53 protein-coding genes are annotated in these 56,679 nt (G+C 68.2%); 14 read left to right on the top strand and 39 right to left on the bottom strand.

The features are described 5' to 3' along the window. Positions 1-92: 92 nt before the first annotated feature. Together ACFVVK_RS19110 and ACFVVK_RS19105 are read right to left on the bottom strand one after the other, a co-directional pair. The gene (locus tag ACFVVK_RS19110; protein WP_390270611.1) at positions 93-650 is read right to left on the bottom strand and encodes an adenine phosphoribosyltransferase; all 558 of its coding nucleotides are present in this window, start codon (positions 648-650) and stop codon (positions 93-95) included. 63 nt (positions 651-713) lie between these two features. Further along, a complete protein-coding gene (locus tag ACFVVK_RS19105) occupies positions 714-1,421 on the bottom strand; it encodes a DNA-3-methyladenine glycosylase (protein ID WP_390270608.1) in 708 nt (235 codons plus the stop codon). Positions 1,422-1,511: 90 nt separating this feature from the next. On the opposite strand from ACFVVK_RS19105, the gene ACFVVK_RS19100 reads away from it, so the two are divergent. Together ACFVVK_RS19100 and ACFVVK_RS19095 are read left to right on the top strand one after the other, a co-directional pair. Next, positions 1,512-3,023 (top strand): AlkA N-terminal domain-containing protein, encoded by a 1,512-nt coding sequence (locus ACFVVK_RS19100; protein ID WP_390270604.1) that lies wholly within the window; start codon positions 1,512-1,514, stop codon positions 3,021-3,023. Further along, complete coding sequence (locus ACFVVK_RS19095; RefSeq protein ID WP_390270601.1) at positions 3,020-3,538, top strand: methylated-DNA--[protein]-cysteine S-methyltransferase; 519 nt, start codon at positions 3,020-3,022, stop codon at positions 3,536-3,538. Before ACFVVK_RS19100 ends, ACFVVK_RS19095 begins: the two co-directional genes overlap by 4 nt. 24 nt (positions 3,539-3,562) lie before the next feature. Here the strand turns inward: ACFVVK_RS19095 and ACFVVK_RS19090 are convergent, their stop codons facing one another. The 9 genes from ACFVVK_RS19090 to argC all read right to left on the bottom strand — a co-directional run bounded on the left by ACFVVK_RS19090 (position 3,563) and on the right by argC (position 13,308). Next, on the bottom strand, positions 3,563-4,300 hold the full coding sequence (locus tag ACFVVK_RS19090; protein ID WP_390270598.1) for a maleylpyruvate isomerase family mycothiol-dependent enzyme: 738 nt from the start codon (positions 4,298-4,300) through the stop codon (positions 3,563-3,565). A gap of 173 nt (positions 4,301-4,473) precedes the next feature. Then, entirely contained in the window at positions 4,474-5,901 is a 1,428-nt protein-coding gene (gene argH, locus ACFVVK_RS19085) for an argininosuccinate lyase (RefSeq protein WP_390270595.1), read from the bottom strand. Between the two features lie 4 nt (positions 5,902-5,905). After that, positions 5,906-7,111, bottom strand: a complete 1,206-nt coding sequence (locus ACFVVK_RS19080) for an argininosuccinate synthase (RefSeq protein ID WP_390270592.1) — start codon at positions 7,109-7,111, stop codon at positions 5,906-5,908. A gap of 97 nt (positions 7,112-7,208) precedes the next feature. Further along, the gene (locus tag ACFVVK_RS19075) at positions 7,209-7,739 is read right to left on the bottom strand and encodes an arginine repressor (RefSeq protein ID WP_090956491.1); all 531 of its coding nucleotides are present in this window, start codon (positions 7,737-7,739) and stop codon (positions 7,209-7,211) included. Further along, positions 7,739-8,770, bottom strand: coding sequence for an ornithine carbamoyltransferase (argF, locus tag ACFVVK_RS19070; RefSeq protein WP_390270589.1), 1,032 nt, complete (start codon positions 8,768-8,770; stop codon positions 7,739-7,741). The genes ACFVVK_RS19075 and argF overlap by 1 nt, the downstream gene beginning before the upstream one ends. Continuing rightward, positions 8,767-10,089: an acetylornithine transaminase gene (locus ACFVVK_RS19065; RefSeq protein ID WP_390270586.1), complete on the bottom strand. Its 1,323-nt coding sequence runs from the start codon at positions 10,087-10,089 to the stop codon at positions 8,767-8,769. The genes argF and ACFVVK_RS19065 overlap by 4 nt, the downstream gene beginning before the upstream one ends. Continuing rightward, on the bottom strand, positions 10,086-11,057 hold the full coding sequence (gene argB, locus ACFVVK_RS19060; RefSeq protein ID WP_390270583.1) for an acetylglutamate kinase: 972 nt from the start codon (positions 11,055-11,057) through the stop codon (positions 10,086-10,088). The genes ACFVVK_RS19065 and argB overlap by 4 nt, the downstream gene beginning before the upstream one ends. Positions 11,058-11,101: 44 nt before the next feature. Then, positions 11,102-12,268, bottom strand: coding sequence for a bifunctional glutamate N-acetyltransferase/amino-acid acetyltransferase ArgJ (gene argJ / locus ACFVVK_RS19055; RefSeq protein WP_390270580.1), 1,167 nt, complete (start codon positions 12,266-12,268; stop codon positions 11,102-11,104). Further along, a complete protein-coding gene (gene argC, locus ACFVVK_RS19050; protein WP_390270578.1) occupies positions 12,265-13,308 on the bottom strand; it encodes an N-acetyl-gamma-glutamyl-phosphate reductase in 1,044 nt (347 codons plus the stop codon). Before argC ends, argJ begins: the two co-directional genes overlap by 4 nt. Positions 13,309-13,503: 195 nt before the next feature. Here argC and ACFVVK_RS19045 point away from each other — a divergent pair, with 195 nt between their 5' ends. The 3 genes from ACFVVK_RS19045 (at position 13,504) to ACFVVK_RS19035 (ending at position 19,941) form a co-directional block, all read left to right on the top strand. Beyond that, positions 13,504-14,469 carry a quinone oxidoreductase family protein gene (locus ACFVVK_RS19045; protein ID WP_390270626.1) on the top strand — a complete coding sequence of 322 codons (966 nt, stop codon included), beginning with the start codon at positions 13,504-13,506 and terminating at the stop codon, positions 14,467-14,469. A 96-nt stretch (positions 14,470-14,565) separates the two neighbouring features. Continuing rightward, complete coding sequence (locus ACFVVK_RS19040; RefSeq protein ID WP_390270623.1) at positions 14,566-18,498, top strand: Pls/PosA family non-ribosomal peptide synthetase; 3,933 nt, start codon at positions 14,566-14,568, stop codon at positions 18,496-18,498. Between the two features lie 42 nt (positions 18,499-18,540). Then, positions 18,541-19,941: a M1 family metallopeptidase gene (locus tag ACFVVK_RS19035; protein ID WP_390270576.1), complete on the top strand. Its 1,401-nt coding sequence runs from the start codon at positions 18,541-18,543 to the stop codon at positions 19,939-19,941. 31 nt (positions 19,942-19,972) lie between these two features. Here the strand turns inward: ACFVVK_RS19035 and ACFVVK_RS19030 are convergent, their stop codons facing one another. Genes ACFVVK_RS19030 through pheS form a run of 3 tightly spaced genes read right to left on the bottom strand, consistent with a single transcriptional unit; the run spans position 19,973 to position 24,355 of the window. After that, positions 19,973-20,728, bottom strand: coding sequence for a 4'-phosphopantetheinyl transferase family protein (locus ACFVVK_RS19030; protein WP_390270573.1), 756 nt, complete (start codon positions 20,726-20,728; stop codon positions 19,973-19,975). A gap of 19 nt (positions 20,729-20,747) precedes the next feature. Next, entirely contained in the window at positions 20,748-23,291 is a 2,544-nt protein-coding gene (gene pheT / locus ACFVVK_RS19025) for a phenylalanine--tRNA ligase subunit beta (RefSeq protein ID WP_390270570.1), read from the bottom strand. 2 nt (positions 23,292-23,293) lie between these two features. Beyond that, positions 23,294-24,355 carry a phenylalanine--tRNA ligase subunit alpha gene (gene pheS, locus ACFVVK_RS19020; protein ID WP_390270567.1) on the bottom strand — a complete coding sequence of 354 codons (1,062 nt, stop codon included), beginning with the start codon at positions 24,353-24,355 and terminating at the stop codon, positions 23,294-23,296. Positions 24,356-24,579: 224 nt separating this feature from the next. On the opposite strand from pheS, the gene ACFVVK_RS19015 reads away from it, so the two are divergent. The 3 genes from ACFVVK_RS19015 to ACFVVK_RS19005 all read left to right on the top strand — a co-directional run bounded on the left by ACFVVK_RS19015 (position 24,580) and on the right by ACFVVK_RS19005 (position 27,056). Beyond that, entirely contained in the window at positions 24,580-25,053 is a 474-nt protein-coding gene (locus ACFVVK_RS19015) for a hypothetical protein (protein ID WP_390270564.1), read from the top strand. Then, positions 25,050-25,688: an SIMPL domain-containing protein gene (locus ACFVVK_RS19010; RefSeq protein WP_390270561.1), complete on the top strand. Its 639-nt coding sequence runs from the start codon at positions 25,050-25,052 to the stop codon at positions 25,686-25,688. The genes ACFVVK_RS19015 and ACFVVK_RS19010 overlap by 4 nt, the downstream gene beginning before the upstream one ends. Before the next feature lie 168 nt (positions 25,689-25,856). Continuing rightward, positions 25,857-27,056, top strand: a complete 1,200-nt coding sequence (locus ACFVVK_RS19005) for an Rv2578c family radical SAM protein (RefSeq protein ID WP_390270559.1) — start codon at positions 25,857-25,859, stop codon at positions 27,054-27,056. A gap of 76 nt (positions 27,057-27,132) precedes the next feature. Here ACFVVK_RS19005 and ACFVVK_RS19000 read toward each other — a convergent pair whose 3' ends face one another. From ACFVVK_RS19000 to ACFVVK_RS18985, 4 genes are all read right to left on the bottom strand, one after another. Further along, positions 27,133-28,506: an NAD(P)(+) transhydrogenase (Re/Si-specific) subunit beta gene (locus tag ACFVVK_RS19000; protein ID WP_390270556.1), complete on the bottom strand. Its 1,374-nt coding sequence runs from the start codon at positions 28,504-28,506 to the stop codon at positions 27,133-27,135. Further along, a complete protein-coding gene (locus tag ACFVVK_RS18995; protein WP_390270553.1) occupies positions 28,503-28,889 on the bottom strand; it encodes an NAD(P) transhydrogenase subunit alpha in 387 nt (128 codons plus the stop codon). Before ACFVVK_RS18995 ends, ACFVVK_RS19000 begins: the two co-directional genes overlap by 4 nt. Continuing rightward, positions 28,886-30,028 (bottom strand): Re/Si-specific NAD(P)(+) transhydrogenase subunit alpha, encoded by a 1,143-nt coding sequence (locus tag ACFVVK_RS18990; protein WP_390270550.1) that lies wholly within the window; start codon positions 30,026-30,028, stop codon positions 28,886-28,888. The genes ACFVVK_RS18995 and ACFVVK_RS18990 overlap by 4 nt, the downstream gene beginning before the upstream one ends. Before the next feature lie 90 nt (positions 30,029-30,118). Beyond that, the gene (locus ACFVVK_RS18985; RefSeq protein ID WP_390270547.1) at positions 30,119-30,583 is read right to left on the bottom strand and encodes a (deoxy)nucleoside triphosphate pyrophosphohydrolase; all 465 of its coding nucleotides are present in this window, start codon (positions 30,581-30,583) and stop codon (positions 30,119-30,121) included. A 187-nt stretch (positions 30,584-30,770) separates the two neighbouring features. Between ACFVVK_RS18985 and ACFVVK_RS18980 the strand changes: the two genes are divergently transcribed. Continuing rightward, positions 30,771-31,982 carry an MFS transporter gene (locus ACFVVK_RS18980; protein ID WP_390270544.1) on the top strand — a complete coding sequence of 404 codons (1,212 nt, stop codon included), beginning with the start codon at positions 30,771-30,773 and terminating at the stop codon, positions 31,980-31,982. Between the two features lie 166 nt (positions 31,983-32,148). Here ACFVVK_RS18980 and ACFVVK_RS18975 read toward each other — a convergent pair whose 3' ends face one another. Continuing rightward, positions 32,149-33,069 carry a cation diffusion facilitator family transporter gene (locus ACFVVK_RS18975; protein WP_390270541.1) on the bottom strand — a complete coding sequence of 307 codons (921 nt, stop codon included), beginning with the start codon at positions 33,067-33,069 and terminating at the stop codon, positions 32,149-32,151. Positions 33,070-33,297: 228 nt separating this feature from the next. On the opposite strand from ACFVVK_RS18975, the gene ACFVVK_RS18970 reads away from it, so the two are divergent. Further along, complete coding sequence (locus ACFVVK_RS18970; RefSeq protein WP_390270538.1) at positions 33,298-33,567, top strand: GlsB/YeaQ/YmgE family stress response membrane protein; 270 nt, start codon at positions 33,298-33,300, stop codon at positions 33,565-33,567. Positions 33,568-33,717: 150 nt separating this feature from the next. Here ACFVVK_RS18970 and ACFVVK_RS18965 read toward each other — a convergent pair whose 3' ends face one another. From ACFVVK_RS18965 to infC, 4 genes are all read right to left on the bottom strand, one after another. Continuing rightward, positions 33,718-34,614, bottom strand: coding sequence for a TrmH family RNA methyltransferase (locus ACFVVK_RS18965; RefSeq protein WP_390270534.1), 897 nt, complete (start codon positions 34,612-34,614; stop codon positions 33,718-33,720). A 64-nt stretch (positions 34,615-34,678) separates the two neighbouring features. After that, positions 34,679-35,134, bottom strand: a complete 456-nt coding sequence (gene rplT / locus ACFVVK_RS18960; RefSeq protein WP_390270531.1) for a 50S ribosomal protein L20 — start codon at positions 35,132-35,134, stop codon at positions 34,679-34,681. A 122-nt stretch (positions 35,135-35,256) separates the two neighbouring features. Beyond that, positions 35,257-35,451 carry a 50S ribosomal protein L35 gene (rpmI, locus tag ACFVVK_RS18955; protein ID WP_009358635.1) on the bottom strand — a complete coding sequence of 65 codons (195 nt, stop codon included), beginning with the start codon at positions 35,449-35,451 and terminating at the stop codon, positions 35,257-35,259. A gap of 115 nt (positions 35,452-35,566) precedes the next feature. Continuing rightward, positions 35,567-36,757, bottom strand: a complete 1,191-nt coding sequence (gene infC, locus ACFVVK_RS18950; RefSeq protein ID WP_390270529.1) for a translation initiation factor IF-3 — start codon at positions 36,755-36,757, stop codon at positions 35,567-35,569. Between the two features lie 335 nt (positions 36,758-37,092). Here infC and ACFVVK_RS18945 point away from each other — a divergent pair, with 335 nt between their 5' ends. Continuing rightward, complete coding sequence (locus ACFVVK_RS18945) at positions 37,093-37,479, top strand: DUF1844 domain-containing protein (protein WP_390270526.1); 387 nt, start codon at positions 37,093-37,095, stop codon at positions 37,477-37,479. 89 nt (positions 37,480-37,568) lie between these two features. On the opposite strand, the gene ACFVVK_RS18940 is transcribed toward ACFVVK_RS18945, so the two are convergent. The 8 genes from ACFVVK_RS18940 to ACFVVK_RS18905 all read right to left on the bottom strand — a co-directional run bounded on the left by ACFVVK_RS18940 (position 37,569) and on the right by ACFVVK_RS18905 (position 43,962). Next, the gene (locus ACFVVK_RS18940) at positions 37,569-38,882 is read right to left on the bottom strand and encodes an MFS transporter (RefSeq protein WP_390270523.1); all 1,314 of its coding nucleotides are present in this window, start codon (positions 38,880-38,882) and stop codon (positions 37,569-37,571) included. Between the two features lie 62 nt (positions 38,883-38,944). Next, positions 38,945-39,913, bottom strand: coding sequence for an SseB family protein (locus tag ACFVVK_RS18935; protein ID WP_390270521.1), 969 nt, complete (start codon positions 39,911-39,913; stop codon positions 38,945-38,947). Between the two features lie 13 nt (positions 39,914-39,926). Beyond that, complete coding sequence (priA, locus tag ACFVVK_RS18930; protein ID WP_390270518.1) at positions 39,927-40,673, bottom strand: bifunctional 1-(5-phosphoribosyl)-5-((5-phosphoribosylamino)methylideneamino)imidazole-4-carboxamide isomerase/phosphoribosylanthranilate isomerase PriA; 747 nt, start codon at positions 40,671-40,673, stop codon at positions 39,927-39,929. A gap of 49 nt (positions 40,674-40,722) precedes the next feature. Then, complete coding sequence (locus ACFVVK_RS18925; protein ID WP_390270515.1) at positions 40,723-40,881, bottom strand: hypothetical protein; 159 nt, start codon at positions 40,879-40,881, stop codon at positions 40,723-40,725. Next, on the bottom strand, positions 40,882-41,658 hold the full coding sequence (hisH, locus tag ACFVVK_RS18920; RefSeq protein WP_390270512.1) for an imidazole glycerol phosphate synthase subunit HisH: 777 nt from the start codon (positions 41,656-41,658) through the stop codon (positions 40,882-40,884). Continuing rightward, positions 41,655-42,281, bottom strand: a complete 627-nt coding sequence (gene hisB / locus ACFVVK_RS18915; protein WP_390270509.1) for an imidazoleglycerol-phosphate dehydratase HisB — start codon at positions 42,279-42,281, stop codon at positions 41,655-41,657. Before hisB ends, hisH begins: the two co-directional genes overlap by 4 nt. A gap of 93 nt (positions 42,282-42,374) precedes the next feature. Beyond that, positions 42,375-43,493 carry a histidinol-phosphate transaminase gene (locus ACFVVK_RS18910; protein WP_390270506.1) on the bottom strand — a complete coding sequence of 373 codons (1,119 nt, stop codon included), beginning with the start codon at positions 43,491-43,493 and terminating at the stop codon, positions 42,375-42,377. Positions 43,494-43,560: 67 nt separating this feature from the next. Further along, positions 43,561-43,962, bottom strand: a complete 402-nt coding sequence (locus tag ACFVVK_RS18905; RefSeq protein ID WP_390270504.1) for a LysM peptidoglycan-binding domain-containing protein — start codon at positions 43,960-43,962, stop codon at positions 43,561-43,563. Positions 43,963-44,314: 352 nt separating this feature from the next. Between ACFVVK_RS18905 and lexA the strand changes: the two genes are divergently transcribed. After that, positions 44,315-45,064: a transcriptional repressor LexA gene (gene lexA / locus ACFVVK_RS18900; protein ID WP_390270501.1), complete on the top strand. Its 750-nt coding sequence runs from the start codon at positions 44,315-44,317 to the stop codon at positions 45,062-45,064. A 2-nt stretch (positions 45,065-45,066) separates the two neighbouring features. Here lexA and ACFVVK_RS18895 read toward each other — a convergent pair whose 3' ends face one another. Next, positions 45,067-47,208 carry an ATP-dependent DNA helicase gene (locus tag ACFVVK_RS18895; RefSeq protein ID WP_390270498.1) on the bottom strand — a complete coding sequence of 714 codons (2,142 nt, stop codon included), beginning with the start codon at positions 47,206-47,208 and terminating at the stop codon, positions 45,067-45,069. Beyond that, a complete protein-coding gene (gene hflX / locus ACFVVK_RS18890; RefSeq protein WP_390270495.1) occupies positions 47,201-48,823 on the bottom strand; it encodes a GTPase HflX in 1,623 nt (540 codons plus the stop codon). Before hflX ends, ACFVVK_RS18895 begins: the two co-directional genes overlap by 8 nt. Positions 48,824-49,421: 598 nt before the next feature. Here hflX and ACFVVK_RS18885 point away from each other — a divergent pair. After that, the gene (locus ACFVVK_RS18885) at positions 49,422-50,036 is read left to right on the top strand and encodes a class I SAM-dependent methyltransferase (RefSeq protein ID WP_390270492.1); all 615 of its coding nucleotides are present in this window, start codon (positions 49,422-49,424) and stop codon (positions 50,034-50,036) included. Here ACFVVK_RS18885 and dapF read toward each other — a convergent pair. From dapF to ACFVVK_RS18855, 6 genes are all read right to left on the bottom strand, one after another. Then, on the bottom strand, positions 50,017-50,970 hold the full coding sequence (dapF, locus tag ACFVVK_RS18880; RefSeq protein WP_390270489.1) for a diaminopimelate epimerase: 954 nt from the start codon (positions 50,968-50,970) through the stop codon (positions 50,017-50,019). The genes ACFVVK_RS18885 and dapF overlap by 20 nt on opposite strands. 51 nt (positions 50,971-51,021) lie before the next feature. Beyond that, entirely contained in the window at positions 51,022-51,987 is a 966-nt protein-coding gene (gene miaA / locus ACFVVK_RS18875; RefSeq protein WP_390270486.1) for a tRNA (adenosine(37)-N6)-dimethylallyltransferase MiaA, read from the bottom strand. Between the two features lie 4 nt (positions 51,988-51,991). Beyond that, complete coding sequence (gene miaB, locus ACFVVK_RS18870) at positions 51,992-53,602, bottom strand: tRNA (N6-isopentenyl adenosine(37)-C2)-methylthiotransferase MiaB (protein ID WP_390270483.1); 1,611 nt, start codon at positions 53,600-53,602, stop codon at positions 51,992-51,994. 54 nt (positions 53,603-53,656) lie between these two features. Further along, positions 53,657-54,184 carry a regulatory protein RecX gene (locus ACFVVK_RS18865; protein WP_390270620.1) on the bottom strand — a complete coding sequence of 176 codons (528 nt, stop codon included), beginning with the start codon at positions 54,182-54,184 and terminating at the stop codon, positions 53,657-53,659. Positions 54,185-54,389: 205 nt separating this feature from the next. Next, positions 54,390-55,442, bottom strand: coding sequence for a recombinase RecA (recA, locus tag ACFVVK_RS18860; RefSeq protein ID WP_390270480.1), 1,053 nt, complete (start codon positions 55,440-55,442; stop codon positions 54,390-54,392). A gap of 221 nt (positions 55,443-55,663) precedes the next feature. Further along, positions 55,664-55,900, bottom strand: coding sequence for a DUF3046 domain-containing protein (locus tag ACFVVK_RS18855; protein WP_390270477.1), 237 nt, complete (start codon positions 55,898-55,900; stop codon positions 55,664-55,666). A gap of 41 nt (positions 55,901-55,941) precedes the next feature. On the opposite strand from ACFVVK_RS18855, the gene ACFVVK_RS18850 reads away from it, so the two are divergent. Further along, the gene (locus tag ACFVVK_RS18850; RefSeq protein WP_390270473.1) at positions 55,942-56,457 is read left to right on the top strand and encodes a MarR family winged helix-turn-helix transcriptional regulator; all 516 of its coding nucleotides are present in this window, start codon (positions 55,942-55,944) and stop codon (positions 56,455-56,457) included. The last annotated feature ends 222 nt before the right edge of the window (positions 56,458-56,679 follow it).

Raw genomic sequence — 56,679 nt, 5'->3', positions numbered from 1 at the left:
TGTCCGTCGAACATTGCGAAGGCAGTCTTCGTCAGGGAATTCTACCGACACGGCCTAAATGATCCAGCGGGCAGTTCCAGTTCCAGTTCCGCCTACAGGCGCAGCAGCGACCGGACGTTGTGGCCGGTCAGGGCGGCGCGACCGCCCAGTTCGTCGAGTTCCAGAACGACGCCGACACCTGCCACCTGGATGCCGCACCGTTCGAACAGCCGTGCTGCGGCGCCGAGCGTGCCGCCGGTCGCGAGCACGTCGTCGAGGATCAGCACGCGACTGCCCGGAGCGAGATCGGTCTTGTGCAGCTCGAGGGTGGCGGTGCCGTATTCCAGGGCGTAGTCCTCGGAGACGACATCGCGGGGCAGCTTGCCGGCCTTCCGGACCGTGATGACGCCGGTTCCGGTGGCGTAGGCGGCAGCCGCGGCCAGCAGGAAGCCGCGGGCTTCCACCCCGGCGACGGCGTCGAACTGGCCCTCGAACGGTTCGAGCAGGGCGTTGACCACGGCCTTCAGTGCCGCCCCGTCGGCGAAGACCGGCGTCAGGTCCTTGAAACTGATTCCGGGTTTGGGATAGTCCGGAACGGTGGCGCACAGGCTGCTGATCAGCTCATCCACCGGTTTGGCTGTCTGGATCTGGTTCGGCTCGCTTGGATTCACGCATCCACCCTACTCGCCGGCGGCCTTTCGGTCCGCTTCAGGCCCGGCGGATGGCCGCCCCGGCTACGCCTTTCGCGCCTTTGCTGCCTTGTAGCGGGACACCGTCGGGTCACCGCTGAGCCAGAACCGCCACGGGTAGTCGTGGCTGCCGCCGGCGCCGGCGACACCGACGCGCGGGCCTGAGCTGACGTCCGCGGCGGCCGCGGCGCCTCCGGCGGCGGGCAGCTCCAGCCGGAACGGCGCCGCGAGGGCATCCCGCCCGCTGTCCGCCGTCGTCAGCCCCAGCGCGGTGGCCAACCGGGCCGGTCCGCTCGCGAGGTCGTTGTCCGATTTCGACGTCGGGCGTCTCTTCCTGGCCAGTTCGTGCCCGGCGACAATTTCGCCGGCCCGGAGCAGCAGCCCGGACGCGACGCCGTCGGGCCCGCAGACGATATTGGCGCAGTGGTGCATGCCGTACGTGAAGTAGACGTAGAGGTGGCCGGCCGGGCCGAACATCGGCGCGTTGCGCGGCGTCTGGCCACGGAAAGTGTGGGAGCCCGGGTCGGGATACAGCGAATCATGCGGACCAAGGTACGCCTCGATCTCGGTGATCCGCACCGAGACCGACCCGTCACGCCCCTGATGCGTCAGCACGGCTCCGAGCAGCAGCGGCGCGACGTGCCGGGCATCCCCCGAGAGCAGCTCCCGGATCGGCACCGACGTGCCCGGCTGCGCCCCTGCGCCGGTGCCCGGCTGCGCCCCTGTACGGGCAGGAAGCGGGGTGGAAGTCATCCTCAGACTTTAACAAACACCCGCGGGACACCCTACGGCCATGTCCGAATTCCGCTAGCAGGTCCTCCGGGAAGCTGGCAGGATGGGGTCATGGACTTTTGGCAGCGCTACCGGGCGATCGATGCCCGCGACACCCGTTTCGACGGGCAGTTCTACACCGCTGTCCGGACCACCGGGATTTACTGCCGGCCCTCGTGCCCGGCCCGGACGCCGAAGGCGGACAACGTCACGTTCTATGAGACCTCGGCCGCCGCGCACGACGCCGGGTACCGGGCCTGCAAGCGGTGCCTTCCGGAGGCCGTGCCCGGCACGCCGGCCTGGAACGTGCGCTCGGACGTCGCCGGCCGCGCCATGCGGCTCATCAACGACGGCGTCATCAACCGGGACGGCGTCGAGGGCCTCGCCGCCCGGCTGGGCTACTCCTCGCGCCAGCTCAACCGGATCCTCAGCCACGAACTCGGGGCCGGTCCGCTGTCCCTGGCACGAGCCAGCCGCGCCCAGACTGCCCGCACCCTGTTGGTCTCAACGGCCATGAAGGCGTCGGACATCGCGTTCGCCGCCGGCTTCAGCAGCGTGCGCCAGTTCAACGACACCATCGGCGAAGTGTTCGCCATGACGCCCTCCGCGCTCCGGGCCACCGCGCGGCATCACCACGCGCCCGCGGCGGCCACGGCGCTCACCCTCAATCTTCCGTACCGGGAACCGTTCGATCCCGGCGTGTTCGATTTCCTCGCCGTCCGCGCCATCGCGGGGATCGAGGAAGGGACGTCGAGTTCTTATGCCCGGACCCTGCGGCTGAGCCACGGCGATGCCCGCTTCCGGGTGGATTATGACGCCGGCGCGGCCGGACGCCCGCTGGTGCTGACCATCGGCGCCGTCGACCTGAGGGACCTCGCCTCGCTGCTGAGCCGGGTCCGGCGCCTGCTGGACCTCGACGCCGATCCCGTCGCCATAGATGCGGCCCTGGGCGGCGATCCCCGCCTGGCCGCGGCGGTTGCCAGTACGCCGGGCATGCGGATGCCCGGCGCCGTTGATCCGCAGGAGCTCCTCATCCGGGCCATGATCGGCCAGCAAATCACGGTGGCCGCCGCGCGCACCGCGCTGGTTCAGCTCTCCGCGGCCGGGAGCGAAAGCCTGGTGCCGGCGGACGGCCTCCACCGGCTGTTCCCCACGGCCGCCCAGATCGCGGAGACCGGCTTCGAACTGCTCCACGGCCCGCAGCGGCGGATTGATTCCGTCCGCGGCGCCGCGGCGGCGATGGCCTCGGGGGACCTGGACTTTGGCTACGGCGATGACGTCCGCGGGCTGGAGGCGAAGCTCCTGCCGCTTGCCGGCGTCGGGCCGTGGACGGTGGGATACGTCGCGATGCGGGTCATCGGCGCCCCGGACGTGTTCCTCGCCAACGATGCCGCGATCCGCAACGGCATCCGGTCGCTCGCTCCGACCACGGGGAACGCCGTGCTGACCCCCGATTTCCGTGAGGTCAGTCCGTGGCGCTCCTACGCGACGATGCATCTCTGGCGCGCGGCCGCGGCGGCGCAGGCCGCGGCGCGCAGACCATCTTCTCTCCCGACGCAGACGCAAAAGAAAGCGAAGCCATGAAAGCACAGTTGTTGACCATGTCCACCCCGGACGGGCCATTCACCATCATTGCCCGGGACGGGGCCGTCCTGTCCTCCGGCTGGACCGCCCACCCCGGCGAGCTGACCGGCCAGATCCACCCTGACCTGCTGCCGGCAGAATTCGAGACCGTCGGAGGACTCGGCGCCATCTCTGAGGCTGTGGAGGCGTTCTACTCCGGGAATCCGGAGCCGGCCATGGGGGTGCCTGTGCTGCAGAAGTCAGGCGTTTTCCGCAGCCACGCATGGGACGTGCTACGCACCGTCGCCCCCGGGCGCCCGGTGACCTACACCGAGTATGCGCAGCTGTCCGGCAATGCCAAGGCCGTCCGCGCGGCGGCCAGTGCCTGCGCCTTCAACGCGGCGGCCCTGTTTGTGCCATGCCATCGAGTGATCCGCACCGACGGGACGCTGGGCGGCTTCCGCTGGGGCCTGGCCGTCAAGGGCAGCCTGCTGGAGCGGGAACGCGAAGCGGCCCTCGCGGCGGCGCGGCCCTAAACCGCCCACCGAGGCTGTCCGTCCTCACTTGTTGGCGGGCACTCCGGCAGGCCAGGGCAGCAGTTCGGGAAGGTCGACGCCGTCGGCCGCGGCGGTGGCGCGCAGGCTGCCAAGCGTCGGCGTGCGGCCGGCCAGCCACGCGGCAATGTCTGTGACCATGCCGCTGATCACCGTCGATTTGCCGCCGCTACCGATTGCTGCCGCAGGCAGGCCGAGCGGCTGGAGCACAAAGCGCTGGCCTTCAGGTACCCGGGCGGCCAGGAAGTCGAAGAGGTGCTCGCAGAACGGCCGGCTCCAGGCTTCCGGCCCGCGGCCGGTGCCGAGATCGGTGGCGTGGATGACAAGTTCGCGCCACAGCGCCAGGCCGCCGTCGAACACCACTCCCCCGCGGTAGCTGATGGGCTCGTGCCAGCCTGCCGCATCGAGGGAGCCGAAGGCACGCAGTGCCCTGTCCAACGCCGCGGCGAGGTCGGCGCGGTGCTCATCGAGGCCGTGTCCGGCAGCCATCTCGATGGCGCGGTTGCGGCCCTCGTAGCCGCCGTCGTAAAGCTCGATGCTCTCGCCGCGGGCGGCGTATTCGAGCTGGCGGGCCATGGCGTTGGCGATGCCGCACATATGGGCAAGCACATGCCCGCGGCTCCAGCCCGGCAGGCCCGATGGCGCCTTGATGTCCTGTTCCGCCAGTTTCGCGGCGATTCCGGTCACGACGTCGGCGGCGCGGCGGAGTTCATCCAGCAGGTTTTCGGGTGTGATTGAGGTCATGGCGCCCATCCTAACCGAGCCACCGGATTAACCACGATTAACTCAGCGGTGTCCCGGTCCGGATCCCGCAGCCCAACGCTCTCTCACCTTTGGCAGGAAATCCGCCGACCCTCCTGCAAGTAGTGCAGGAGGGTCGGCGGAAACGCTGCAAGAGGTGAGGGAGCGTGTGGAAGCTAGCCGGCGTACTCCCGCACGGTGTCGAGCTCTGCTTCAAGCGCCAGCAGCTGGCGTTCGACGGCGGCTGGAGCCGTGCCGCCCTGGGAGTTGCGGCTGTTGAGCGAACCCTCGGTGGACAGGACCGTGCGGACCTCCGGGGTCAGGTGCTCCGAGATCGCGGCGTATTCCTCGTCCGTCAGGTCCCAAAGCTCCACGCCGCGGCTTTCGGCCTGCTTGACCGCGGCGCCGGACAGCTCGTGCGCCTCGCGGAACGGAACGCCCTGCCGGACGAGCCATTCGGCGATGTCCGTGGCCAGCGCAAAGCCCTGCGGTGCCAGCGATTCCATCCGCTCGGTGTTGAACGTCAGGGTCGCGATCATGCCGGAGACGGCCGGAAGCAGGACTTCCAGGGTGTCGGCGGCGTCGAAGACCGGTTCCTTGTCCTCCTGCAGGTCGCGGTTGTACGCGAGCGGCAGGCCCTTGAGCGTGGCCAGGAGCCCCGTGAGGTTGCCGATCAGCCGGCCGGCCTTGCCGCGCGCGAGCTCGGCGACGTCCGGGTTCTTCTTCTGCGGCATGATCGAGGAGCCCGTGGAGTAGGAATCGTGCAGGGTGACAAAGGAGAACTCCTTCGTGGCCCACAGGATCACTTCCTCCGAGACCCGGGACAGGTCAACGCCGATCATGGCGGTGACCCAGGCGAACTCGGCGAAGACATCGCGGGAGGCGGTGCCGTCGATCGAGTTGTGCGCGGCCGAGAAGAAGCCCAGGTCCGCGGCCACAGCCTCCGGGTCCAGGCCCAGGGAAGACCCGGCAAGCGCCCCGGAGCCATACGGCGAAACACCCGCGCGCTTGTCCCAGTCGGCGAGCCGCTGCACGTCGCGCAGCAGCGCCCAGGCGTGGGCCAGCAGGTGGTGGCTGAGCAGGACCGGCTGGGCGTGCTGCAGGTGGGTGCGGCCGGGCATGGCCACGCCCTGGTGCGCCTTGGCCTGCTCCACGAGCGCATCGATGGTCACCAGCACACCGCGGGCGATGATCCGGGCGTGGTCGCGCAGGAACATCCGGCCCAGGGTGGCCACCTGGTCGTTGCGGGACCGGCCGGCGCGGAGCTTGCCGCCCAGCTGGGTGCCGGCGCGCTCGATCAGGCCGCGCTCCAGCGATCCGTGCACGTCCTCGTCGGACTCAGCCGGCGTGTACGCACCAGTTGCCACGTCCGCATCCAGCCGGTCCAGGGCGTCAAGCATGCCTTCGAGCTCGGCGTCGTCCAGCAGCCCGGCCTTGTGCAGCACACGGGCGTGCGCCTTCGAGCCGGCGATGTCGTAGCGGGCCAGCCGCCAGTCGAAGTGCGTGGACTTGCTCAGCGCGGCGAGGGCGTCCGCGGGGCCGCCGGCGAACCGGCCGCCCCACAGCGCACCCGTGTTGGTGGCTTCCGACTTCTGCTCAGCCACAGGGCTACTTTCCTGCGACGCGGATGTCGCGGCCGGAGGCCACCTTGGCGGACATGCCCCACAGCTCGATGAAGCCGCGAGCCATGGACTGGTCGAAGGTGTCGCCGGTGTCGTACGTGGCGAGATCGAAGTCGTAGAGCGAAGTCTCGGAGCGGCGGCCGTTGACGATCGCCTGGCCGCCGTGCAGGACCATGCGGATATCGCCGGAGACGTAGCGCTGGGTGTCTTCGATGAACGCGTCGAGGGAGCGCTTGAGCGGGGAGAACCACTGGCCGTCGTAGACCAGCTCGGCCCAGCGCTGGCCGACGGTGGCCTTGAAGCGGGCCTGCTCGCGCTCGATCGTGATGTCCTCGAGGTGCTTGTGTGCGGTGATCAGCGCCATGGCGCCTGGCGCCTCGTAGATTTCGCGGGACTTGATGCCGACGAGGCGGTCCTCGACGACGTCGATCCGGCCGACACCCTGGGCGCCGGCGCGGCGGTTGAGTTCCTTGATGGCCTGCAGCGGGGTGACCTTGACGCCGTCGATCGCTACGGGCACGCCGGCTTCGAAGGAGATGGTGGCCTCATCCGGTGCCGGCGGGAACTCCGGGGTGGCGGTGTAGTCGTAGATGTCCTTCGTGGGCGCGTTCCAGATGTCCTCAAGGTAGCCGGTCTCGACGGCGCGGCCCCAGACGTTCTGGTCGATCGAGTACGGGTTCTTCTTGGTGGTCTCGATCGGCAGTCCCTTCTCCTCGGCGAAGGCGATCGCCTTGTCACGGGTCAGGGCGAGGTCGCGGACCGGGGCGATGCACTTCAGGTCCGGGCCAAGGGTCTGGATGCCCACCTCGAAGCGGACCTGGTCGTTGCCCTTGCCGGTGCAGCCGTGGGCCACCGTGGTGGCGCCGAATTCGCGGGCGGCCTTGACCAGGTGCTTGACGATCACCGGGCGGGAGATGGCCGAGACCAGCGGGTAGTGGCCCTGGTAGAGGGCGTTGGCCTTCAGCGTGGGCACGCAGTACTCGTTGGCGAACTCATCGGACGCGTCGGCCACATAGGCTTCGACGGCTCCGCAGCCCAGCGCGCGCTGGCGGATAGTCTCCAGCGATTCGCCGCCCTGTCCGACGTCGACCGCTACGGCGATGACCTCGGCGCCGGTGGCTTCACCGATCCAGCCGATGGCTACGGAAGTATCCAGGCCACCGGAGTAGGCCAGAACAATACGCTCAGTCACTTCACATGCTCCTTAGTTGTTTGGTTCATTGATCTTGCTTGCAAGCCTGTCACAAAATCCCGGTGCTTCCCGGTCCCTTGACGGGCTGGCGATGCGGCTATTGGCCGGCTTCCTCGGCGAACTGCAGGAAGCGTGCGGCGATGTCCGGGCCGCCCAGGGGGTCCCGGGTGACGAGCAGGACAGTGTCGTCCCCGGCGATGGTGCCCAGGATCGAGGGCATCACGGAGTGATCGATCGCGAGGGCCAGGAAGTTCGCGGCGCCCGGCGGAGTCCTGAGCACCACCAGGTTGGCCGAGGCCTCGGCCGTGACGAGGAGCTCCCCGCACAGCCGGGTCAGCCGGGCGTCGAGGATTTCCTGGGTGACGCCGCTCTTGGCCGCCCGTTCGCCGCCCTCGCCAGGGACGGCGTAGACCAGCACGCCGTCCTTGCCGCGGACCCGGACGGCGCCGAGTTCGACGAGGTCCCGGGAGAGCGTGGCCTGGGTGACCTGGACGCCGTCGTCCGCCAGCAGCGCCGCCAGCTCAGCCTGGGACCGGACCGATTCGCCGGTCAGGATGGCGGTGATCCGTGCCTGCCGGGCCGTCTTGGTGGCCGGGCTGGCCCCCGGGGAGGCGGGCTGGGCGGACATCAGGCCGGGCCGTTCACCGGAGCGGGTCCATCAACCGGTCCCAGCGGCTCGACCGGCGCGAGACCGTCAACAACAGCCAGGCCGGAACGGTGCATGAGCCACGCCATGAGCGCCTTCTGGGCGTGCAGCCGGTTTTCGGCCTCGTCCCAGACCACCGACTGCGGGCCGTCAATGACGTCTGCGGCGATCTCGTAGCCGCGGTAGGCCGGCAGGCAGTGCAGCACGACGGCGTCCGTTGCCGCGAGCTTCATGGCATCGGCGTCCACGGAGTAGTCGCGGAACAGCTTCATCCGCGCTTCCTTCTCCGCTTCCTGGCCCATGGAGACCCACGTGTCGGTGGCGACGACGTCGGCGCCGCGGAGCGCCTCGGCGGCGTCGGTTGTCACGAGCACTGAGCCGCCGGTCTCCGCCGCGCGGTCCTCGGCGGCGGCGACGATGTCCGCGTCCGGCAGGTACCCCTCCGGGCCCGCGATCCGGACGTGCATGCCCGCGGTGACGCCGGCCAGCAGGTAGGAATTGGCCATGTTGTTGGCGGAGTCGCCCAGGTACGCCATGGTCAGGCCTTTGAGTTCACCCTTGTGTTCCTTGACGGTCAGCAGGTCGGCAAGAAGCTGGCACGGGTGGTAGTCATCGCACAGCGCGTTGATGACCGGCACGCGCGAGTTCGCGGCCATGGCGACGAGGCCGGCATGCGCGCCGGTGCGCCACACGATGGTGGACACCATGCGCTCAAGGACCTTGGCCGTGTCCTCGACGGACTCCTTGTGGCCGATCTGCGCCTCGCCGGGGTTGATGATGAGCGCATTGCCGCCCATGTCCGCGATGCCGGTGGCGAAGGAGACCCTGGTCCGGGTGGAGGTCTTGTCAAAGATCACGGCCACGGTCTTGCGGCCGCCGGCATCCGCGGCGAAGGGCTGCACGCTGTACGGCGCGGCCTTCATCCGCACAGCGAGGTCCAGGACCTCCGCCTGTTCGGCCGGGCTGAGGTCTGTGTCCTTGAGGAAGTGGCGGGTGGTCACTGATGCGCTCACTGGGCGTCCTTTGCAGCGTTGTTCTTGGCGGTCTCGAGCAGTGCGGGCAGCGCGGCCAGGAAACCATCGGCCTGCCCGGTGGCCAGGATCAGCGGCGGCGCCAGCCGGATGGTGCGCTGGCCCGGGCTGTTGACGATGAACCCGGCGTCGAGTCCGGCGGCAACGACGCCCGGGGCGACGTCGGCGTCGAGGTCGAACCCGATCAGCAGACCCTCGCCGCGGACTTCGGTCACGCCGTCGATTGCCGCAAGGCCGGCGCGCAGGTGCTCCCCCACCGCCCGGACATGGGCCAGGACATCCTGGTTCTCAAGGACGTGCAGGGTGGCGAGGGCGGCCGCGGTGGCCACCGGGTTGCCGCCGAAGGTGGTCCCATGCTGGCCGGCGGTCAGCAGTGCGGATGTTTCCGCCCCGAAGGTCACGAGGGCACCGATCGGGAAGCCGCCGCCCAGGCCCTTGGCGAGGGTCACGGCGTCGGGCACGATTCCGGCGTCCTCGCTGGCCAGCCACTTGCCCGTGCGGCCGATGCCGGTCTGGACCTCGTCGAGGATCAGGAGGGCGCCGGCCGCGGTGGTGGCCTCGCGGGCAGCCTTGAGGTAGCCGGCGGGCAGGGGGCGGACCCCTGCCTCGCCCTGGATGGGTTCGAGCACGACGGCGGCGGTGGTGTCGTCCACGGCGGCGCGGAGGGCCTCGATGTCACCGAAGGGAATGTGCACGACGCCGCCGGGCAGCGGCGCGAACGGTGCCCGGTATGCCTCCTTGGAGGTCAGGGCAAGGGCGCCCATGGTGCGGCCGTGGAAGGCGCCTTCGAGCGCGATGATCTTGGTGCGCGGCGGCTGGCCAGCTTCCTGGCCGGCGCCATCCCGGCTGGCGCCGGTATTCCGGCGCGCCAGTTTGAAGGCCGCTTCGACGGCCTCGGTGCCGGAGTTGGCGAAGAACACCTTGGACCCGGCCGGCGCCTTGGACAGTTCCAGCAGCTTCTCGGCCAGGGCGATCTGGGTGGGGCTGGTGAAGAAATTGGAGACGTGTCCCAGGGTGGCCAGCTGGCTGGAGATCACCGAGGTGACGAAGGGGTGGGCGTGGCCCAGGGCGTTGACCGCGATGCCGCCGAGCAGGTCCAGGTATTCCTTGCCGTCGGCGTCCCACACGAGGCAGCCGGCGCCGCGGACCAGGACGCGCTGCGGGGTGCCGAAGACACCCAGCAGGGAGGAGGAGTAGCGGGCGAGCCACTGTTCGCCGGTGGTTTGGCCAACGAGCGCGCTTGCGGCGGTCACCGCAGCGGCGGGGGTTTCGGTGGGCTGGCTCAGTTCGGTCTGGTTCATTTGCTTTCCTCGTCCGGGACGACCTGGGTGCCAATTCCCGCGGTCGTGAAGGTTTCCAGCAGCATCGAATGCGGCAGCCTGCCGTCCACGATGTGCGCTCGTTCCACGCCGCCCTCGACGGCCTTCAGGCAGGCCTCCATTTTCGGGATCATGCCCGATTCCAGGCCCGGCAGCAGGTCGCGGAGCTCCGAGACCGTCAGCGAGGAGATCAGCGAGGACCGGTCCGGCCAGTTGGCGTACAGGCCCTCCACGTCCGTGAGGATGACGAGCTTGGATGCGCCGAGGGCTTCGGCCACGGCGGCGGCGGCCGTGTCGGCGTTGACGTTCAGGACCTGGCCGGTGGTCTGCGCGCGCTGGCTGCGCTGCGTGCCCTCCAAAGCGTTCGCAGTGCCGTCGTCGTGGATTTCCGGGGCGACGGTGGAGATCACCGGAATCCGGCCGGCGTTCACGATGTCGAGGATGCCTTCCGGGTTTACCCCGACCACCTCGCCCACCAGGCCCAGGTCCACCTCTTCGCCGTCCACCACGGTGCCGGTGCGCACAGCGCGGAGCAGGCCGCCGTCCTCCCCGGACATGCCGACGGCGTACGGGCCGTGGGAGTTGATCAGGCCAACGAGCTCGCGTCCCACCTGGCCGGTGAGGACCATCCGCACCACGTCCATGGCCTCGGGCGTGGTGACGCGCAGCCCGCCTTTGAATTCGGATTCGATTCCGAGCCGGCCGAGCATGGCGTTGATCTGCGGGCCGCCGCCGTGCACCACCACCGGGTGGATCCCGACGTGGTGCAGGAAGACGACGTCCTCGGCGAAGGCGCGGCGGAGCTTGTCGTTGATCATGGCGTTGCCGCCGTACTTGATCACCATGGTGGTGCCGGCAAAGCGCTGGATCCAGGGCAGCGCCTCGATCAGCGTGGCTGCTTTGTCCCCGGCGTCGGCCATGGATGTGGTCTCGCGTGTCTGGGTGTTCATGCTGTTCGTCCTTCTGTTCGTCCTCCCGGTCGTCCTTTCAGGGACTAGCTCGAGTAGGCGCTGTTTTCGTGGACGTAGTCGTGGGTGAGGTCGTTGGTGAGGATCGTGGCCTCGGCCTTCCCGGCCTGCAGGTCGATTTCCACAAGGACCTCCCGGGGTTCCAGGTCCACCAGGTTGCGGTCATCGCCGATGCTGCCTTTGCGGCAGATCTGCACGCCGTTCATGGACACGTTCAGCTGGTCCGGCTCGAACGCCGCGTCGGTGGTGCCGACGGCGGAGAGCACGCGGCCCCAGTTGGGGTCCTTGCCGAAGATTGCGGTCTTGAACAGGTTGGAGCGGGCGACGGCGCGGCTGACCACTTCAGCGTCCCGCTCGCTGGCGGCGTTGAACGTCCGGATCGAAATGTCGTGGCTGGCGCCCTCGGCGTCGCCGATCAGCTTGCGGGCCAGTTCGGCGCAGACCTGGGTCAGGCCCGCGCCGAACTCGGCGGCGGACGGCACGACGCCGGACGCGCCGGACGCCAGCAGCACCACGGTGTCGTTGGTGGACATGCAGCCGTCGGAGTCTGCCCGGTCAAACGTGACACGGGTGGCATCCCGGAGCACGACGTCGAGCATTTCCGGCTGGACGTCGGCGTCAGTGGTGAGGACCACCAGCATGGTGGCGAGCCCGGGGGCGAGCATCCCGGCGCCCTTGGCCATGCCGCCGATGGTGAATTCGTTGCCGTCTGCATCCGTGCCGGTGTAGACGGCCTGCTTGGACACGGAGTCCGTGGTCATGATTGCCGTCGCGGCCGCGGGGCCGCCGTCCGCGGCGAGGCCGGCGGTGGCGGAGCCGATTCCGGCCAGGATCTTGTCCATGGGCAGCTGCTCGCCGATCAGCCCAGTGGAGCAAACGACGACGTCGGTGGCGGAGACGCCGAGCGCTTCGGCGGTCTTTTCCGCGGTGGTGTGCGTGTTCTGGAAGCCCTGGGGTCCGGTGCAGGCGTTGGCGCCGCCCGAGTTGAGGATGACGGCGTCCACGCGCCCGTCCTTGACCACCTCGCGGGACCAGTGCACGGGGGCGGCGGCGACGCGGTTGGACGTGAAGACCGCCGCGGCGGCTTTGGCCGGGCCGTCGTTGACAACGAGGGCCAGGTCAGGGTTTCCGGAGGCTTTGAGGCCCGCCGTGACCCCGGCGGCGCGGAACCCCTTGGGTGCGGTGATGCTCACGGTGCGACTCCCTGGAGGTTGAGGCCGGCGGTTTCCGCCAGGCCGAGGGCAATGTTCATGGACTGCACGGCCCCGCCTGCGGTCCCCTTGGTCAGGTTGTCGATGGCGCAGCACACGATCACGCGGCCGGTGTGCTCGTCGAAGGCGAGCTGCAGGACGGCGTGGTTGGAGCCCTGCACGGATTTGGTGGTGGGCCACTGGCCTTCCGGGAGCAGGTGCACGAACGGCTCCTCGGCATAGGCATCGGACCAGGCCTCGCGCAACTGCGCCGCTGTGACGCTGCGTCCTGGCTGCTGCCGGACCTTGGCTGTCGCCGTGGTGAGGATGCCCCGGCTCATCGGGGCCAGCGTGGGCGTGAAGGAGACGGTGACGGGCGCGCCGAGGGCCTTGGACAACCCCTGTTCGATCTCCGGGGTGTGGCGGTGTCCGCCGCCGACTCCGTAGGGGCTCATCGAGCCCATGACCTCGGCGCCAATCAGATTGACCTTGGCAGCCTTGCCGGCGCCGGACGTGCCGGACGCCGCGACGATCACGACGTCGTCGCCTTCCACCAGACCGTTGCTGAAGCCGGGGGTCAGTGCCAGCAGGGCCGAGGTCGGGTAGCAGCCGGGGACGGCGATCCGGGTGGCGCCGCGGAGCGCGTCGCGCTGCCCGGGCAGTTCCGGGAGTCCGTAGGGCCAGGTCCCGGCATGCGCCGAGCCGTAAAACTTCTCCCAGGCCTGCGCATCCTCGAGGCGGTGGTCCGCGCCTGCGTCGATCACCACGGTCCCGGCCGGCAGCTGGGCCGCGATCTCAGCGGACGCCCCGTGCGGCAATGCCAGGAACACGACGTCGTGCCCAGCGAGGTTTTCCACACTGGTCTCTTCCAGGATCCGGTCGGCGAGACCATGGAGATGCGGCTGCAATTCCCCTAGTCTGGAACCGGCGTTGCTGTGGGCCGTGATGGCCCCGATAGTGACGTCGGGATGGCCGGCGAGGAGCCGCAGGACCTCGCCGCCGGCATAACCGCTCGCCCCGGAAACGGCAACAGAAATAGTCATAGAAACGACTATACAGCAAGAGTATGCATAGATGCCGATATTTATGCATGCATGCGGTTGCGCCCGGCGGAGTCGCGCCCGTGGCCCTGCATCACGTGACGGCCGGTTACGGCCAGCCTCTTCAGGGTTGTCGCCGGTGTCCCTAGGATGGTCGAAGGGACCGGGACAGGAAGCCCCGCCCGGAAGAGGAGTCATCTGATGCACGCAATTGTCGCCGGCCGGGCCGGGGGGCCCGAGGTCCTTGAGTTCAACGAAACAGCCCGTCCCGTTCCGGGCCCGGGCCAGCTGCTGGTCAAGGTCGCGGCCGCGGGCGTGAATTTCATCGACACCTACAAGCGCAGCGGCGTCTACAAGGTCAGCTACCCCTTCACCCCCGGCTCCGAGGCCTCAGGCACCGTCGAAGAGATCGGCGACGGCGTCACTGTCTTCGCCCCTGGCGACCGGGTGGCCACCGCAGAGGGCATCGACTGCTACGCGGACTACGCCCTGGTCGATGAAGACAAGGCGCTCCCGGTTCCGGACGGCCTGGACGATTTCACCGCCGCGGCGCTGCCGCTGCAGGGCGTGACGGCGCACTACCTGATCAATTCCACCTTCAAGGTCGAGGCCGGCCACACCGTGCTGCTGCATGCCGGCGCCGGCGGAGTGGGCCTCCTCCTGATCCAGCTGCTCAAAGCCAAGGGGGCCAAGGTCATCACCACGGTTTCCTCGGACGAAAAAGAGCAACTGGCCCTTGCGGCCGGCGCCGACCACGTGCTGCGCTACGACGGTTTCGCGGACCGCGTCCGGGACCTGACGAGCGGCACCGGCGCGGACGTCGTGTACGACGGCGTCGGAAAAGACACCTTCGATGGCTCCCTGGCGTCGCTGCGGATCCGGGGCACGCTGGTGCTGTTCGGCGGGGCATCCGGTCCGGTCCCGCCGTTCGACCCGCAGCGGCTCAATGCCGGCGGTTCCCTTTACCTCACGCGGCCGACCATGGGCCACTACCTGCGCGACGCCAGGGAACGCCGCTGGCGTTCCGACGAGATCTTTGCCGCCGCTGCCGAGGGCAGCCTCAAGGTCCGGATCGGCGCCCGCTATTCCCTCGCCGAGGCCGGCCGGGCCCACGATGACCTCGAACAGCGCCGGACCACCGGCAAGGTCATCCTGATCCCCTAGCCACGCGGGCAACACCATCCGTTCAACTCATGCAGGGACAATGCGCCAGTGACCGAGCAACAGCTGACCCCGAGCAACGCCCCACCCGCCGGCACGGTGCGGAACCTGACGGCGGAGGGCGCCCCCGCCCATGAGCCCCAACTGCCTGGCTCGCTGTCCGCCCCGCCGGCGCGGACGCTGATCGACATCCTCGCCGCTACCGCCTCCAGCTTTCCGGACGCCTCCGCCCTCGACGACGGCCACCGCTCACTGAGCTACGCCCAGCTCATGAACGAAGTCCGCGCAACGGCGCGGAAACTGCACCTGGCCGGGCTGGGCGCCGGGGACAAGATCGGCGTCAGGATCCCCTCCGGCACCAACGAGCTGTACATCTCGATCCTCGCGGTGATGCTGGTCGGTGCGGCGTACGTGCCCGTCGACGCCGATGACCCGGACGAGCGGGCCAAGCTGGTCTTCGGGGAAGCCCAGGTCGCCGGCATCGTCCGTGCCGGCGGGAAGATTGTCACGGACAGCAGGCACCCCCGGCCGTTCCCCAATGCCAGGCCGCCCGGCCCTGCGGACGACGCCTGGGTAATCTTCACCTCAGGCTCTACCGGCACACCCAAGGGCGTCGCGGTGCAGCACCGCTCGGCCGCTGCGTTCGTAGATGCCGAGGCCCGCCTCTTCCTGCAGGACGATCCCTTGGGCCCCCAGGACCGGGTGCTGGCAGGATTGTCCGTCGCCTTTGATGCCTCCTGCGAGGAGATGTGGCTGGCGTGGCGCCACGGTGCCTGCCTCGTGCCGGCGCCGCGCGCGCTGGTCCGGACCGGGATGGACCTTGGCCCGTGGCTCATCAGCCACGGCATCACCGTCGTCTCCACGGTCCCCACGTTGGCCGCTCTCTGGCCTGTCGAGTCACTCGAAAGCGTCCGCCTGCTGATCTTCGGCGGGGAGGCGTGTCCGCCGGACCTTGCCGAGCGGCTGGCCGTCGACGGCCGGGAAGTGTGGAACACCTACGGTCCCACCGAGGCCACCGTTGTCGCATGCGCCGCGCGGCTGGGCACCCCCGGCCCCGTCCGGATCGGGCTGCCGCTGGACGGGTGGGACCTCGCGGTCGTCGGGCAGGACTCGCTGCCGGTCGCCGAAGGCGCCGTGGGCGAACTGATCATCGGCGGCGTGGGGCTGGCCCGGTACCTTGACCCGGCCAAGGACGCGGAAAAGTACGCCCCGATGCCGTCCTTGGGCTGGGCCCGCGCCTACCGTTCCGGCGACCTCGTCAGGTACGAAGCCGAGGGCCTCATCTTCCAGGGCCGCGCCGACGAACAGGTCAAGCTCGGTGGCCGCCGGATCGAGCTGGGGGAAATCGATGCCGCCCTGCAGTCACTGCCGGATGTCGCCGGCGCGGCCGCCGCGGTACAGACCACGGCGGCCGGCAACCAGATCCTGGTCGGTTACCTTGCTGCGGTGTCGGGCCGGGACATCGATCTCACGGCCGCGCGCGACCTCCTGGGCGAAAGCCTTCCGGCACCCATGATCCCGCTCCTGACGCTCGTGGACTCGTTGCCCACCAAGACCAGCGGCAAAGTGGACCGCCACGCGCTGCCCTGGCCGCTTGCCGGAACCGGTGCCGCCGAGGCCGACGCCGCCCCGCTGAACCTGCCCGCGGACGCGCAGTGGATCGTGGAGCAATGGAGTGCCGTTCTGGGCAGCCCGGTCAAGAGCCTCGACGCCGATTTCTTCGCTTACGGCGGCGGTTCGCTGGCCGCCGCGCAGCTGGTGTCCGCACTGCGCGTCCGCTACCCCACCGTCACGGTGGCCGACATCTACGCGACCCCCAGGGTGGGCGCCCTGGTGGATGCGGCCCGTCAGTCCCTGCCAGAGGGCGGTGCCGTCCCCGCCCGGGAGCGTACCGTCCGGCCCACGGCCCGGAAGTCCCAGGCGTTCCAGACGCTCATGGGCATCCCCCTGCACATCCTCGTCGGCATGCGCTGGCTGACCTACCTGATGGCTGCCAACAATCTGTTGGCCGCCTTTGCCGGATTTAGCGCCGCGCCCACGATCTCGTGGTGGTGGGTGGGCGCGTCCTGGCTCGTGTTTGTCAGCCCCGCCGGGCGGATGCTGATCTCCGTTGCCGCGGCCCGCATCCTGCTGCGCAATGTGGGGCCCGGGACCTACCCCAGGTCCGGGCGGGTGCACCTGCGGCTCTGGCTGGCCGAACAGATCCAGGACCTCGCCGGCGCCATCAGCCTGGCCAGTGCACCCTGGGTGCCGTACTACGCGAAAGCCCTGGGCGCGAAGATCGGCGACAACGTCCAGTTGCACTCGCTCCCGCCGGTCACAGGGCTGCTGGCGCTTGGTGCCGGATCCAACATTGAGCCGGAAGTCGATCTGTCCGGCTGGTGGATCGACGGCGACCGTGTGCACATTGGCGCCATTCGGATCGGCGCCGGTGCGAGCGTGGGCGCGCGCAGCACACTGATGCCCGGAGCCACTGTGGGGGCCGGAGCGCAGGTGGAGCCCGGCTCGGCCGTGATGGGAAAGGTCAAGGCCGGGCAGCTCGTGGCCGGGTCACCGGCCGGACGCCGGGGCAAGGCGCGGCGCTCGTGGCCGGATTCCCCGCCCGGGCACCGGCTGATCGGCCGGCTGTGGTTCGCCGGGTTCGCCGCGGCATCCACGGTGCTGGCACTCATCCCCTACATCTCCGCCGCCGCGGCGGCCGCCGTCGTCTTCGCGTTCATCCAGGGCAGCGCCTCCCTGTCGGCTGCCCTGCCCGCCATCGCACTGTCCGTCCCGCCGGCAGCGCTGGCGTGGTTCCTGGCCAACCTATTGCTGATCCTTGGCACCACCCGGCTGCTCAGCATCGGCCTCGCGGAAGGCTACTACCGCGTCCGGAGCCGGATCGGCTGGCAGGTTTGGGCGACCGAGCGGGTACTGGATTTGGCCCGGGACCTGCTGTTCCCGATCTATGCCAGCCTCTTCACGCCGGTCTGGCTGCGGCTTCTCGGCGCGAAGGTCGGCCGGAACGTGGAAGCTTCGACGGTGCTGCTCATCCCCCGGATGACCACCGTGGGCGACGGCGCGTTCCTGGCCGACGACACGATGGTGGGGTCCTACGAATTGGACGGCGGCTGGATGCGGATTGCCCCGGCCAAAATCGGCAAGCGGTCCTTCCTTGGCAACTCGGGCATGACGGCGGCCGGCCGCAGCGTCCCCAAGAATTCCCTCGTGGCAGTGCTCTCAGCAACCCCCGCCAAGGCGAAGTCCGGGACGTCATGGCTAGGCAGTCCGCCCGTGCGGCTGCGGCGCACCGCCATCGCATCCGACGACACACGGACCTACCAGCCGCCGCGGAAACTCAAGGTCGCGCGCACCCTGTGGGAGCTCTGCCGGTTCGTCCCGGTCATGCTCACGGTGGCGATCGCCGTCGGCGTGATGCTCGCCTTTGACGCGTTGGCGAGCGTCTTCAACTACGGAATCGCCGCCGTCCTGGGCGGCGTGGTGATCCTCATCGCGGGTGCCGCGGCGGCGGGCAGTGCGGTCGTGGCCAAATGGCTGCTGGTCGGCCGTATCCGCTCCGGGGAGCACCCGTTGTGGAGTTCCTTCATTTGGCGCAACGAGGTCGTGGACACTTTCATCGAGATGGTCAGTGCCCCGTGGTTCGCGCGCTCAGCCACCGGAACACCGGCACTGGTCTGGTGGCTGCGGGCGCTCGGCGCGAGAATCGGTGCCGGTACCTGGTGCGAAAGCTACTGGCTTCCCGAGGCGGACCTCGTGACCCTCGGCAGGAACTCGACCGTGAACCGCGGGTGCGTCGTCCAGACCCATCTCTTCCATGACCGTGTCATGAGCATCGACACTGTTACGCTCGATGACGGGGCCACCATGGGACCGCACGGCGTTATCCTGCCGCAGGCGAGGATCGGCAACGGCGGCACGGTGGGGCCGGCGTCGCTCGTCATGCGCGGCGAAACCGTCCCTGCCGGCACGTACTGGATGGGCAACCCGGTCAGCCCGTGGGACGGGCCGGCACCGCCCGGCGGGACCCGGTAGGCCCACGCACGTCCACCAGCACTCCAACCGAAGGTCGGCCCATTGAGCACCAGTGCACCAAGCAGCAGCGGCGGGAGCATCACCGGCGGAGAGCCTGCCCGGGAGGCCGCCCTCGTCGCCGGCTCACCCGATCCGTATCTGCCGGGCCACGGGACCAATGCCTACCGGGTGACGCGGTACGAACTCGATCTGGACTACAGGGTCAGCACCAACCGTCTCGCGGGGCACGCCGTCCTGCACGCCGTCGCCCAACACCCGACGTCGGCGCTCGTGCTGGACCTGACCGGCTTGCGGGCCACCAAGATCCAGCTCGATGGCCGCAGGGTGCGCAGGTTCAACCAGCGGGACGAGCAGCTCATCGTCTACCCCGACGTGCCGCTGCTCCCGGGCGAGGCCTTCATCCTGGATATCCGCTACGAGGGCTACCCTGCACCCCGCCGCGGGCTGTGGGGCGATGTGGGCTGGGAGGAGCTCTCCGACGGCGTGCTGGTCGCCGGCCAGCCCAACGGTGCCGCCTCCTGGTTCCCCTGCAACGACCACCCGCGGGACAAGGCGAGCTACCGCATCACGGTGACCACTGACGTGAACTACCGGGCGGTGTGCAACGGCGTGCTGCTCTCCCGCACCAGCAGGGCCAGCCGGGAGACCTGGGTTTATGAGCAGGCCGAGCCGATGGCCACGTACCTCGCCACGGTCCAGATCGGCCGGTATGAGCTCCTGACGCTCAATGCCGAGCGGCCGTCAGGACACGTCCCGCAGTATGCTGCCGTTCCCGCGGCCCTGGCGGCCGCCGCCCGGACCGCGCTGGCCCGCCAGCCCGGCATGATGCGGACTTTCACCAACTGTTTTGGGCCGTATCCGTTCCAGGAGTACACCGTGGTAGTCGCCGGGGATGTGCTGGAGATCCCGCTGGAGGCACAAACGCTGTCCATCCTGGGTCCCAACCACTTGCGGCAGGACTGGGACTCGCAACGGCTGATCGCCCACGAGCTCGCCCACCAGTGGTTCGGAAACTCGCTCACAACCGCCACCTGGAAAGACATCTGGCTGCACGAGGGCTTTGCGTGCTACGCGGAATGGCTCTGGTCCGAAGAGTCCGGCGCCATGACGGTGGCGAACCGGGCCCGCGCCGCTTGGCGCAGGCTGGCCGCCGGCGCGCAGGACCTGCTGGTGGGAGACCCCGGCCCGGAGCTGATGTTCGATGACCGCGTCTACAAGCGCGGAGCCCTGACCCTGCACGCCCTACGGGAGCGCTGCGGCGATCTCGCGTTCTTCGCCCTGTTGCACGATTGGGCGGACCGCTTCCGCCACGGCACCGTAACCACTGCCGACTTTATCCTCGCGGCCGCCCACACCACCGGTCTGGACGCGGAGGCCCTGCTGCACCCCTGGCTGTACGAGAAGGCCCTCCCGCCCTTCCCGCAGCCAGCGCCGGAGTTCTGACGGCAGGTTCTGCGAAGCTATCCGCAGTGCGCTACAAACACAGCGCTACGGCGGCCACGAGGTCCGCGGGCAGGCCGGATTCCGCCGGCGGCAGGTCCCGGAGCCCCGTCCGGCCATCCACGCCGCCCTCCCGCACGTCGACAGTGTCCGGGGCCGTCAGCAGCCCCGTGCCGGTCATCTTGAGCCAGGCCTCCTTGCGTGCCCACAGCCGGGCCCTGGCCTGCAGCAGCGACGCGCCGGCCAGCCCCGCCAGGTCCAACCGTTCCGCCGGAGTCAGCACGACGGCGTCGAAGCCCTCGAAGTCCGTCCGCGCAGGATCCTCGACGTCGACGCCCAGGCGCTGGCCCGGCTCCGGATCCAAGACCGCGGCCAGCAGGGTCCAGCCGGCCGCGCGGGACAGGCTGAGCAGCAGCGGCGCGGCCGCACCCCGGAGCAGGTAGCCTGGCCGGCCATGTGAGACGTGCGTGCCGGTTCCGCACCGGGGACAGCTGTAGCAAATGGTGAGGTCCGACGCCGGCACGTCCAGCAGCGCGGCGGCGAGCTTCCGCTGGGCGAGCCGTCCGGCCAGGAAGTCATCCCTGGCCGCCGGCTGGGTAATGGCCCGGGCCCGTTCCAGTTCCGGCCCGTCCAGAAGGGAACGCGACTCGCGTTCCACCTCGCGTTGCAGGTCGCGTTCCAGGCCGGCGCGCTCCAGGTTGGCGTGTTCGAGGTTGGCGTGTTCGAGGTTGGAGGGGGCCCCGGGGACGCGAAAGGGCGGGCTGGCGCGCACAACAAGGTGTGATGCCATGACCTGCCCTTCCGTTTCGTTAGCGCTGGACAGCCCCGAAGCGTTCGTGGGCTGCGGCGACGGCACCTTCGCGCGCAGCCGATGCCTCATCGGCTGTCAGAGTGCGGTCCTCGGCGCGGAAGCGCAGGCTGAACGCGAGCGACTTCTTGCCCTCCTCGATCCCCTTGCCCGCGTAGACGTCAAACAGTGCGACGTCCTCGAGCAGTTCGCCTGCGCCTTCACGCAGGGCCGCGAGCACCTCGCCCGCGGGCACGTCCTGCGGCACCACGAGGGCCACATCCTGCGTCGCCACCGGGTACGTCGAGATGTGCCGGGCCACGATCACGTCGGCAGCAGCCTCGAAGAGGGCGTCGGCGTTCAGTTCCAGCGCCACCGAGCGGGCCGGCATGTCCTGGGCGGCCAGCAGCTTCGGGTGCAGCTCACCGGCATAGCCCACCACTTCGCCGGTGCGCAGCGCGATCTGCGCGGCCCGGCCCGGGTGGAAGGCCTGATGCCGGCCCTGGGTCACGACGAGGTCAATGCCGAGCACGTCGCCGGCGATCCGGGCCACATCCACCGCATCGGCCCAGTCCCACGCCCGCGGGGTGTTGCCCGGGGCGGCTGGCGTGTCGTGCCCTGTCAGCACGGCGCCGACGTGCAGCGGCTGGTCCGGGACGCCGTCGTACAACGCGTCCAGCACCTCATCGGCGGGCTTGACGCCGAGCGGCGGAATCGAGGCAGTGCCAAGCCGTTCGCCGGGCAGGAACACGAGCCCGGCCTCGAAGAGGGCAAGGTCGCGGAAGCCGCGGGAGTGGTTGCGCTTGGCTACCTCGATCAGGCCCGGCAGGATGGAGGTCCGCAGGAAGCCGTGCTCCTCGCTGATCGGGTTGGCCAGCTTGAGCGCCGCGCGTCCCGTGCCCTCGTCAGGGGTGCCGAAGGTGTCGTTGGCGGCCTTGGAAACGAACGGGTACGCCAGCACTTCGGTGAGGCCGGCGTCGGCCAGGGCCTGGATCAAGCGGCGCCGCTGCTGCTGGACGCGCGTCAGGCCGCGGCCCGGGGGCGCCACCGGCAGGGTTGCCGGAATCTGGTCGTAGCCCACCAGCCGGGCGATTTCCTCGGTGAGATCATCCTTGGTTTCCAGATCCGGGCGCCAGCTCGGCGCGGTCACCGTGTATGAACCGCCGTTTTTCTCGACGACGGCGCCAAGGTCTTCGAGCGAGGTCACGATGTGGTCCTCGGTGAAGTCGATTCCGATCCGGGCCGCGGCGTACCCGGCCGGCAGGTCGATGGTGACGGCGTCCGGCGCCGTCCCGACGTCGGTCCCGGCCGCATCCGCCGTACCGCCGGCGAATTCGACGAGCAGGTCGACCACCCGCTGGGCGGCGACATCGGCCACGTGCCAGTCCACGCCACGTTCGAAGCGCTTGGACGCCTCGGACGGCAGCTTGTGGCGGCGGCGGGAACGGGCGATCGAAACTTCGTCGAAGTGGGCGGCCTCGACTAGGACGTTCGTCGTGGAGTCCGACACCTCGGTGTGGGCGCCGCCCATGACGCCGGCGATCCCGATGGGCCCGGAAGCGTCCGTGATCAGCAGGTCCTCGGCGTCGAGCGTGCGCTCCTTGGCATCCAGGGTGGTGATCTTCTCCCCTGCCGTGGCGCGCCGGACGACAATGTCGCCGGCCAGCTTGTCCAGGTCGTAGCAGTGGTTCGGCTGCCCGAGCTCGAGCATGACGTAGTTGGAGATATCCACCGGCAGCGAGATGGACCGGATGCCCGCGAGCCGGAGCCGGGAAACCATCCACGGCGGCGTGGGCCGGGTGGCATCCACGCCGCGCACCGTGCGGGCCACGAAGCGGTCGCAGCCCGGCTTGCCGTAGATCGGAGCGTCATCGTTGAGCTTGACGCCGAAGCCGCCGGACAGCGCCTCCGGGACCTGGACCTTGGACGCCGGGTCGGTGAACGAGGTGCCGGTGGCGTGCGCGTATTCACGCGCCACGCCGCGGATCGAGAACGCATAGCCGCGGTCAGGGGTCACGTTGATTTCGGCTGCCTGGTCGTAGAGGCCCAGAAGTTCCATCGCATCGGTGCCGACCTCTGGATCGAGCCCGATCCGTGAGAGCACCAGGATGCCGTCGTGGTCCTCGCCGATGCCGAGTTCGCGCACGGAGGCGATCATGCCGGCGGACAGGTGCCCGTACGTCTTCCGGGCGGAAATGTGGAAGTCGCCCGGCAGCACGGCACCCGGAAGCGTAACCACCACCTTGTCGCCCTCGACGAAGTTGTGGGCACCGCAGACGATGCCCTGCACGCCGGAGGGATCAATGCCCTTGCCGGTGAGGCTCTGCTGCGCACCTTCGGGGACAACCCGGACCTGGCACCAGTTGATGGTCTTGCCGTTGGTCTGGGGCTCCTTGACGATGCTCAACACCTGGCCCACCACGACGGGGCCTTGGAGGGTGTCGGTGGGGCGGTGGACTGCTTCTTCTTCAAAACCGACCTTGACGAGCTCGGCCATGACGTCTTCGGCCGTTGCTCCGGCCGGTACCTGCGCGAATTCGCGCAGCCAGGAAAGGGGGATACGCACTGTTAGATCTCCATCCCGAAGTGCTCGCTGAAACGTACATCGCCTTCGATCATGTCGCGCATGTCGCCGACCTCGTTGCGGAACATGAGGGTGCGTTCGATGCCCATGCCGAAGGCGAAACCTGAATAGATGTCCGGATCGATGCCGGCCGCACGCAGGACGTTGGGGTTGACCATGCCGCAGCCGCCCCACTCGATCCAGCTGGGACCGCCCTTGGCGCCGGGGTGCCAGATGTCCAGCTCAGCGGACGGTTCGGTGAATGGGAAATAGTTCGGGCGCAGCCGGATCTGGGCTTCATCGCCGAACATCTGGCGTGCGAAGTGCTCCAGGGTGCCGCGGAGGTCAGCCATGCTCAGCTTCTTGTCGATGGCCAGGCCCTCGAACTGGTGGAACACGGGCGTGTGCGTCGCGTCGAGTTCGTCCGTGCGGAACACCTTGCCCGGGCACAGCACATAGATGGGCAGTTCGCGTTCCAGCATGGAGCGGACCTGCACCGGGGAGGTGTGCGTGCGCATGAGCAGGTGCGCCTCGGGTGGTTCGACGAAGAACGTGTCCTGCATGTCGCGGGCGGGGTGGTCCGGCTTGAAGTTCAAAGCGTCGAAGTTGAACCACTCCGATTCGACCTCGGGCCCCTCGGCGATTTCCCAGCCCATGCCGACGAAAATGTCCGCAACGCGGTCCTGCAGCGAGGAGAGCGGGTGGCGGGCGCCGGCCCGGCGCCGGCCCGGCGCCGCCGTGACGTCGACAGTCTCCTCGACGAGGATCCGGGCGTCGTTTTCCGCCTCGAGCTCCGCGGTGCGGTCGGCGAGCGCCTTGTTGACGCGTCCCCGGGACGCGCCCATGAGTTTGCCGGCCGCGGCCTTCTGGTCTTTGGGAAGCGCGCCGATCTCCCGGTTGGCGAGGCTCAACGCGGACTTCTCGCCGGTGTGCGCGAGGCGCACGGCCTTAAGTTCATCGAGGGTCGAGGCGGCGGCGATGGCGGCAACGGCCTGGTCTACGGCAGCGGTAATGGCGGCTTCATCCAAAGGATTCGGGACGGCGGCGCCCGGCAAAGTTTCAGTCATCTACTGTTCTTAGCTACGAGTCGGATCATGCCCACGGCCCGCCCCACGCGTTCAGGGCGGGGGCACGGGTTGTCGGCAAGGCTTATTGTTCCAGTTCCAACCGAAATCGCTCCGGCGGGCACTGCCTCCAGTCTAGTAGACGGCCGTCGGCCGCCCGGCAACGGCTGGCGGAACGTGACCCCCTGGATGGGGAGCAGGAGGTACCGCCCCGCTACGATGGCCTCATGACGTCCGGTCAGCGGTTACGGCAGATCGCCAACATGCTGAACGGGTCCACGCTGCTGGGCCTGTTGGTGGCCGCCTGCGCCCGGACGAGGGTCAGCTCCGGCCCGCGCGGGCTGCTGATCGCCAGCCGTTACCGCTGGCGGCTTCCCTTTGCTGCGGCCTTCACGGTGGGCAACGTGGTCTTGGTCCGCGCGGGCGCGGGATTCGCCGGCGAGAACCCGGCATTGCTGGCCCACGAGGAGCGCCACAGCACCCAGTACGCCTGCTGCCTGGGGCTGCCGTTCCTGCCGCTGTACTTCATCGCAACGGGCTGGTCCCTCTGGCGGACGGGCAACCCGGGGAGCGCCAATGTCTTCGAGCGCCACGCCGGACTGGAAGCCGGTGGCTACCCCCGACCCGGCATGCCCGTGTCCGATCCGCGGCCCCGCCGGTTCGGCGGGTTTGTCCCCGAACATCATGGAGGCAAGCAATGACAGAGAATCCCAGAAGCATCTCGGTAACGGGAACCGGCACTGCGGAGGCGGCGCCGGATCTGCTGACGTTGTCGGTCGGCCTTGAATGCCGCCGGGAGACCGTGGCCGAGGCCTACAGCGACGCAGGGGCACGGTCGGCCGCCGTCACGTCAGCGCTCCGCGAGAACGGGGTGGCCGGCGCTGACATTTCCACCTCCGGGCTGAACGTCAGGGCAGAGGTGAACTGGCAGGACGGCCGGGGCCAGATCGTGACCGGCTACCTGGCCTCAAGCACACTCACGATCAGGATTCGAAGCCTGGCCGCCTCCTCACAGGTCATTGCCGCGGCTGTTGCCGCCGGCGGGGACGCCGTCCGGCTGAACGGACTGAGCCTCGACTTCGCGGATCCCGCCCCGGTGGAGGCCCGGGCAAGGGAGGCCGCCTGGCAGGATGCCCGCACCACCGCCGCGCACTATGCCGCCCTGTCCGGCGCTGGCCTGGGCAGGGTACTTTCCCTCACGCAGCAGACCGGCTTCCAGGCGCCCGTTCCGATGGCGAAGATGCAGCGGGCGGTGGCGGCAGAATCGCTCAGCGTTGAGGCCGGCGAGTCGAGCGTCACGGCCACAGTCAACGTCGTGTGGGAACTGGTGGACTGACTGAACGCCTGACCGATCGACCGACTCGGCGTACTGAGCACTCACCCGATTGGCTGACTGCCTGAGTACTGACGGCCTGATTGCTAGACGCGCTGCCGGCCGGTCCGCGAGCGCGCGGCGCCGGCGAGCGTCCTTGACTTTGGATCGAACGTATATTCGAATGTAGCTATGAGATGGGACGCACAAGCACTCGAACGCGGCGCCTCCCCCGGCGCCCAGGCTGTCGATCCGCCGGCAGCCGGCGCCCCCGCCGCCGGGAGCCAGTCCGCCACTATCCCCGCCGCAGACGCGCTGCTGCCGCTCGCCGGGCTGGTGCGGTCCGTGTCGACCCCGGAGTTCGCCGGCATCACATTCCATGAGGTCACCGCCAAATCGGTGCTCAACAAGGTGGTCGCCGGTTCGCGGATGCCGTTCGAGTGGACCATCAACCCCTACCGCGGCTGCAGCCATGCCTGCGTCTACTGCTTCGCCCGCAAGAGCCACACGTACCTCGACTTCGACGCCGGGCTGGACTTTGACAGCCAGGTGGTGGTCAAGATCAATGCCGCGGAGGTGTTGCGCCGGGAACTGGCCAAGCCATCCTGGCAGCACGAGCACGTTGCCCTCGGCACCAACACGGACCCCTATCAGCGGGCCGAGGGCCGCTACCGGCTCATGCCCGGCATCATCGGCGCCCTCGCGGATTCCGGCACTCCCCTGTCCATCCTCACCAAGGGCACGCTCCTGGCCCGCGACATCCCGCTGCTCAAGCATGCTGCCGCCCAGGTGCCCGTCGGGGTGGGCATCTCGCTCGCCATGACCAACGAGGAGCTGTCCGAAGCCGTAGAGCCAGGCACACCGGGTCCGCGGGCACGGCTGAAGCTCATCTCCCGGTTGCGGGAGGCGGGCCTGCCCTGCGGCGTCATGGCCATGCCCATCCTGCCGTGGCTCTCCGACAGCGACGACGCCCTGGACTCCCTGTTCGGGGCGCTGGCTGCGGCAGGCGCCACAGGGGTCACGGCCGGCGCGCTGTACCTGAAGCCGGGAACCCGTGAATGGTTCATGCAGTGGATCGCGCGGGAGCATCCGCAGCTGGCCGGAAAGTACCGTCGCCTGTACGGCAGCGGGTCATACGCATCGAAGGAATACCGGGCGTGGCTGGCCGGACGCATCCGCTATTTCAAGGACCGGCACGGCTTCTCCGGCTCGCACGGCTTCAGCCACAGGGATCTCACCAATGATGCCCGGGACGAGGAAGCCCAGTATCCCGCCGGGAGCATCCCGGACACCGCCGCTCACGCTCTTGCTCGGCGCGCGAGCCACACCGGGCACCCAGGCCACGCCGGGCACGGAAGCCAGCAAAGTCCGGCGCAGCCCACACTTTTCTGAGTCGGGACTTTGCCGGGCCGGGATTCTGCTGGGCGGGGACTTTGCTGGGCGGGTGGCAGCCGGGCGTACCCGGTCCTCAGAGTGCCTTGACTGCGCCGAGCACCCTGGCCAGCGAATCCTTGGCATCGCCGAACAGGAGCGTGGTCTTGGGATCATGCAGGAGGTCGTTCTCGATGCCGGCGAACCCTGGCCGCATCGACCGCTTCAGGAACACCACCTGCTGGGCCTGCACCACCTCCAGGATCGGCATCCCGTAAATCGGTGAGCCGGGCGAAGACTTCGCGGCCGGGTTGACCACGTCGTTGGCGCCGACCACCAGTGCGACGTCCGTGTTGGCAAACTCCGGATTTACTTCTGCCAGCTCCCGCAGTGACTCGTAGGGCACATCGGCTTCGGCCAGGAGCACGTTCATGTGGCCCGGCATGCGTCCCGCGACGGGGTGGATGGCAAACACCACGTCCACTCCGCGGTCGGCAAGGGCCGTGGCAAGCTCCGCCACGGTGTGCTGGCCCTGGGCCACGGCCAGCCCGTACCCGGGAACAATCACCACGCGCTGGGCATAGCCGAGTTGGACGGCAACGTCTTCCGGCGAGGACGAACGCACAGGCCGGTCACTCACGGCCGTCGAACCCGCCGTCGAGCCGCCCTTGAACGCGCCGAACATGATGCCGGCGACGCTCCGGCCCATGGCGGAGGCCATGACCCTGGTCAGGATCGTGCCGCTCGCCCCAACGAGAGTTCCGGCGACGACCAGCAGGACGTTGCCCAGGACCACACCGGACGCGGCCACCGCCAGTCCCGTGAATGCGTTCAGCAGGGAGATCACGATCGGCACGTCGGCGCCGCCAACGGGCAGCACCAGGAGCAGGCCGGCCGCGAGCCCGAGGCCGAGCAGGGCCAGCGACCAGCCCGCAGACCCTGTCAGGACGACCATCACAGCTGAGCTGACCGCGCCGAGCAGGGCCGCCGCCATCACCCCAGGCATCCCGGGAAACAGCAGCGGACGGGTGCTGATAAGTTCCTGCAGCTTGCCCACCGTCACTGCGGAGCCGGCGAAGGACACCGCGCCCACCAGCATGGTGAAGACCACCGCCAGGCGGACCCACGGATCGTCATTATGGTCCAGTTCCAGGACGGCGACGAGCGCCGCCGCACCGCCTCCGACGCCGTTGAACAGTGCCACGAGTTGGGGCATCTGGGTCATCTGCACCCGCCGGGCCACGGGGACGGCAATCGCGCAGCCGACGGCGATGGCGGCCAGAATGAGCGCAATATTGTCCAGCCGCATGGAGAGGAACACCGTTACCACCGCCACCAGCGCACCGGCCGCACCGACGGCGTTGCCGCGGCGTGCTGTTTTGGGCGAGCTGAGGCCCTTGAGCGCCAGAATGAAGCAAACGGCTGCCACCAGGTAGAGCAGCGCTGTCCATTCGGCGGGCAGGAGGCTCACCGGCCCTCCCCCAGGTGCCCGTCGCTGGCGTGTCTGCCGCCTGGGCCGCGGTGCGCCTTCGCGGGGCCGGCCTGTGTTGGCTTGCCGGCGAGCCTCGGGGCGGGCTTGCGGGCGCTAAACATCTCCAGCATCCGGTCCGTGACCACGAAACCGCCCACCAAGTTGACGGTCGCCAGAACCACTGCCAGGAGCGCAATGCCGATGACCCAGGGTTCGCTGGCCTGTCCGGCCACGATGATGGCGCCGACCAGGATGATGCCGTGGATGGCGTTGGCGCCGGACATGAGCGGCGTGTGCAGCTTGCTGGTGACCTTGGAGACGACTTCGAAGCCGACGAACACCGCGAGCACCACTACTGTCAGCAACGTGACCGGGCCCATCATGCGTCCTTTCCCAAAGCTGCCGCGGTGGGGGCATGCCGCACGGCGCCAGCGTGGGTCAGGCACGTTCCGGCGACCACGTCGTCGTCAAAGTCGGGGACAACCGTGCCGCTGTCGGTGATCAGGGCCAGGAAATTGCTGACGTTCCGGGCGAAGAGCCGGGACGCGTCTGTCGGCATGGCGGACGCGGCGTCCTGCAGGCCCACGAGGGTGACCGTGCCGCCGTCGACCGGTACTTGGATGTCACGGCCGGCGACCACACCCTCCACGTTGCCGCCGGACTCCGCCGCGAGGTCGACGACGACAGACCCGGCCCGCATGCCGGCCAGCATGTCGGCAGTCACCAGCACGGGAGCCGGGCGGCCCGGGATGGCCGCCGTGGTAATCAGGACGTCCGCGGCCGCGACGTGCGGAGCCAGGAGCGTGCGCTGGCGGTGCGCCCGATCCTCGCCCAGGTCACGGGCATAGCCGCCGCTGCCCTCCGCCGCCGCATCGAGATCCAGGTTGATGAAACTGCCACCCATCGAGGCGACCTCATCGGCGGATGCGGCGCGGATGTCGTTGGCCGCAACGCGGGCACCAAGCCGCTTCGCCGTACCGATGGCCTGCAGCCCGGCAACGCCGGCCCCGAGGACCAGTACCCTTGCCGGCGCAATGGTGCCGGCAGCGGTCATGTAGAGGGGGAAGAACCGCGGATACCGCACCGCGGCTTCCAGCACGGCCCGGTAGCCGGTGACCAAGGCCTGAGAGCTGAGCGCGTCCATCGACTGTGCACGCGAGATACGGGGCAGCAGTTCCAGGGCGAAGGAAGTGATTCCCCCGGCGGCGAGCGCGTGGACTGTCGGCAGCTCCGACGCCGGCGATGCAAGGCCGATCGTGACGGCACCGGGCTGCAGCCTCGCCGCGGTTTGCGGGCTGAGCGGCCGGACGTGCAGCAGGACGTCCAGCCCTGCGATCGGGAGTTCGGAAATGACGGTGGCGCCGGCCTCCTTGTAGGCGGCATCGGCGAACCCCGCCTCGCTCCCGGCGCCGCTCTCGACCAGGAGATTGAGCCCGAGGGCCGCCAGCTGCTGCACCGTCTCCGGTGTGGCCGCGACCCGGCGTTCACCGGCTCGCGGCTCCCGTCCGACACCGACCTGCACGGGCCACCCCTCTCAATTGCGTTCAGAGTAGGCACATGCCTGACTGTTTGGCGAGAGGCAGGCTCCCGCGTGGCCGCCGGAGGGCCGTGGTCACCGGCGCAATTCTGCTCCCACGCCGTGCGGCCTGGCGGCCGTAACGGCCGCCAGGAGCGCCTCTACGATGGGGAAGTCCGCCGGGATCCAGGGCAGGTCCAGGACTTCGCCGGGGTTGCGCAGGTCCAGCCAGCGCAGTTCATCGTGATCCTGCAGGGCCCGGGGCTCTCCACCGGCGAGCTCGGCGAACCAGACCCTCATGGCCGCCTTCTCGTTGAGCGGCCAGCCCGCGGCCGAGGCGCCGGGCAGCTCGGATCCGAGCCGCACCCGCACGCCCAGCTCCTCCTCGAGCTCGCGGTGCAGCGCGTCCTGGGCCGCTTCGTCCGGCTCCACCTTTCCGCCCGGGAACTCCCACATTCCGGCAAACTGCGGCGGCGCCGTGCGCCGCGCCACAAGGAGCTTGCCGGGAGCCGCCAGAGAGTCCACTACTGCGCCGCCAACGACGTCGATAAGTCCAGTCACGCCCCAAGTCTAAGCGCGGCCCTGGTGGCGTCGGCCGGCCACACCCGGCCGACGGACGGGTTAAGGGACAATGGAAGGGCCGCCGCCCGAGCATCTGCGGAATATCCGGCGCCCCCTCCCCGTTCTTTAAAGCATATTTATTTGGCCGCTTCCTCCCGGCATTCCCGGAAACCACCCGAAAAGACGAATGACTTCCACCACCACACAAGTTCCGGCGCCGTCCAAGACCGGCACCCGCAACCTCGCCCTGGCCATCCTTGCCCTGGCTATGGGCGGATTCGGCATTGGCACCACAGAATTCACCATGATGGGCCTGCTCAAGGAGATCGAGCAAGGCCTGGATATCACCACACCGGAGGCCGGCCACCTCATCTCGGCCTACGCCCTCGGCGTCGTTGTCGGGGCGCCCGTACTGGCCGCCGTCGGCGCCAAACTCCCGAGGAAGTACCTTGCCCTGGGGCTCATGCTCTTCTTCAGCATCGCCAACCTCAGTTCCTTCCTGGCCCCGGACTACGGCTCCATGTTGGTCTCCCGGTTTGCCGCAGGACTGCCCCACGGTGCCTTCTTCGGTGTCGCCGCCGTGATCGCCGCTTCCCTCGTGGCGCCGACCAAGCGCGGCTGGGCGATTTCGATGGTCATGGCCGGACTGACCGTGTCCAACGTTGTCGGCGTCCCTTTCGCCACCTGGCTTGGCCAGAGCTACGGGTGGCGGCTCTTGTTCCTGCTGGTCGGCCTGATCGGCCTCATCACCCTGGTCATGCTGTGGAAGTTCGTCCCGTTCCAGAAGCCTCACGCCAATGCCAGCTTCCGCCGCGAGCTCGGCGCGCTCAAGCGGCTCCAGGTGTGGTTCGCCATTCTGGTCGGCATCGTCGGCTTCGGCGGTTTCTTCGCCACCTACACCTACATCTCCCACACCATGACGTCCGTGGCGGGCCTCCCGGCGGTCTGGCTGCCGCTGGTGGTGGCCCTGTACGGCGTGGGCATGGTGGTGGGCAACATCATCGGTGGCCGGATCGCGGACAGGTCCGTCATGGGGACCATCTACTGGGTGCTGCCTGCCACGGCCGTCGCCCTCGTGGTCTATGCCGTTGCCGTGCATTGGGCCTGGTCCGCGCTGGCCATGGTCTTCGTGGTCGGCGCCGCCGGGTCCATGCTGGTTCCGGCGCTCCAGACCAGGCTCCTGGATGCTTCCCCGGACGCGCCGTCGCTCGCGTCCTCGTTGAACCATGCGGCGCTCAACGTCGCCAACGCCCTCGGCGCCTTCCTGGGCGGCGTGGTCATCGCCTGGGGCTGGGGTTATGTCGCGCCCGCGCTCGTGGGTGCCGTCCTTGCCGTCCTGGGCCTTGGCGTGGCCGCGGTCAGTGGCGCGGTGGAACGCCGTCGGCCTCTGGTCGCCTGACCACCTGTTTGCAGCGGAGCCCCAGCAACCGGGCACGCGCACAAAAGAACGGCAGCCCGGCCCAGTAAATACTGGACCGGACTGCCGTTCTTTGTGCACTGCCTCTCTTTTGTGCACTGCCTCTTACTGCCTGGCAGCCAACTGCCGCACCGGCAGTGCCCTGGGATCAGGACGAGCTGACTCGCTGCACATCAGGCTCCAGGTAAATGACGCGCGCGATCGGAACGGCCTCGCGGATGCGGATCTCTGCGGCGTCAATCGCCTTCGCAATGTCCTGGCCCGAGTCCGTGCGGCCGATGCCGATCTTCGCCGCCACGAGCAGCTCCTCCGGGCCCAGGTGCATGGTTTTCAGGTGGATGATGTCCGTGCCGTCGGCTTCGATGGCGCTCCGGATCTTGGCGACGTCGTCGCGGGTTGCCGACTCGCCCAGCAGCAGGGACTTGGTCTCCATCGCCAGAACCACCGCGATGGCCACCAGCAACAGGCCGATCATGGCGGTACCAAGCCCATCCCAGATGCCGTTTCCGGTGATGAGCGTTAGCCCCACACCGAAGAGGGCAAACACCAGGCCCACGAGGGCACCAAAGTCCTCGAGCAGGATCACCGGGAGTTCCGGCTGTTTGGCATTGCGGATGAATTTTGCCCAGCTCTGCTTTCCGCGGAGAGGGTTGGATTCAGCTATCGCCGTCCGGAACGAGAACGATTCGGCAATAATCGCCCCGACCAGCACGGCTAGTGGCACCCACCAGAAGTCGCCTTCAATGGCGTGCGGGTGCTGGATCTTTTCCCATGCCTCATACAGGGCAAACAGGCCGCCGACGCTGAACAGCACAATCGAGACGATGAAGGCATAGATGTAGCGCTCCCGGCCGTAGCCGAAGGGATGCTCGGGGCTGGCTTCCCGCTGGGAGCGCTTGCCTCCTATCAGGAGCAGCAGCTGGTTGCCGGAATCTGCCACCGAGTGGATCGCCTCGGCGAGCATGGAGGACGACAGGGTCAGAAAGTAGGCGAGGAACTTCAAAACGGCGATGGTCAGGTTGGCGGCCAGTGCCGCAACTATCGCCTTGGTACCGCCATGTGCAGCCACGTGAGCTTCTCCTTTTCGGGTTCTTCCCCGGTGTACACCGGGCCCGGGAATACCCGGTGCCCAATGAATACCGTACCCGTTTCGGGGCGGCCGCCGAACCGCGGAAGGGTCCGGTGCGGCCACGTAACGATTGGGCACTTCACTGCTGACAAGGCATCGGGCCTATGTTAGCTTGAAGCCATAATCGGGATTCACAATTTGGATGCCGACTAAAATGTAGGAGGAGACATGGGCTTTCTTGGCTGGATCATTCTCGGACTCATAGTAGGTGCAATCGTCAAGGCAGTTATGCCCGGCAGGGTCGGCGGCGGTTGGGTCACCAGCCTCGTTCTCGGCGTCGTCGGAGCCATTGTCGGTGGCTGGATCGGCGATCTTCTGTTCGGTGGCGGCAAGATGGAATTCTGGAACCTCGGTTCCTGGCTCCTGGCCATTGTCGGCGGCCTCGCGGTTGCAGGCATCTACGGCGCCATCACAGGACGCAACAAGACCACTCCATAGTCTGCAAGCCACCCGCACTTCGCGTGCGGCGGCAGTTAGAGTACGACGGCGGAGCCCACCTTTAGGCGGGCCCCGCTTTTTTGTTGCCCGGTTTTGGTTGCCCGGTCCGGTCGAACGTGCTTGCCGGACGGGATGTGCCTGCCCGGGCCCTTACGATTCCTGCTGGGAGCGGGCGCTGGCGTAGAGGCAGACCGTGGCCGCTGTGCCGAGGTTCAGGCTTTCCGCTTCCCCGTAGACCGGCACGGCGACGCGGTGGTCGGCCAGGGCGATTTCGTCCTCGGACAGGCCCTGCGCCTCGTTGCCGAAGAGCCAGGCTGTGGGCTTCTCCAGGGCGTACGCCGATTCAGCGGCTGAGGCCCCCAGCCGGCGGGCCGCATTCTCGTCCTGGAGCCGGTCCAGGTTCAGCTGGCCGTAGCCATCGGCAGCGAGCACGCCGATCCCCCGCTCCTTGCAGCGGGCCACCAGCTCCGCCACGTCGGCGCCGAGGACGATCGGCAGATGGAAGAGCGAGCCCGCCGTCGAACGGACCGCCTTGGGATTGTAGATATCCACGCTGGAGCCGGTCAGGACGACGGCGTCAGCACCGGCCGCATCGGCCGCGCGCAGGACGGTCCCGGCGTTGCCGGGGTCGCGGACCTGGCACAGGACGGCGACCAGCTTCGGTGCAGCATCGAGCACATGGTCGAGGGTGACATCGAGGAACGCGCAGACGGCGATGATTCCCTGTGGGTTGACCGTGTCCGCCATGGCGGCGAGCACATCATCAGTGGCCAGCCGGGCGTTGGTTCCCTCGGCCAGTTTCTCCAGTTCCGGATGCCGGTCCAGGCACGCCTCACTCGCGAACACTTCGCGGACGATTCCGGGCTCCCCCGCAGCAACCCGCTTCTGGTGCAGGGCCAGGGCCTCACGCACCGCCTGCGGGCCTTCGGCCAGGAACTGCCCGCGCTTTAAACGGGCCGGGCGCCCGGCAAGCTTTGCCACGTCCCGCACCCGATCGGCTCGGGGATTGGAGAGTGGAAAGTCTTGCGGGCGCCCGGTTTGGTTCATATAAGAACCTTAGTTGCTCTCGCAGCCGGTTCTTGAACGAACAGTCCTTGGACGACTGCAGGAACTACTTGGCAGCCTCGGCGGGAGCCTTCTTGGCCGGAGCCTTCTTGGCAGCCTTCGGAGCGGCAGCGGCCTCGGCCTGGACGACCGGGGCGGACGTGTCGGCGGGCAGCGCGTTCTTGGCGACCTGGACCAGCGCGGCGAAGGCGTTGGCGTCGGAAACGGCGAGCTCGGCCAGCATACGGCGGTCAACCTCGACCTCAGCGGCCTTCAGGCCCTGGATCAGGCGGTTGTAGGTCAGGCCGTTGGCGCGGGATGCAGCGTTGATGCGCTGGATCCAAAGACGGCGGAAGTCGCCCTTCTTCTTCTTGCGGTCGCCGTAGCTGTACACAAACGAGTGCAGCAGCTGCTCTTTGGCCTTGCGGTACAGGCGTGAACGCTGCCCGCGGTAGCCCTTTGCGCGTTCGAGAATAACCCGGCGCTTCTTGTGGGCGTTTACCGCCCTCTTCACACGTGCCACGTGCGTACTCCTTCGAAAATTCTGATCCCAAGCGTCTACTGCCGGAAGTAGTCCGGCTGGCCTGAGAAGCCTTTTTGGTAGTTGACTGCCGCCAGGTGGCGAACCGTCAGGGAACTTGGAACTTAGATGCCGAGCATCTTCCGGATGACCTTGGCGTCGCCCTTGAAGACGATCTTGTCGCCGGCAAGGCGACGGGTCAGCCGCGAGGACTTGTGCTCGAGGTAGTGGCGGCGGTTGGCCTGCTGGCGGCGCAGCTTGCCGCTACCGGTCAGCTTGAAGCGCTTCTTAGCACCGCTGTGGGTCTTCATCTTCGGCATGGGAACCGATCTCCTTACGTGTCCGCAGAAAAGTCTGCAGCTCTTTCGTGCAGCCGCCCCTGCGGGCGGCGTGCTGGTTGCTTGCTGCCGGACATTGCTGTCCGGCAGCCGTGAACTAGTTGGTCTTCTTGCTGCCAGGCTTGGCCGCGGCCCGGGGGGCGGCCGGCCGCGCGGCGGGCTTCGGCGCTGAAGGCCTCGGCACCGGCTTCGGAGCAGCAACCGGCTTCGGGGCTGCAGCCGGGGCGGCCGGAGCAGCCTTTTCCTCAGTCGCCTTGGCTGCAGGCGCCGGGGCTGCCTTCGGAGCCACGGGAGCCTTCGCTACGGCGGGCTTCTCGGCCGCCTTCGGAGCCGCGGGAGCCTTGGCTTCTGCCGGCTTCTCGGCCGCCTTCGGAGCCGCGGGAGCCTTGGCTTCTGCCGGCTTCTCGGCCGCCTTCGGAGCAGCTTCCTTCGGTGCTTCCTGGGCCGGAGCCTCGGCAGCCGCGGCCTCGTCAACCGGCGCCTGAGCGGCAGCGGTCTCTTCGGCCTTGACCTCCTCGACCGCCGGCGCCTCTGTGGCGGGGGCCTCGGTCGCTGGAGCCTCGGCCGCAGCGGTAAAGCCTTCCGGCAGGAGATCCGACAGCGACTGGGTCAGCGGTGCGTTGCCACCTGAGACATCCACACGGGCAGATGCCTTGGCTTCGTTCTCCGCCTTGGCTTCTGCACGCTGCGTTGCGCGGCGCGCCTCTGCCTTGGCTTCCGCCTTGTTCTTCAGCGGGCCCACCACCATGACCATGTTGCGGCCATCGATCCGCGGGCTGGACTCCACAACGCCTACTTCGGCGACGTCCTCGGCGAAGCGCTGGAGCAGACGGATGCCCATTTCGGGGCGCTGCTGCTCACGGCCGCGGAACTGGATCATGGCCTTGACCTTGTCGCCGGCACCCAGGAAGCGGAGCGCGTGGCCGCGCTTCGTTTCATAGTCGTGGGTGTCGATCTTCAGGCGGAAACGGATTTCCTTCAGGACCGTGTTGGTCTGGTTCTTCCGGGCCTCGCGCGCCTTGACAGCGGCTTCGTACTTGTACTTGCCGAAGTCCATCAGCTTGCACACCGGAGGCTTGGCCTGCGGTGCAACTTCAACGAGATCAAGGTCGGACTCGGCAGCCAAACGCAGGGCATCCTCAATACGGACGATTCCTACTTGTTCGCCTGCAGGGCCGACCAGCCGCACCTCGGGGACGCGGATACGCTCATTGATTCTTGGCTCGCTAATGTTAAAGCTCCTGTGTTCGTGAGGGGTATTCCACCGGCAAAAAGAGAAGGCCCCCAATTGCCGGAGCAATCGAAGGCCTCGAGATCGGAGTAGCCGGCCTCAGCGAGGCGGCATGCACATCCTTCGGACCGGAGTCCGAGGTAATGCCCGACCAGGTACCCGGCAACCTTGACTCCCAGAGGGAGGGGCTTCCCGAAGGAAGTTTCGCGGCTGACGCGGGTGGGAGAGAACTCCGCTTGCAAACTAAATGCCAATCCTACAGAAAGACGCCCGTTCAACGCACATATGCGTCGCCGGCCGCCAACTTCCGGCTCTAACACCAGCCAGAAACACTGATTCAACAAGAGCCTGAGAATAACGACATTCAGTCGGTCTGTGACAAGCTTACCAGCATGAGCACATCAGAACGTAATTCCCACGTTTTCGAGTCAGCGGCCGCCCAGGCCGACGTCGCGGCACAGATCCGCGACATCTCGGAAGTCCCAGCAATCGAAGTCATCACCACCGCCGCCGTGCACCTGATGAGTGCCGCCGCAGTGAAGCTCGGCCTCGCCGCCGAGGAGAATGCCCAGGAACTCAAGGACCTGGACGAGGCCCGCAAGCTGATCACTGCCCTTGCCGGCCTGGTAACCGCCGCTGCGCCGGAAATCGGCTCACAGCACGCCGGTCCGTTGCGCGATGGACTGCGCTCTCTCCAGTTGGCTTTCCGCGAAGAGTCGGCCATCCCGGACGCCCCGGGCAAGGGTCCGGGCGAGAAGTACACGGGCGCCGTCAACTAAAGCTCCCAGCCAATAAACGCCGGCGGGCGGACCAGCCAGGTCCGCCCGCCGACGTCGTTAACGGCCGTCGACGGCCCTTCGGCGAACGCTCAGACCGTTGCCAGGCGCCGGCGCCGCGCCCGCTGCAGGACCAGCCCAACCAGGCAGAGGGCCACACCCGCCAGCCCCACGGACACGAAGCCCGCCGAGGGGCCGATGACGTCGATGAACAGTCCGGCGAGCGGGGCGCCGAGAGCCACGCCGCCGGTGAGCGAGGATCCATACCAGCCCATAGCCTCGCCGCGCCGGCTTTCCTCAACCAGCTCGGCCACTTTTTCCGAAGCCGCGGACAGCACCGGTGCACACAGCAGGCCGGGCAATAGCGCGAGCAGGCTCAGGGTCCAGGTGTCGGTTGCGAAGGCCATCGGGATGGTCAGCGCGGACATCCCCAGCAGCAGGAGGATGGGCGAGATGGGCCGGTGCATGGCGCCGTAGAGCAGGCCGCCCACCACCGAGGCTGCGCACCAGAAGAGGAAGACGACGCCGATCTCAGCCTCGTGACCGCCGGTCTGAAGGGCCGCGACGATGCCGACGTCGGTGCCGCTCAGGACCATGCCGGCGCCGGCCGCGACAGCGAAGACGGATGCCACAGCGGCAGTGAACCACGTGAAGTTGTCGCTCACCCTGTGCCGCAGGCCGGATACACGCCGGCGCCGCTCCTCTGCAGCGGCTGCCAGCGGCGCCAGTTCGGCCGCGGCTTCCTGCAGGTGGGCCGGTGCGGCGGCGACGACGGCGCCCTCCGCGCATTCGAGCTCTTCGGCCTCGAGCCCGGCATCGGGGGCAGCGCTCCGTGTGGGCGGGTTGAACCACATGAGGAACAGTCCCGAGACGGACGTGGCCACACCCACCACCGTCAGGCCCAGGACGGACTGCCCGCTGGTCGCGACGACGGCGCCGACCGCGGGGCCGATCATGAAAACCAGCTCGGTGGCGATGGCATCCAGGGCGAAGGCCGTGCGGCGCTGTCCACCGGGCGCCAGCACGCCGAGGGACTGCCGCACGACGCTGAAGATGGGCAGTGTCAGCAGGCCGCCGACGAAGACCAGGGGCAGCAGGACCTCATAGGAGACGTGCGGGACGACCGACCAGATCACCGTCTCGGAGATGACGGACGGAATCAGCGCCTTGCGCAGCCCCACGGTGTCGACGCGGCGTCCGCGCCACGGCGCGCCGACGGCAATGCCGATCGTCATGACGGCGGCTGCCGCTCCCGCGGCCGCATAGCCCTGGCCCAGGGTCAGGACAATGTGCAGGGTCAACAAGACGCCCGCCGCAGAGTGCGGTATCCGGGCGATCATCCCGACCAACAGGAGCCGCCTGATGGGGCGGATGGAGAGCAGCTCCCGGTAAAGCGCGAAATTCACGAAAGTACGTTCCTTCTGGTACTGCCGACTGCAGCACCAGGGGGTCCCCGTTGGGCCGTCAGCTATGGTGCTGCGCGCTGCAGCTTGACCTCGATCGAATCAACCCGCTCGGCAAAGATTTCATTCCGGGCCCAGGTGTTCTGGAGACCGGCGACGACGGACTGCACGCCGGCGGCGTCGAGTCCGTCTTCAAGGTACAGGACCACGCGGAGTTCCGGGCCGGCTCCCCCGCCGGGCAGCCGCCTGCCATCGGCCGTGGCCGCGGCCACTCCGGCGCCTGGCTGGACATCAACGGCCCGGACCGGCGGGAAGGCCGCCGCGCTCTCCCCGACGGTGCGGGCGACTTCCGGGTCGGTGTATGACGGCGTCCAGGATTGTTGCCGGGCAAGGGCCCACACCGCAGGGCGGCGCACCACGAATGTCACTTCGGAGCCGGGATCGAGGACGAGCAACTCGGCCGATTCCGCGACCGCGGACAGTGCCGCCCGGGCAGCGTAGACGGCCACCGGCCTGGCTTCCGGATGCCACGCCTCCAGCGCCGCCGCCGAGGTGAAGACCGGCATGGCGGTCCGCCCGTCCGGCGCCTTGAGGGTCACGAGTGCCATGTCGGCTTGTTTGTCGCTGTGGAGTTCAGCCCCGTGCAGTCCGTCCCCGTGGGCTCCGACGGCTTCACCTTCTTCGGCGAGCTGGGCGAGAATCGGAACGAAGACCCGGGCTGTGGCGAGCGCGGCCACCACGGCTGCCTCATCGGCACTGCCCTCGGCGAGACCGGCTATGGCTGCCAGGTAGCCGGCGTCGGCAGCGCCCTCGTCGTCTTCGAAATTGTGGATCTTCGCGTCATCGCCGGACAGGCTTCGGCCCGCCCACGGTTGCCCGGCGGAGTCGGCGGCCCCGCCGGCGCCGGCAAGGGCGGCCGCGATGTGTCCGGGCAGGTGCCGGACGGGAGCCGTTTCCGCCCCGCTCTGCGCTGCATCACGGGGTTCGCGATCATGGGGGTGGCGGGGGTTACGGGAGTCGCCGGTGTGCGCCATGGCTACGGTCGCCTTAGCGGCGGCCGGCGACGTCGAGGGCCTCGGGCAGCGTGAAGTTGCCGTTGTAGAGGGCCTTGCCGACGATGGCGCCCTCGACGCCGAGCGGCACCAGGGAACGCAGGACCAACAGGTCCTCGAGGCTGGAGATGCCGCCGGAGGCCACCACGGGCTTTCCCGTCTTCTCGACCATCTGCCGCAGGAGTTCGACATTGGGGCCCTGCAGCGTGCCGTCCTTGGTCACGTCGGTGACGACGTAGCGGGCGCAGCCGGCCTCCTCCAGGCGGCCAAGCACGTCCCAGAGGTCCCCGCCCTCCTTGGTCCAGCCCCGGCCGGCGAGCGTGGTGCCGCGGACGTCCAGGCCGACGGCTATCTTGTCGCCGAAACGCTCGATCACCCGGGCCGTCCATTCCGGGTTCTCCAGGGCCGCCGTGCCCAGGTTGACGCGGGCGACGCCAAGGTCGAGCGCCTTCTCGAGCGATTCGTCGTCGCGCAGGCCGCCGGAGAGCTCCACTTTGATGTCGAGTCGGCCCACCACCTCGCGCAGCAGCTCCGCGTTGGAGCCCCGCCCGAAGGCGGCATCCAGGTCGACCAGATGCACCCATTCAGCGCCCTGCTCCTGCCAGTTGAGCGCAGCCTCCAACGGCGTGCCGTAGCTCGTCTCACTGCCGGCTTCGCCCTGCACCAGCCGGACGGCCTGTCCGTTGACGACGTCGACGGCGGGGAGAAGCTCGAGTACGGGCAGCGGGGATTCGGTGGTCATCGTGGTGTCCTCAGCTTGGGGATTGGTGGTTAGGAAGGCGGCGGGACTGTCAGGACGCCGGCAGGGTCAAAAGGTAGGCGGCGAGCAGCGACATTCCGGCCAGGAGGTAGAACACGATCTGCACCCAGCGCGGACTTTTCTGTTGCCTGAAGGAGATGGCGCCGCCCACCAGAAGTCCGGCGAGGCCCATGAGCACCAGGGACCACATCTAGGCGGTCTGTTCCGGGGTTGCGCGGTTCGGGGTACCCTGTTCCGGCGCTGTGGGGTTTGGCGCTGCAGGCCGCAGGCCCTCGACCCAGTTGCGCAGCAGCCGGGCGCCGGCGTCGCCGGACTTCTCCGGGTGGAACTGCGTGGCACACAGCGGACCGTTTTCCACCGCCGCGATGAACGGGCCACCGTGCTCGGACCAGGTCACCAGCGGCGCTGCCATCCGGGGCTGGATGACCTCGAAGTCCCAGTTCTGCACCCCGTAGGAGTGGACGAAGTAGAACCGCTCGCCTTCGACACCGGCGAACAGCCTGGACCCCTCAGGCACTGTGACCGTGTTCCAGCCCATGTGCGGCACGACATCGGCGGCCAGCGGCTCCACCTTGCCGGGCCACTCCCCCATGCCTTCAGCCTCGGTGCCGTGTTCGACGCCGGCCTCGAACAGCACTTGGAGTCCGACGCAGATAGCCAGCACGGGCCGGCCGCCCGCGACGCGGCGGCCGATCATGCGGATCGCGTCCACGGACTTGAGCTCCCGCATGACGGTCTCGAAGGCACCGACGCCGGGGACAACGAGCCCGTCGGCATTCAGGACGTCTGCAGGCTTGGAACTGAGGATGACTTCGGCGCCGGCCCGCTCCAGCGCGCGGACGGCAGAGCGGACGTTGCCGGAACCATAGTCCAGCACCGTCACGGTGGGTTTGCCCTCCGGGGAAGCGGGCTTGGTGCTTGCGGCGGGGTCGATGATCGCCCCGCCGCGGAGGATCGGGCCGCTCACAGGGCACCCTTGGTGGACGGGATGCCTTCGACGCGCGGATCCGGTTCGACGGCTGCGCGAAGGGCACGTGCGAAAGCCTTGAACTGGGCCTCGACGATGTGGTGGGGGTCGCGTCCCGCTGTGACGTTCATGTGCAGGCAAATCCCGGCGTGGAGCGTGATCGCCTCGAAGACGTGGCGGGTCAGGGAGCCCGTGAAGTGGCCGCCGATCAGGTGGTATTCCTGTCCTGCCGGCTCCCCTGCGTGGACCAGGTACGGACGGCCCGACACGTCAACGACCGCCTGCGCGAGGGCTTCGTCCAGGGGGACGGTCGCCTCGCCAAAGCGGCGGATCCCTGCCTTGTTGCCCAAGGCCGTGCGCAGCACCTCGCCGAACGTGATGGCCACGTCCTCGACTGTGTGGTGAACATCGATGTGGGTGTCGCCGGAGGCCTTGACGGTCATGTCAATCAGGGAGTGCTTGCTCAGGGCCGTCAGCATGTGGTCATAGAAAGGGACCGACGTGTGGATGTCAGAGACACCGGTGCCGTCCAGGTTGATCTCGACCAGGACCGAGGACTCGCTGGTGGTCCGTTCCATACGGGCGGTCCGGCCCTCGGCGGCGGTAGATCCGGTGTTGCTCATGTAGGTGTGTCCTTTGGAAGAAGGCAGGAGGCGGGCTCAGTGGCAATGCTGCGCGCCAAGACTCTGTGACGGGGCGCTGGCTCCCCATCAAGTTTAAGCCCGCGGCTGGGCGGGAGTGTTCAGGATGCGTTCAAGGGCTTCAAGGAAGGCTGTGGTTTCCGTCTCCGTGCCTGCGGTCACGCGGAGATGCCCGGGGATGCCGACGTCGCGGATGAGGACCCCGGCGTCCAGCAAGCCCTGCCAGACCTCGTGGGGGTTCTCGAGGCCGCCGAAGAACACGTAGTTGGAGTCGGAGGCGGCCGGCTTCAGGCCCAGCCGGGTCAGTTCGGACACGATCCGGTCGCGCTGGCGCTTGATGTCGGCGACGTCCGCCATGAGAGCCACCCGGTGGCGCAGGGCGGCCAGGGCCGTGGCCTGGGTGATGGCAGACAGGTGGTATGGGAGGCGGACCAGGCGCAGGGCGTCGGCGACCTCCGGGGCCGCGGCCATGTACCCCAGGCGGGCCCCCGCCAAGGCAAAAGCCTTGCTCATGGTGCGGGAGACAATGAGCCGCTCCCGGCCCGGCAACAGTGCGAGGGCGCTAGGCGTGCCGTCGTGGGCGAACTCGTGGTAGGCCTCGTCGACGATCACGATGGTCTGGCTGGCCTCGCCGGCGTCGTAGACTGCCTCGACCACATCGGGCCCGAGTCCCGTACCGGTGGGGTTGTTCGGGGAGCACAGGAAAACGATGCTGGGCTGAAGCCCGCGGACCTGGCGGGCTGCGGATTCCGCGCTGAGCCCGTAGTCTGCCGCCCGCGTCCCGACGATGTATTCCGTATCCGTGCCGGACGCCAGCAGCGGGTACATCGAGTACGTGGGAGGGAAGCCGAGCGCTGTACGGCCGGGACCGCCGAAAGCCTGGAGGATTTGCTGCAGCACTTCGTTGGAGCCATTTGCGGCCCAGATGTGCTCCGCGCCCAGACCGTGGCCGAGGTACTCGGCGAGGGCCTCCCGCAGTTCCGTGAACTCCCGGTCCGGATACCGGTTCAGCCCGGCGGCGGCGGCGCTGACAGCCTCGGTGATGGCCGCGCGGACATCGTCCGGGACGCCATGGGTGTTCTCGTTGACGTTGAGCAGGATGGGGACGTCGAGCTGGGGCGCGCCGTAAGGGCGCAGGCCACGCAAATTGGTTCGAAGGGGCAGTCGGTTGAGGCGCTCAAGCTGGTCAGTCACGTGACCAGTTTAAGTGGAACCGGCACGGGCGCTGAAACTGTGACAGCCAGGCGGTGTTCCAAGGTGGCTAGTTCGACGGGACGAACAGCTGCTGGCCCGGCATCACATGCGCGGCATCGAGGTTGTTCAGCTGCACGATATCGGCCACGACGTCGCGGGGATCGCGTTCCGGGGCCACGGAACCTGCGATGGCCCAGAGCGTCTCCCCCGGCTGGACTGTGACGGAGATGGCGGGCGTCACCGTCAGCTGGTCCGCGGAATCCGCCGCCTTGGCCGGAGCAACGAGGAATCCGCTGAACGACAGGATGAGCGCCGCCAGCAGGATCAGCGGGACACCAAAAAAGACGAAGCGTCCGCGCCGAGTCAGGCGCAGCGGCGGCTGCTTTGATCGGCCGGCGGAGACCGAAAAAGCGCTGCGGGCAAAAGAGCCGGGAACCAAACTGGCGTGGGACGCGCTTGCTGCTGACATGAACTGAGCCCTCCTGGACCATACGGTGCCGCCCGGCGTGCTCCACTTACCGCCGCCAACCGGCCAAACTTTCGAACATAAAACCGAACGATCTGTTCGACTCCCCAAACTCTGAATCGAACACATCTTCGAATCCTGCTGGTTCTGTTTTAGCACTTAGTAACGAACGATGTCGAGACTCGCTAGAACAAATGTTTGAAAAAGCTCTGCGGCTGGCCTACTTTTGAGGGGTAGACAACCACTTGTGAACTCGATCATTGGTAGTTGATCAGCAGGGTCTGACATTTCAGGCCTGGTGTTCCCGGTGACAGTAGCCACGGCGACCGGGCGGAACGGAAAGGCATTGGCGAACATGGCAGCACAAGCCACCGGCGGACGGGCAACCTCACGGAGCGCCCAGCCCGCACGGGCCCCTAAGAGCCTCACCGTCCGCCAGAAGAAAATCCTGGAGACCATCCAGCGTTCGGTCACTGACAACGGCTACCCGCCGTCCATGCGCGAAATCGGCGATACCGTCGGGCTCGCCAGCCTGTCGAGCGTCACCCATCAGCTCTCCCAGCTCGAAAAGCTGGGCTACCTGCGGCGCGATCCGAAGCGCCCGAGGGCGATGGAAGTGCTGATGCCCCTGACCCTGGACGAGGGGCCCGCCTCCATCTCGGGTGTCGGGAAGTCCAGCGGCCTCCGCACCGTCGGAGGGCTATCCGTCACTGAACTGGCCAGCGCCACCGACACGGCCATGGTGCCGTTTGTCGGACGCATCGCGGCCGGTGGGCCAATCCTCGCGGACCAAGTGGTGGAGGACGTCATGCCCCTCCCGCGCCAGCTCGTGGGCCACGGCGAACTGTTCATGCTCAAGGTAGCCGGCGACTCGATGATCGATGCCGCCATCTGCGACGGCGACTGGGTGGTGGTCCGCCGCCAGGGTGACGCCGTGAACGGCGACATCGTTGCCGCACTGCTGGACGACGAAGCCACAGTCAAGACGTTCCGTCAGCGGGACGGGCACACCTGGCTGTTGCCGCAAAACACCCAGTACGAGCCCATCCTGGGCGACCACGCCGTGATCATGGGCAAGGTCGTCTCGGTGCTGCGCTCCCTTTAGCGCTAGGCCTTCGCGGCGTCCTTCGCAAGGCGCTTGAGGGCGGCCACGGCGATGGACGGATCGGTGGTCGGCCAGAAGGGCGGAAGCGCGGCCCGCAGGAAGCCGCCGTAGCGCTCCGTGGACAACCGTGAATCAAGCACCGCCACCACTCCCTTGTCCGACGTCGAACGGATCAGGCGGCCGGCCCCCTGGGCGAGCCGGATCGCGGCGTGCGTGGCAGAGACGGACATGAAACCGTTGCCGCCGGACTGCGCAACGGCGCGCGACCGAGCCGTCATCAACGGGTCGTCAGGCCGCGGGAAGGGGATCCTGTCGATGACCACCAGCCGGCAGGACACCCCCGGAACGTCGACGCCCTGCCACAGTGACATGGTGCCGAACAGGCACGTGTCCGGCTCGTCGGCAAACTGCCGCACAAGCGCCGTCATGCTCGACTCCCCCTGGCACAGGATGCTCATGCCCAGCCGCGGCCGCATGGCGTCAGCGGCTTCCTCGGCCGCCCGCCGGGACGAAAACAGGCACAAGGCGCCGCCGCCGGAGGCACGGATCAGCTTCTCCAGTTCGTCCAGGGCCTCCGGCGAGGTTCCCCGGCCGGGTTTGGGCAGGTGCTGGGCAACATAGAGGATGCCCTGCTTCGGATAGTCGAAGGGCGATCCGACGTCGACGCCGGTCCAGCACGGGGCGCCGCTGCCCACAAGGCCGAGGCCGCCGGCCGCAGGCTCGAAGGCCGCCCCGATAGCCAGCGTCGCCGACGTCAGGATGACGGTGTGGTCGGCGAACAATCCCTCACGCAGGCGCCCCGCAACGCTCAGCGGAGCAACGTTGATCAAGGCCGGCGCGCTATCGTCGGGCTGGGAGTAGCCTTGCGCCGGATCAAAGGTGCTGTTGCGGGAGAACCACACCACCTCACGGTTTTCCCGCGCGGCCAGGAGCCGTTCGCAGAGTTCCAGGATGACCATCAGCCGGGAGCGAGCCAGCTGGCGGCCGCCGTCGGCCGTTGTGGAGCTGTCCCCCTTGGAATCGGACAGCGCGGCACGGCAGGCGTCGCGCAGCTGGTCGATGCAGTCCAGCTGTTCCGTGTTCAAACCGTTCGGCATCAGCCCGCTGGGGACTCCGGCAAGGGCCAGTTCCAGATGGGACGCGGCATTGTTCAGCGCGTCCACGGTGATGCCGGTGTGCTTCCGCGCCCCGGAGGCAGCGGCGTGCACCATGGCCACGGAGAGCTGGCCGGAGACCGCGCCGGTGACGCGGTCCTGCAGTTCGTGGGCCTCGTCCACCACCACGACGTCGTACTCGGGCAGGACCGCCAGGCCTTCGAAGGCGCTGACGGCCAGCATGGCGTGGTTGGTGACGACGACATCGGCGTCCGCGGCGTTCTGGCGGGCCAGTTCGCTGAAGCACTCAGCAGCGTGCGGGCACTTTTGCGCGCCCAGGCATTCCATGGAGGTGACGGAGACCTGTCGCCAGGCCCGGTCCGTGACCCCGGGCATCAGTTCATCCCGGTCCCCCGTGGCCGTCTCCTCGGCCCACTCGCGCAGGCGGACCACTTCCTTGCCGAGCTGGGAGGACGGGCCCCCGAGCGCGGCGGCGAAGTGCGGCACGCTGGTGTCCTCGCCAAGGGAAAACAGCTGCCCCTCGGAGGGTTCTTCGGACGGGAAGCCGCCCTCGAGTTTGTGCCGGCACACGTAGTTGGCCCGGCCCTTCACCAGGGCGACCTTGACGGGGCGCTCCAGGGCGGGCGTGATGGTCTTCAGCAGCCTGGGCAGGTCCCGGCCAACAATCTGGGTTTGCAGCGCCAGGGTGGCGGTGGAGACCAAGGTGGGCTTGTTGCTGGTCAGCGAGTGGGCGATCAGTGGAATCAGGTACGCCAGGGATTTGCCGGTGCCGGTACCGGCCTGGACCAGCAGGTGGTCGCCGCTGTCGATCGCGCGCGCCACCTGCCGGGCCATTTCATGCTGTCCGTCGCGGCTCTGGCCGCCCATGCCGGACACGGCACGGTCGAGCAGTTCAAGAACGAACTCCTCGCCGCCCCCGCCGTCGGCGTCCACCGATTTTGCCTCCGCCGTGTCCGCGTCCGTGTCCGCGTCCGCGGTTTTGCCGTCCGTACGGTCAGCGCCAGCTTTGGTCACCGCAGCCTCAGTCATTGCTGATGAAGGGATCCAGTTCAGCGGCCAGTCCTTCACGGACCATCACCACAGCGCGGGTCCCGGTTTCCTCGTGGTCCAGGCTCAGGATCTCGGCGTCGGAATCGTGCAGCTTGCTGAGCAGGTCCCCGCGGTTGTACGGGATCAGCAGCTCAAGCTTTACGCTGGGCCGCGGGATGCCGTCACTGATGGCCTTCAGCAGTTCCGGAATGCCCTCACCCGTGCGCGCCGAGACCACTACGTGCCGCGGTTCGCGCTGCTTGAGCCGTTCGACCACGAACGGGTCGGCGGCGTCGGCCTTATTGAGGACGATGATTTCCGGAACCTTCCGGGCGTCAACTTCGCTGAAAACAGACCGGACGGCGGCGATCTGGCCTTCCGGATCGGGGTGCGACACGTCCACCACGTGCAGGATCAGGTCCGAGTCGGCCACCTCTTCCAGGGTGGAGCGGAACGCCTCCACGAGCTGGGTGGGCAGCGAGCGGACAAATCCCACGGTGTCCGCCAGTGTGTAACCCAGGCCGTCGGCCGTCTCGGCCTTGCGCACCGTGGGGTCCAGGGTAGCGAACAGGGCGTTCTCCACCAGCACGCCGGCGTCGGTCAACCGGTTCAGCAGCGAGGACTTCCCGGCGTTGGTGTACCCGGCGATGGCGACCGACGGGACGGCATTACGACGGCGGTTGGCGCGCTTGGTCTCCCGGGCCGGCTTCATGGCAGCGATTTCACGCCGCAACTTCGCCATCCGGGTGCGGATCCGGCGGCGGTCCAGTTCGATCTTGGTTTCACCGGGACCACGCGAACCCATGCCCGCTCCGGCGCCGCCCACCTGGCCACCAGCCTGGCGGGACATCGACTCGCCCCAGCCGCGCAGGCGCGGGAGCAGGTATTCCAGCTGGGCCAGTTCCACCTGCGCCTTGCCTTCCCGGCTCTTCGCGTGCTGCGCGAAGATGTCGAGGATCAGCGCCGTGCGGTCGATCACCTTGACCTTGACGATGTCTTCCAGGCCGCGCCGCTGGGACGGGGCCAACTCGGCATCGACCACCACGGTGTCGGCGCCGGTGGACATCACGATTGCTTTGAGTTCCTGCGCCTTGCCGGATCCAAGGAAGGTTCCGGGATCGGGTTTGGACCGGCGCTGAACGAGCCCGTCGAGGACCTCCGAGCCGGCCGTCTCGGCGAGGGCCGCCAGTTCGCGCAGGGAGTTCTCGGCATCGGCAAGGGTGCCTTCAACCCAGAGTCCTGCCAGGACGACGCGTTCGAGGCGCAACTGCCGGTATTCGACCTCGGTGACGTCCTCGAGTTCAGTGGACAGTCCGGCCTTGCGCCGCAACGCGTGGCGCTCCTCGAGGTCCTGCTGGTCGCCGTCGAAGTTGGTGTACACCTCGTCCAGGCGCGAGATGGCCTGCGCCTTGCCGAGCAGGCCCTTCTGGCCGTCGGCGTCGGCACCGCTGTCGGCGCCGCCTTGCGTGTCCGCACCGGCGGCGGAGCCGGCCCTGCGGCCTGCGCCCGGGGCGGGAGTGTCCTTGGAGAGGATCCGGTCGATGACAGCCTGGATCTCCTCAGGACTCATGTCCTGGGCGGCTGAATCGGGTCCGGTGTTGGGGTGGCTGGTCATGGTCTCCTTTGAAGGTTCGGCTATTTCAGAATAGTGCCCATTGTTGCTCTGTGGGGCGGTATTCGCGCTGGGCTGACGGCGGGGGGTCATGCGGGCCTCCGGGAATGCCCGCGGCAACGGTGCCGACGGGCAGGACTGGCTCCTGACGGAGCGGTGGCTGGGTAGGGAGAGGCGCCGGACGCGCCTGGCGTGAGGAAAGAGTGAGGCAGTTGCCGTCCGCCGTGACGGAAAGATGCAGCGCCGGAGATTCAGCGCCGGCGATACAGTGGCGCAGATGCAGTGCCGCAGGAAGATGATGCTGCGGAAAGACTGTGCCCAGATCGACAGTGCCAAATTGAGCGGCTGGATTCCAAGTGATTCGGGCGCCAAGTGGATAACTCACTTTGTGGTGGCGCTCGGAGCGGAAGGCATGTACCTGCGTCGCTGCGGAACGGGGCGGTGCTTAGGGCCGCTAGGACCCTGCTGTGAGGGAAATCGCGGAAACGGCCAGGCCCGTGCCGGCTACTTGGAGATCAAGATCATGACTTGTAGCCTAGCAGACGCCGGCGCTGCCCCCCGGTTTCCCAATCCGGCGGACCGCCAACTAATCTGGCCCATTATGGAGTCTGCACACTATTTCAGCGCCCAGCCCGCCGGGCCTTTCACCCGCAAACCGCTCACCGTGGACCTTGCCGGTGAGACGCGCCAGCTGCAGACTTCCTCAGGAATCTTCAGCCCTGACGGAATCGACAAGGGAACGGCCGTCCTGCTGGCCGACGTCCCGGCTCCCGCCCCGCAGGGCAATCTCCTCGACATCGGCTGCGGCTGGGGCCCGATCTCCCTGACCATGGCCCTGCGGGCACCGCACGCCAAGGTGTACGCGGTGGACGTGAACGAACGCTGCGTGACCTTAACCAACGAAAATGCCGGGCTGCTGGGCCTGAACAACCTGACTGCCTGCACGCCGGAGGCCGTGGACCCAGATCTGCGCTTCGACACCATCTGGTCCAACCCGCCGATCCGGATCGGAAAGGACGAGCTGCATGCCCTCCTGCGCTTGTGGATTCCCCGGCTGGCACCGGGTGGGTCCGCGTGGCTCGTAGTCCAAAAGAACCTCGGCTCGGACTCGCTGCAGCGCTGGCTTGCGGCCGAACTCGATTCCAGCTTCAGCGTGACCCGCGAGAGCACATCAAAGTCGTTCCGGATTCTTCGGATCAGGAAAGCGTCCCACTAGCCACGATCACGGCCGGACCGCTGAGTTCGACGTGTTCGTGGCCTTCCGGTCCGACGAAGAATTTCACGCCGACGATGCCGCCGGGCACGTGAACGTTCCAGGCGTCCGGGGCGCCCTGGCCGGCCCAATGACGGATGGCGACGGCGGCGGCGCAGGCACCGGTGCCGCAGGACTGGGTCTCCCCCACTCCGCGTTCGTGGACCCGCATGGTGATGGTCCCCGTGCCCTCGTGGACCAGAGGCTCGGAGGGCACAACAAACTCGACGTTGGTGCCGTGAGGCGGCGTCGGGTCCACCCGCGGGGCCGTGAACAGCCGGGTGGCCTCGAGCTCGGCAGTTTCGGCCAGGGCCACCACTGTGTGCGGGTTGCCCATGCTGACGGAAAGGGCCGGCCGGGCGACCTCCAGTCCGTCGGCGCTGACGAGCGAGTCCATGGCCCGCGCTGTCGCCTCGCCCGGGAAGATGAACTCCCACGGGCCCATGTCGACGGCGTAACCGGCTGCGGTCCGGACGATCGTCTTCACGCCGCCCCGGGTGCCGATGACGAGTGAGCCGCCGGCCGGCAGGTTAACCAGGCCTTCGGTGATGAGAAAGTGCACAAAGACGCGGACGCCGTTGCCGCACATCTCAGACAGTGAACCGTCGCCGTTGCGGTAGTCCATGAACCATTCTGCGTCAGGGTGCAGAGCCAGCAGCTCCCGGCCTTCGGGCAGGAACCGGGAGGGCACCGCGCGGATCAGCCCGTCTCCGCCAATGCCGCGGTGCCGGTCACAGAGCGCCGCAACGTGCTCGGGGCCGATGGACAAGGTGCCGTTCGGGTCGGCAATCAGGACAAAGTCGTTGCCCGTTCCGTGGCCTTTGGAAAACTTCAGGCCGCTGAGGGCAACGGCATTGCCGGCGGTACGCTCAGCGGCTACGGTCTGGGGTTCGTCCATGCTCCAAGGTTACCGTTTTGCCCGGACAGCTCCGTCACCGTGACAGGACCGCTACGCCCGCGGCAGAACCGGCGGAAGCACCGGCGGCGTCCGGCACAGGGCAGCGGCCCGCGCCAGCAGATCGGGGTCCTGCCAGTCCAGCCACGTGACCCTGGGATCGGCACGGAACCAGGTCAGCTGGCGGCGCGCGAATTGCCGGGTGGCGATGATGGTTTCGTCGGCGGCCTGTTCCACCGTGGAGTGGCCGTCGAGAACACGGAGGAACTGGGCATAGCCCAGGGCGCGGGGCGCTGTCTTGCCGTGGCGGAGTCCGGCGGCGTCCAGCCGGCGGACTTCCGCCAACAGCCCCTGGTCCACCATCGAATGCACCCGGCGCGCCAGCCGCTCGCGGAGCAGTTCCCGGTCTACCTCGAGGCCGACCTGGACGGCAGGCTGGAAGTACTCGCGGGCGGGCATGAAGGAGCTGAAGGGACGGCCGGTCAGTTCGAAGACCTCCAGGGCGCGGACAATGCGCCGGGCATCGCCCAGCCTGCCCGCGGACGCGGGGTCCACGGCTTCCAGCCGTTCCCGCAACGGTGCCGGTCCCGCCGCCTGAAGCTCCAGCTCCAGCCGGCGGCGGATCTCCGGGTCCGTGCCGGGAAACTCCAGGACGTCCAGCGCCGCGCGGACATAGAGTCCGGATCCACCTGCCAGGACGGCCCGCTTGCCCCGGCTGTGGATGTCGCGGATCAGGCCGCGGGCCTGCTGCTGGAAGTCTGAGACGCTGGCTTCCTCGGTCACGTCCAGGATGTCCAGGAGGTGGTGCGGCACTCCCCTGCGTTCGGCGTCGGTGATTTTGGCGGTGCCGATGTCCATGCCGCGGTAGAACTGCATGGCATCGGCATTGATGACTTCGCCGCCGAGCTCCAGCGCGAGCGAGACGGCAAGATCGGACTTGCCCGAGCCGGTGGGCCCGACGACGGCGATCACCGGCTTGTCGTGTGGCGTCCCAGGGGCAGTGCCTTGCGGGCCCGGCACGGGGCTAACGGCCGCGGACCGGCAGGCTTGGCATGCCCAGCGACACGCCCGTCCTTCCCGGGGCGCCGGTCTTGCCTCCAGGGCCAGCCGGGGCGCCGCAGGAGTCGGCCTGGGAACGGTCCCAGGCGTCGCCGGCACGGGAACGGCGCAGGCTGTAGTCGTCGGCCGTCGCGGGGTCGGCGATCAGGTGGAACGCGCCCGCTTCGGTGATGGTCACGGTCACCAGATCGCCGGGCCGGGGCACTTCGGCGCCGGCGGGCACGGAGAAGTGCACCAGCCGCTGGTCCTGGGAGCGGCCGGAGAGGCGGTGGGTTTCCTCGGCTTTGCGGCCCGACTGGGCGGTGACCAGAACTTCGACGCGGCGGCCGAGCTGGCGTGCGTTTTCCTCCGCCGCGATCCGGTCCTGGAGGGCTGTGAGGCGCTCGAAGCGTTCCTGGACCACGGCTTTGGGCAGCTGGTCCGGCAGGTCCGCGGCGGGGGTCCCCGGGCGCTTGGAGTACTGGAAGGTGAAGGCGGTGGCGAACCGGGACTTCTCGACGACGTCGAGCGTGGCCTGGAAGTCGTCCTCGGTCTCGCCGGGGAACCCGACGATGATGTCGGTGGAGATCGCGGCGTGTGGGATTTTCTCCCGGACCTTGTCCAGGATGCCGAGGAACTTGGTGGATCGGTAGGACCGCTTCATGTCCTTGAGGACCTTGTCCGAACCGGACTGCAGGGGCATGTGCAGCTGGGGCATGACGTTCGGGGTCTCCGCCATGGCGTCAATGACGTCGTCGGTGAAGGCCGCCGGATGGGGGCTCGTGAAGCGGACGCGCTCGAGGCCCGGGATTTCACCGCACGCGCGCAGGAGCTTCGAAAAGGCCTGCCGGTCGCCGAACTCGACGCCGTAGGAATTCACGTTCTGACCCAGCAGGGTTACCTCAATGGCGCCGTCGTCCACCAGCGCCTGGATTTCGGCCAGGATGTCCCCCGGGCGACGGTCCTTTTCCTTGCCGCGCAGGGCGGGGACGATGCAGAAGGTGCAGGTGTTGTTGCACCCGACCGAAATCGAGACCCAGCCCGAATAGACGGAGTCGCGCTTGGTCGGAAGAGTCGAGGGGAAGACGTCGAGGGACTCGAGGATCTCCAGCTGGGCCTCGCTGTTGTGCCGGGCGCGGTCGAGCAGTGCCGGCAGGGCCCCGACATTGTGGGTTCCGAAGACCGCGTCCACCCATGGAGCCTTCTTCAGGATGGTCTCCCGGTCCTTCTGCGCGAGACAGCCGCCGACGGCGATCTGCATGCCGGGGTTCGCTGCCTTCACCGGGGCCAGGATGCCGAGGTTGCCGTACAGCTTGTTGTCTGCGTTCTCCCGCACGGCGCAGGTGTTGAAGACCACGACGTCGGCCAATTCGCCGGCGGACGGAACGTAGCCCGCGGCCTCCAGCATGCCTGCCATCCGCTCGGAATCGTGCACGTTCATTTGGCAGCCGAAGGTGCGCACCTGGTAGGTACGCGGCTGGGCGGGCCCGGAACTGTGCCCTGCGGCTGCGGCCTCTGTGCTGGCGGTCGGAGACGCTGCTGGGGAGGCTGATTGAGACGTGGTGCCGGCTGCCGGGGAGGGAATGGTAAAACTCACCTGTTAAGGGTAACGGGTCGGCACGATGGCTTGCGCAGGCCGCCGGCTAGGTGCTCAGTCCCCTGCCGCGGCGCTGCCGGCAACGGCGTCGAGCACGTCGCCGACAATGCGGAAGGCGAGCGATGGCGGGTATCCCTTGCGGGCCAGCATGGACGCGAGCCGGCGGGTGACCTTGTCGCGTTCCGCACGGTCCTCACCGCCGGTGAAACCTCGCAGCTTGCGCTCCACGAGCTCGCGGGCGGCGGCCTCTTCGTCGGCGTCGCTGAGCTGCTCCAGCGCGCCGGCAGCGGTTTCCGGGTCGATGCCCTTGTCCGCAAGTTCGCGCCGCAAGGCCCCCTTGGCAAGCTTGCGCGTCTGGGCCCGGCTGCGGACCCACATGTCGGCGAATTCGGTATCGTCAACCAGCCGCACTTCCTCGAAGCGGTCCAGCACGGCCTCGGCTACGTCCTCGGGAACGTTGCGCTCGGCTAGTTTCCGCGAAAGCTCCCGCCGACTCTTGGGCGAATTCGTCAGTTGCCGCAGCACGATGGCCCGGGCAACGGCCGCGGGATCTGCCTCAGGATCGAGTTCCGGAGCCGGCACAGCGGAGCCGCGGGAACCGCGCGAGCCGTGCGAACTGCGCAAGTCGTGGGAACCGCGCAAGTCGTAGGAACCTCGCGAGTCGTGGGAACCGCGCGAGGTGCGTGAACCCCGCGACTCACGCCTGTCGGAACCGGCCGGGACGTCACTGGCGGCAGCCGGGTCGGGGTTCCACCGCTGGAACCCCGACCCGTTGCCGGCTCCGTCGCTAGAAGCCGTCAACGGCCTTCAGCTTCGGTGATTCCTCGGTTTCGGCCGTGGCCTTCACACCTACGCCGAGCTTTTCCTTGATCAGGCGCTCGAGTTCGGCAGCCAGCTCAGGGTTGTCGCGCAGGAAGCGGCGTGAGTTCTCCATGCCCTGGCCGAGCTGGTCGCCGTCGTAGGTGAACCAGGAGCCCGACTTCTTGATCAGGCCGTGCTCGACGCCCATATCGATGATGCCGCCCTCACGGGAGATGCCCTGGCCGTAGATGATGTCGAACTCTGCGATCTTGAAGGGCGGGGCCATCTTGTTCTTGACGATCTTGGCCTTGGTCCGGTTGCCGACCGAGTCCGCGCCCTCCTTCAGGGTCTGGATCCGGCGGACGTCGATGCGGACCGACGCGTAGAACTTCAGGGCCTTACCACCGGTAGTGGTCTCGGGCGAGCCGAAGAAAACACCGATCTTCTCGCGCAGCTGGTTGATGAAAATGGCGGTGGTCTTGGTCTGGCTCAGCCGTCCGGTGATCTTTCGGAGGGCCTGGCTCATCAGGCGGGCCTGAAGGCCGACGTGGCTGTCGCCCATGTCGCCTTCGATTTCCGCGCGGGGAACCAGCGCGGCGACGGAGTCGATGACGACGATGTCGAGCGAGCCGGAGCCGACCAGCATGTCCATGATTTCCAGGGCCTGCTCACCGGTGTCCGGCTGGGAAACCAGCAGGGCGTCGGTGTCAACGCCGAGCTTGGCGGCGTATTCGGGATCCAGGGCGTGCTCGGCGTCGATGAAGGCGGCGATGCCGCCGTTGCGCTGCGCATTGGCGACCGCGTGCAGAGCGACGGTGGTCTTACCGGAAGATTCCGGCCCGTAGATCTCAACGACACGGCCGCGGGGCAGTCCGCCAATGCCGAGGGCGACGTCCAGGGCGATGGAACCGGTGGGAATCACCTCGATGGGGGCACGGGTTTCATCGCCGAGCCGCATGATGGATCCCTTGCCGAACTGCTTGTCAATCTGGGCAAGCGCTGCTTCGAGCGCCTTCTGGCGATCCGGGGCTGCGGCCATGATTCACACCTCTAATACTTTCTCGCTGTGGAGTGGCCGTGTAGGCCCTTCGTCTGTCATCACTGACGCTACTGCCACCCTCCGACAAAGTTGCGGATGGGGGCCGCGTATGTGGAAAACGCTCTGAAAAAAAGCATATCCCTATCCGAACAGATATTCGAACAAGGGGGGCGGCGTGTCAGACGCGGTCCCCTGCGACGGTGCTCCAGGCGTTCCGGACGCTAACTGGGTCCGGCGTTGTCCCGGGGCTTGATATCCCGGCCGAGGCGGCGTTCGGGCGGAACGTCCTGGACATCGCAGACGGCCAGCCAGACCTGCCGGGGCGGGATGCCGGCACTGAGCGCCTGGTCCGCCGTGCGTCCGCCAACCCCGGCCAGGACCAGGGAGCTGCTCAGTACGCGGGAATATCCCGCACCGAACTCGTCGTCCATAAGCCGCCAAAAGTCACTGATTCGCACCAGTAAAGTCTCTCACGGCGCGGGACCCTAGAATGGTTGCCATGAGCAACCCACCCGACGCTGCCGGAGAGTCCGCCGCCGGAAACGCCGATCCTGATGTCGACAGCGCCCTGAACGACGTCGAAGACCAACTGAGCCTGCTGTGGCGCCGTGGCCGGTCTATTTCCCATCAGCTCTCACGCCAGGTCCATCCGGACATGGAGCCCGCCGCCTACGGGCTGCTCAGCGTGATCCGCAAGCAGGGACCCATCCGGCTGACCGAACTTGCCTCGTGCATCGGCGTCGGGAAGCCGTCGGTGAGCCGGCAGATCGCGTTCCTCGAGGGCCTGGGGCTGGTGTCGAAGGAAGCGGATCCCCTCGACAGGCGGGCGCAGTCCATCCGGCTGACCCCCGAGGGCGAGAAACGGATGCACGATGTCCAGGACGCCCGGCGGGAAGTGTTCCGGGAACGCCTGTCAGAGTGGCCCGCCGAGGACCTGCAGGCACTTGCCACTTACATGGCGAAGCTCAACGCCACCTACGAACGCGACGGGTTCCCCCGGGACGATTCCGCCTGACGGCGTGCTTGAAACTCAGCGCTGTTAAGTCAGCCCTGTGAACTCGGTGCTGTGAGGTCGGCGCTGAAAAGGCGCTGCTGCACCGGTGCGCGAAAGGACCCCCGCCCGGTGGGCGGTTTCTAGGGGCCGTTGCAACACCTGTTGGTTAGGTGGTTAGTAGTAAATCACGCAGACGCTCGGCTGGAGTTTTCCAGCCGAGCGTTTTGCGTGGGCGGCCGTTGA

The organism is Arthrobacter sp. NPDC058192 (genome assembly GCF_042883665.1).
Classification (GTDB): domain Bacteria; phylum Actinomycetota; class Actinomycetes; order Actinomycetales; family Micrococcaceae; genus Arthrobacter.
Note: the sequence above shows the minus strand (reverse complement) of the source record. Positions and strands in the feature narration are given on the sequence as shown.

Bases quoted from the DNA above. Each gene is read 5' to 3' on its own strand.
- ACFVVK_RS19105 (WP_390270608.1), bottom strand. From the start codon at position 1,421: ATGACTTCCACCCCGCTTCCTGCCCGTACAGGGGCGCAGCCGGGCACC.
- ACFVVK_RS19100 (WP_390270604.1), top strand. From the start codon at position 1,512: ATGGACTTTTGGCAGCGCTACCGGGCGATCGATGCCCGCGACACCCGT.
- ACFVVK_RS19095 (WP_390270601.1), top strand. From the start codon at position 3,020: ATGAAAGCACAGTTGTTGACCATGTCCACCCCGGACGGGCCATTCACC.
- ACFVVK_RS19090 (WP_390270598.1), bottom strand. From the start codon at position 4,300: ATGACCTCAATCACACCCGAAAACCTGCTGGATGAACTCCGCCGCGCC.
- ACFVVK_RS19075 (WP_090956491.1), bottom strand. From the start codon at position 7,739: ATGTCCGCCCAGCCCGCCTCCCCGGGGGCCAGCCCGGCCACCAAGACG.
- ACFVVK_RS19065 (WP_390270586.1), bottom strand. From the start codon at position 10,089: ATGAACCAGACCGAACTGAGCCAGCCCACCGAAACCCCCGCCGCTGCG.
- argB (WP_390270583.1), bottom strand. From the start codon at position 11,057: ATGAACACCCAGACACGCGAGACCACATCCATGGCCGACGCCGGGGAC.
- argC (WP_390270578.1), bottom strand. From the start codon at position 13,308: ATGACTATTTCTGTTGCCGTTTCCGGGGCGAGCGGTTATGCCGGCGGC.
- ACFVVK_RS19030 (WP_390270573.1), bottom strand. From the start codon at position 20,728: ATGGCATCACACCTTGTTGTGCGCGCCAGCCCGCCCTTTCGCGTCCCC.
- pheS (WP_390270567.1), bottom strand. From the start codon at position 24,355: ATGACTGAAACTTTGCCGGGCGCCGCCGTCCCGAATCCTTTGGATGAA.
- ACFVVK_RS19015 (WP_390270564.1), top strand. From the start codon at position 24,580: ATGACGTCCGGTCAGCGGTTACGGCAGATCGCCAACATGCTGAACGGG.
- ACFVVK_RS19010 (WP_390270561.1), top strand. From the start codon at position 25,050: ATGACAGAGAATCCCAGAAGCATCTCGGTAACGGGAACCGGCACTGCG.
- ACFVVK_RS19005 (WP_390270559.1), top strand. From the start codon at position 25,857: ATGAGATGGGACGCACAAGCACTCGAACGCGGCGCCTCCCCCGGCGCC.
- ACFVVK_RS18995 (WP_390270553.1), bottom strand. From the start codon at position 28,889: ATGATGGGCCCGGTCACGTTGCTGACAGTAGTGGTGCTCGCGGTGTTC.
- ACFVVK_RS18980 (WP_390270544.1), top strand. From the start codon at position 30,771: ATGACTTCCACCACCACACAAGTTCCGGCGCCGTCCAAGACCGGCACC.
- ACFVVK_RS18970 (WP_390270538.1), top strand. From the start codon at position 33,298: ATGGGCTTTCTTGGCTGGATCATTCTCGGACTCATAGTAGGTGCAATC.
- ACFVVK_RS18965 (WP_390270534.1), bottom strand. From the start codon at position 34,614: ATGAACCAAACCGGGCGCCCGCAAGACTTTCCACTCTCCAATCCCCGA.
- rpmI (WP_009358635.1), bottom strand. From the start codon at position 35,451: ATGCCGAAGATGAAGACCCACAGCGGTGCTAAGAAGCGCTTCAAGCTG.
- ACFVVK_RS18945 (WP_390270526.1), top strand. From the start codon at position 37,093: ATGAGCACATCAGAACGTAATTCCCACGTTTTCGAGTCAGCGGCCGCC.
- ACFVVK_RS18935 (WP_390270521.1), bottom strand. From the start codon at position 39,913: ATGGCGCACACCGGCGACTCCCGTAACCCCCGCCACCCCCATGATCGC.
- priA (WP_390270518.1), bottom strand. From the start codon at position 40,673: ATGACCACCGAATCCCCGCTGCCCGTACTCGAGCTTCTCCCCGCCGTC.
- ACFVVK_RS18925 (WP_390270515.1), bottom strand. From the start codon at position 40,881: ATGTGGTCCCTGGTGCTCATGGGCCTCGCCGGACTTCTGGTGGGCGGC.
- hisB (WP_390270509.1), bottom strand. From the start codon at position 42,281: ATGAGCAACACCGGATCTACCGCCGCCGAGGGCCGGACCGCCCGTATG.
- ACFVVK_RS18905 (WP_390270504.1), bottom strand. From the start codon at position 43,962: ATGTCAGCAGCAAGCGCGTCCCACGCCAGTTTGGTTCCCGGCTCTTTT.
- lexA (WP_390270501.1), top strand. From the start codon at position 44,315: ATGGCAGCACAAGCCACCGGCGGACGGGCAACCTCACGGAGCGCCCAG.
- ACFVVK_RS18895 (WP_390270498.1), bottom strand. From the start codon at position 47,208: ATGACTGAGGCTGCGGTGACCAAAGCTGGCGCTGACCGTACGGACGGC.
- hflX (WP_390270495.1), bottom strand. From the start codon at position 48,823: ATGACCAGCCACCCCAACACCGGACCCGATTCAGCCGCCCAGGACATG.
- ACFVVK_RS18885 (WP_390270492.1), top strand. From the start codon at position 49,422: ATGGAGTCTGCACACTATTTCAGCGCCCAGCCCGCCGGGCCTTTCACC.
- dapF (WP_390270489.1), bottom strand. From the start codon at position 50,970: ATGGACGAACCCCAGACCGTAGCCGCTGAGCGTACCGCCGGCAATGCC.
- recA (WP_390270480.1), bottom strand. From the start codon at position 55,442: ATGGCCGCAGCCCCGGATCGCCAGAAGGCGCTCGAAGCAGCGCTTGCC.
- ACFVVK_RS18850 (WP_390270473.1), top strand. From the start codon at position 55,942: ATGAGCAACCCACCCGACGCTGCCGGAGAGTCCGCCGCCGGAAACGCC.